Genomic DNA, 55,749 nt, shown 5'->3' with positions numbered 1-55,749 from the left:
AAGACCCGCTGCGCCCGCGCCACCGCGCTGCTATGCGGCCTCTCCCTGCTGGCACCCGCGCCGCTGTGGGCCCAGCAACCGAGCCAGCCCGCCGCCCAGCCCGGCCAGCCGCCGGACCTGACCCCGCGCAACCGCGACCAGGTCGTGCTCAACTTCGTCAACGCCGACCTGGAATCGGTGGTGAAGGCGGTGGGACAGGCCACCGGCAAGAACTTTGTCATCGACCCGCGCGTCAAGGGCTCCGTGAACCTGGTGACCGAGCAACCCGTGTCGCGCTCGCAGGCGCTCGAAACGCTGGGCTCGGTGCTGCGCATGCAGGGCTACGCGATGGTCGAGAGCAACGGTTTCACCAAGGTGGTGCCGGAAGCCGACGCCAAGCTGCAGGGCTCGCCGATCGTGATCGGAGGCGGTGGCAGGTCGCGCGGCGACCAGGTCGTGACCCAGGTGTTCCGCCTCAACTATGAGTCGGCCAACAACCTGGTGCCGGTGCTGCGGCCGATGATCGCGCCCAACAACACCATCACTGCCTACCCGGCCAACAACACGCTGGTCATTACCGACTATGCGGAAAACCTGCAGCGCCTGGCCCGCATCATTGCCGCCATCGACGCGCCCGCCTCTGGCGAGGTCGAGCTGGTGCCGCTCAGGAATGCCATTGCCAGCGATACCGCGCTGGTGCTGCAAAAGCTGCTTGACCCGGGCGCGGCCGGCGCCGCTGGCGGCGCCGCGGCCGCCGCGGATGCCAGCCTGCGCACTTCGGTGGTAGCGGAGCCGCGCAGCAATTCGCTCATGATCCGCGCCTCGAGCCGGGCACGCTTGCAGCAGGCGCGCCAGCTCATAGAGAAGCTCGACCAGCCTTACGCGCGTCCGGGCAATATCTGGGTGGTGCCGCTGAAAAACGCCGAAGCCACCAAGCTGGCGCTGACGCTGCGCGCCATCGTGGCAGCCGACGGTTCCTTCAACACCAACCAGTCCGGCACGCCTGGCGCGGCCGGCGCGGGCGCCACCGGCGGCACCGGGCTGCTCAACACCTCGGCGCCGACCAGCGGCCAGTACACCGGCGGCACCACAGGCACGTCGCGCAGCGGCTCCGGCTCCGGCTTCGGCTCCGGCAGTTCGGCATTCGCGAACTCGTTCGCCACCAACACGTTGCCGACCACCGGGGGCATCATCCAGGCCGACCCGGCCACCAACTCGCTCATCATCACGGCCAGCGAACCGGTCTACCGCAACCTGCGCACAGTGATCGAAGACCTGGACGCCCGGCGCGCGCAGGTCTATATCGAATCGATGATCGTGGAGGTGTCGTCCACCCAGACCGGCCAGCTCGGCATCCAGTGGCAAGGCCTGATCAACTCGCGCGGCAGCAATACCAACGTCTTTGCCGGCACCAACTTCGGCACCGGCGGCCAGAACATCATCAACCTGACCGGCGCCGCCGCCGCCATCAACGCAGGCGGCGCAGCGGCCATTCCTGCGGTCTCGGGCCTGATCCCGGACCTGGCCGGCCTGAACCTCGGCCTCGTCAACAAGGCGATGGGCCTGGGCGMCCTGCTGCACGCGCTTGGCGCCGACGGCAGTGTCAACCTGCTGTCCACCCCAAACCTGATCACGCTGGAGAACGAGGAAGCCAAGATCCTGATCGGCCAGAACATCCCGATCACCACCGGTTCCTACGCGCAGACCGGCGGCGCCGCGTCGGTCACGCCGTTCCAGACCTTCGACCGCAAGGACGTCGGCATCACGCTGCGGGTCAAGCCGCAGATCACCGACGGCGGGCTGGTAAAGATGCAGATCTACCAGGAGTCGTCGTCCGTGGTGCAAGGCACCGCCGCCCTCACCCAGGGCCCGACCACCAATGTGCGTTCGATCGAAACCAATGTGCTGGTCGACGACGGCCAGATCATCGTGCTGGGCGGCCTGATCGAAGACACTTACGGAGACGGCGTGCAGAAGGTGCCGGGCCTGGGCGACCTGCCGCTGATCGGCGGGCTGTTCCGCTACGAGAACAAGAACCGCGGCAAGACCAACCTGCTGGTGTTCCTGCGGCCGTACGTGATGCGCACCGCCGGCGCCACCGACCGCCTGACGCAGGACCGCTACGACTACATGCGCACCCTGCAGCAAGGCTTTGTGTCGCCCAACATCATGGTGCGCGACGGCAATACGCCGGTGCTGCCGCCGGCGGATGCGCCGATGTCGCCCTTCGTCGACCCGCGCTCGCGCGGGCCGGTGCCGGGTCCGCTGCCGCTGGAACAGACGCTGCCGCAATCGCAGCAGCAACCGCAACCCCGCACGCAGAACCCGTCGGGCAATGGCACGCCGCCGCCGGGCGTCAACCTTGGCAACGCGACGGTGGATTCCACCCGCGCGGTGAACTGAGACAAGCCATGGCAACAAGCATCGCCCCCGCCGCAGCGTCCGACGACGTGCTGGAGCCACCGTCGACCATCGCCGCGCGGCTGGTCTCGTACGGCTTCGCGCGCGAGGCGCGCCTGCTGATCGCGCGCCAGCGCGCCGATGGCCTGGAGGTGTGGGTGAGCCGCGCCACTTCGCCCGCGGCGCTGGCCGAAGTGGCGCGCGTGCACGGGCCGTTGCGCCTGCGCGTGCTGGAACCCGAGGCGCTCGAACTTGCCATGTCCGAGGCGTACAACCGCCAGGACAGCGGCAGCGCCGCCCAGGTGGTTGGCGAGGTGGAAGGCGAGGTCGACCTGTCGCGGCTGATGCAGGACATTCCCGCGGTGGAAGACCTGCTTGAATCCGAGGACGACGCGCCCATCATCCGCATGATCAACGCGCTGCTCACCCAGGCCGCGCGCGAAGGCGCCTCCGATATCCATATCGAGCCCTTCGAGTCTTCCTCGGTGGTGCGCTTTCGCGTGGACGGCACGCTGCGCGACGTGGTGCGCCCGAAAAAGGCGCTGCACGGCGCGCTGATCTCGCGCATCAAGATCATGGCGCAGCTCGACATCGCGGAAAAACGCCTGCCGCAGGACGGCCGCATCACGCTGCGCGTGGGCGGACGCCCCGTGGACGTGCGCGTCTCCACCCTGCCCACCGGCCACGGCGAACGCGCGGTGTTGCGTCTGCTGGACAAGGAAGCAGGCCGCCTCGACCTGGCCAAGCTCGGCATGGCGCCGGACACGCTGGCCGGCTTCGATCACCTGATCCGCCAGCCGCACGGCATCGTGCTGGTGACGGGGCCGACCGGCTCGGGCAAGACCACCACGCTGTACGCCGCGCTGTCGCGGCTCGATTCGCGCACCACCAATATCATGACGGTGGAGGACCCGATCGAGTACGACCTGGACGGCATCGGCCAGACCCAGGTCAACCCGCGCATCGACATGACCTTCGGCAAGGCGCTGCGGGCTATCCTGCGCCAGGACCCGGACGTGGTGATGATCGGTGAAATCCGCGACCTGGAAACCGCGCAGATCGCGGTGCAGGCATCGCTGACCGGCCACCTGGTGCTGGCCACGCTGCACACCAACGATTCCGCCTCGGCGGTGACGCGCCTGGTCGACATGGGCATCGAGCCGTTCCTGCTTTCGTCGTCGCTGCTCGGCGTGCTGGCGCAGCGGCTGGTACGCCGGCTCTGCCAGCACTGCAAGCGCGAGGAAGTGGTCGAGGTCACGCCCGAGGCAGCGGAAGTGCTGCTTGCGCAAGGCAAACCGCTGCAACGCATCTGGCACGCGGTGGGCTGCGACAAATGCGGCCACTCCGGCTATCAGGGCCGCATGGGCGTGTACGAGCTGCTGAGCGTCGACGACGAGATCCGCACCATGATTCACCGCCAGGCGGCCGAATCGGAAATCAAGAAAGTGGCTTTGGAGGGTGGCATGCACACCATGCGCCACGACGCGCAGCGCTGGATCGATTCCGGCGCCACCGCGCTGGAAGAAGTGCTGCGCGTGACGCGCGACTAAGGGACGGCCCGCATCCATGCCAGCCTATCGTTACGAGGCAGTCGACGCCGCCGGCAAGACCGACCGCGGGGTGATCGAAGCCGACAGCCCCAAGCAGGCCCGCGTCCACTTGCGCGCACGCGGCCTGACGCCGCTCAACGTCGATCCGCTGGCGGGCGTCGGCGGCGTGCAGAAGAGCAGCACCGCCGCCTTCGTGCGGCGGCTGTCCACGCAGGAACAGGCGCTGTTCACGCGCCAGCTCGCCAGCCTGATCGTGGCCGGGCTGCCGCTGGACGAAGCGCTGGCGGCGCTGGCCGACCAGGCCGAGCGCAGCTACGTGCACGAACTGCTGGCCGGCATCCGCGCCGACGTGGTCGGCGGCAGTTCGCTCTCGGCGGCGCTGCTGCATCATCCGCGCGATTTTCCGGACATCTACCGCGCGCTGGTCTCCGCCGGCGAGCACTCGGGCCACCTCGGGCTGGTGCTGGAAAAGCTGGCCGACTATATCGAGACGCGCAACACGCTGACCTCCAAGATCCGGCTGGCCTTCACCTATCCCGCCATCGTTACCGTGGTGGCCTTCGCCATCGTGATCTTCCTGCTGTCCTACGTGGTGCCGCAGGTGGTGAGCGTATTCGCCAACACCAAGCAGAAGTTGCCGACACTGACCATCATCATGCTGGCGCTGTCGGATTTCGTGCGCAACTGGTGGTGGGCCGCGCTGGCGTTCATGGTGGCCGTAAGCCTGGGGATACGCAGTCTGCTGCGGCAGCCCGGTGTGCGCCTGGAGTGGCACCGCTGGCTGCTGACCGCGCCGCTGGTCGGCAAGCTGATCCGGGGCTACAACACCGCGCGCTTCGCCAGCACGCTGGCGATTCTCGTGTCGGCCGGCGTGCCCATCCTGCGCAGCTTGCAGGCAGCCGGCGAAACCCTGACCAACGAGGCACTCAAGGCCAACGTGGATGATGCCACCATGCGCGTGCGCGAAGGCGCCTCGCTGGCGCGCGCGCTGGCGGCGCAGAACCAGTTTCCCTCGGTGCTGGTGCATCTGATCCGCTCCGGCGAAGCCACCGGCAACCTGCCGATCATGCTGGAGCGCGCGGCGCAGGGCGAAGGCGCGGAGCTGGAGCGCCGCACGCTGTTCCTCACCAGCCTGCTGGAGCCGCTGCTGATCCTCAGCATGGGCGTGGTGGTGCTGCTGATCGTGCTGGCGGTGCTGATGCCGATTATCGAGATCAATCAGCTGGTGCGGTAGGGCCACGCTTTGCCGCGCAAGCGGGCGAAATGCAAAACGGCGCCTTCGGGCGCCGTTTTGCATTTCTTGTTTCTACTGAGGCTTGGGAGCCGAAGCCACCCGCAAAGGCGTACTTCGGCTTCACCGCCCATAGCCTATTCGGCAGCCTTGGCGGCCTTCTTCGGCACGCGCTTGGCAGGTGCCGCGGCGGCGGCCTTCTTGGCTGCCGGCGCCTTCTTGGCTGCCGGCGCTTTCTTCGCGGGCGCAGCTGCCTTCTTGGCGGGAGCCGCAGACTTCTTGGCTGCTACCTTTTTGGCAGGCGCGGCAGCCTTCTTGGCCCGGGCCGGCGCCTTGGCTTTTGCCTTGGTCTCTGGCACGCTCGCTTCGACGGCTTCAGCCGTTTCCACCTCTTCCACGGCTTCCACCGATTCGACGGCTTCGATCAGCTCGGCAGCTTCGATCGGTTCGAATGCCTCTGGCGCTTCGACAAACTCGACCACCTCGGCGACTTCGATTGCCTCCACGACCGGCGCTACCACCGTCGCGGACGGCGCCACGAAGATCGAGCGGTCGATTGGCCACGGGATCTCGCTCAGCGTGACCTCGGGCTTCGGCGGCCGGCGGCGGCGCGCACCGTTCGTATCGCCGGACTCGACTTCCGTCTGTTCATCTGCCTGCTGCTCATCGCCATCGAGGGCCAGCGCTTCACGCTCCAGGGCATCCATCGGATCGACCACGAAGGTGGCGACAGGCTGGCTCACGGGCGCGGGGGCAGCGAGTTCGGGCAGCGGTGCGGGCTGGACAGGCAGCGCCGGCTGCTGCGCGGGCGCCGGGCGCGATCCGTACTGTTGCTGGGAAGCCAGGCGATCATCGCCTTGACGACCATCGCCGCGACGGTTGTCGTTACGGCGACCGCGCTTTTCGCGCCGCTCGCGATTCTCACCCTGGCGGTTCTCCTCCTGACGGTTCTCGCCCTGGCGGTTCTCGCCCTGGCGGTTCTCGCCCTGACGGTTCTCGCCCTGGCGGTTCTCGCCCTGGCGGTTCTCGCCCTGGCGGTTCTCGCCCTGGCGGTTCTCGCCCTGGCGGTTCTCGCCCTGGCGGTTCTCGCCCTGGCGGTTCTCGCCCTGACGATTCTCGCCTTGACGGTTCTCGCCTTGGCGGTTCTCGCCTTGGCGACCCTCGCCCTGACGGTCTTCACCTTGACGAGCCTCGCCCTCACCCGGCTTCGAACGGCGCTTCAGCCGCACCCACAGCGTCTTGTTGTTGCCGCCGTTGCGAGTCTCGACTTCGAACAGGCCGGTGGCAGCCACCAACTCGGAGAGCTTGCCATAGCCATAGTTGCGCGAATCGAACTCGGGTGCCTGCTTGGCGATATGGTTGCCCATGCCGCCGAGCGTGGCCCAGCCCTCTTCGTCCGACACCGCTTGCGAGGCGCTTTGCAGCAGGCGCACCAGGCGCGAATCCTGGCGCAGCTCACCGCTGTTGCGCTTGCGCGCGGGCGCGGCGGCACCGTCGGATTCCGTATCGGTGTCGGCATCGCTGTCGCTGCGCAGCACGTCGGCAAAAATAAACTTGTCGCAGGCCGTGACGAATGGCTTGGGCGTCTTGCGTTCGCCGAAGCCGTACACGGTGAGCCCCTGCTCGCGGATACGCGAGGCCAGGCGAGTGAAATCGCTGTCGCTGGAAACGATGCAGAAGCCGTCGAAGCGGCCTGTGTACAGCAGGTCCATCGCGTCGATGATCATCGCGCTATCGGTGGCGTTCTTGCCTACCGTGTAGCGGAACTGCTGGATCGGCTGGATGGAGTGCGAGAGCAGGCGCTCCTTCCAGCCGGCCAGGTTGGGCTTGGTCCAGTCGCCGTAGATCCGCTTGACGGCGGCCACGCCATACTTGGCGACTTCGGCCAGCAGGCCTTCGACGATGGCGGGCGCCGCATTGTCGGCGTCGATCAGCACAGCCAGGGTCGCAGTGCCCTGGCGGGAGGAAATAGTCATGTTGGGTCCTGGAGGCCGGTCGGCCTCGGATGGGGCGGGTTGCACCACGGCGTGATCCCTTGAGATATGACGCCCGGCTCGCATCTGCCCGTTTGTTGCGTAAACCTGTTTGCAACGCAGTGTACACGCGAAGCGTGTCCATACGGGAAACCACGCCCCGCGCAGCCGCACTTTTTGCTGCATCGCAAGGTGCCGCGCCCTCCGGCGCGGTGCTACCATGCGCCAAAGAGACACGGCCGTTTTCCGCCTTCACAAGAGGCGGCGCACGGTCGCCCACAACTGAAGTGAGTCGGCGATCCCGACTGCATGCCCCATAGAGGAGCACCTATGAATGCCCCACTGACCCCTCCGGTCAGCGACGCCCTCCGCCGCGCGCTCGAAAACGTTTCCCTCGAAGATAAATACACGCTAGAACGCGGCCGCGTCTATATCAGCGGCACGCAGGCCCTGGTACGCCTGCCGATGTTGCAACGCGAGCGCGACCGCGCCGCCGGCCTGAACACCGCGGGCTTTATCTCCGGCTATCGCGGCTCGCCGCTGGGCGCGCTGGACCAATCGCTGTGGAAGGCCAAGCAGCACCTGGCCGCGCACGACATCGTGTTCCAGGCGGGATTGAACGAGGATCTGGCCGCCACTTCCGTATGGGGCTCGCAGCAGGTCAATATGTACCCGGACGCCAGGTTCGAAGGCGTATTCGGCATGTGGTACGGCAAAGGTCCGGGCGTGGACCGCACCAGCGACGTCTTCAAGCACGCAAACTCCGCCGGCTCCTCGAAGCACGGCGGCGTGCTGGTGCTGGCGGGCGACGACCACGCGGCCAAATCGTCCACGCTGGCGCACCAGTCCGAGCACATCTTCAAGGCTTGCGGCCTGCCGGTGCTCTACCCCTCGAACGTGCAGGAATACCTCGACTACGGCCTGCACGCCTGGGCCATGAGCCGCTACTCCGGCCTGTGGGTGTCGATGAAGTGCGTGACCGACGTGGTGGAATCGTCGGCCTCGGTGGAACTGGATCCGCACCGCGTGGAAATCGTGCTGCCGGAGGATTTCATCCTGCCGCCGGGCGGCCTCAATATCCGCTGGCCCGATCCGCCGCTGGAACAGGAGGCGCGCCTGCTGGACTACAAGTGGTACGCCGGCCTGGCCTATGTACGCGCCAACAAGATCGACCGTATCGAGATCGATTCGCCGCATGCCCGCTTCGGCATCATGACGGGCGGCAAGGCTTATCTCGACACGCGCCAGGCGCTGGCCAACCTGGGCCTGGACGACGAGACCTGCGCGCRSATCGGCATCCGCCTGTAYAAGGTGGGCTGCGTGTGGCCGCTGGAAGCGCACGGCGCGCGCGCCTTTGCCGAAGGCCTGCAGGAAATCCTGGTGGTCGAGGATAAGCGCCAGATCATGGAGTACGCGCTCAAGGAAGAGCTGTACAACTGGCGCGACGATGTGCGGCCCAAGGTTTACGGCAAGTTTGACGAAAAGGACAACGCAGGCGGCGAATGGTCGATCCCGCAGAGCAACTGGCTGCTGCCGGCGCACTATGAACTGTCGCCCGCCATCATCGCGCGCGCCATCGCCACCCGGCTCGAAAAGTTCGAACTGCCGTCGGACGTGCGCGCCCGCATTGCCGCGCGCATCGCGGTGATCGAGGCCAAGGAAAAAGCCATGGCCGTGCCGCGCGTGGCGGCCGAGCGCAAGCCCTGGTTCTGCTCGGGCTGCCCGCACAATACGTCGACCAACGTGCCCGAAGGCTCGCGCGCGCTGGCCGGCATCGGCTGCCATTACATGACGGTGTGGATGGACCGCAGCACCAGCACCTTCAGCCAGATGGGCGGCGAAGGCGTGGCATGGATCGGGCAGGCGCCCTTCGCCGGCGACAAGCATGTGTTCGCCAACCTGGGCGACGGCACCTACTTCCACTCCGGGCTGCTGGCGATCCGCGCGTCGATCGCTGCCAACGTCAACATCACCTACAAGATCCTCTACAACGACGCGGTGGCCATGACCGGCGGCCAGCCCGTCGACGGCAAGCTGTCGGTGCAGGACGTTGCCTTCCAGGTCGCGGCCGAAGGCGCGAAAAAGATCGTCGTCGTCACCGACGAGCCAGAGAAATACAGCGCGGCCATCAAGCTGCCGCAAGGCGTGGAAGTGCATCACCGCGACCAGCTCGACAGGATCCAGCGCGAACTGCGCGAGGTGCCCGGCGCCACCATCCTGATCTACGACCAGACCTGCGCCACCGAGAAGCGGCGCCGCCGCAAGCGCGGCACTTACCCCGATCCGGCAAAGCGCGCCTTCATCAACGACGCGGTCTGCGAAGGCTGTGGCGATTGCTCGGTGAAGTCCAACTGCCTGTCGGTGGAACCGCTGGAAACGGAGCTTGGCACCAAGCGCCAGATCAACCAGTCATCGTGCAACAAGGACTTCTCGTGCGTCAACGGCTTCTGCCCGAGCTTCGTCACGGCGGAAGGCGCGCAGGTGAAGAAGCCCGAGCGCCACGGCGTGTCGATGGACAACCTGCCCGCATTGCCGGAACCCGTGCTGCCTGGGCTTGACCATCCCTTTGGCGTGCTGGTCACGGGCGTAGGCGGCACCGGCGTCGTCACCATCGGCGGCCTGCTGGGCATGGCGGCGCACCTGGAGAACAAGGGCGTGACCGTGCTCGACATGGCGGGCCTGGCGCAGAAAGGCGGTGCGGTGCTGTCGCACGTGCAGATCGCGGCGCATCCCGACCAGCTCCACGCCACCCGCATCGCCATGGGCGAGGCGGACCTGGTGATCGGCTGCGACGCCATCGTCAGCGCCATCGATGACGTCATCTCCAAGACCCAGGTCGGGCGCACGCGTGCCGTCATCAACACCGCGCAGACGCCCACCGCCGAGTTCATCAAGAACCCCAAGTGGCAGTTCCCCGGCCTGTCGGCAGAACAGGATGTGCGCAACGCGGTCGGCGAAGCTTGTGACTTCATCAACGCCAGCGGCCTGGCCGTGGCGCTGATCGGCGACGCCATCTTTACCAACCCGCTGGTGCTGGGCTACGCCTGGCAGAAGGGATGGCTGCCGCTATCGCTGGACGCGCTGGTGCGCGCCATCGAACTCAACGGCACGGCGGTGGAAAAGAACAAGGCGGCATTCGACTGGGGCCGCCACATGGCGCACGACCCTGAGCATGTGCTGTCGCTCACCGGCAAACTGCGCAGCACCGCCGAAGGCGCCGAGGTAGTCAAGCTGCCCACCTCCTCCGGCGCCATGCTGGAAAAGCTGATTGCGTACCGCGCCGAACACCTGACTGCCTATCAGGATGCGGCATACGCGCAGACCTTCCGCGACGCGGTGAACCGTGTGCGCGCAACGGAAAGCGCGCTGGTCGGCAGCGGCAAGCCGTTGCCGGTGACCGAAGCGGCGGCGCGCAATCTTGCCAAGCTGATGGCCTACAAGGACGAGTACGAAGTCGCGCGGCTCTATACCGACCCGGTCTTCCTCGACAAGCTGCGCAACCAGTTCGAAGGCGAGCCCGGCCGCGACTACCAGCTCAATTTCTGGCTGGCGCCACCGCTGATGGCCAAGCGCGATGAGAAGGGGCATCTGGTAAAGCGCCGCTTCGGCCCGTCCACGATGAAGCTCTTCGGCGTGCTCGCCAGGCTGAAAGGCCTGCGCGGCGGCGTGTTCGATGTGTTCGGCAAGACCGCCGAGCGCCGCACCGAACGCGCGCTGATCGGCGAGTATCGTGCCTTGCTGGACGAGCTGACGAGCGGCCTGAGCGCGGCCAACCACGCAACCGCGATCACGCTGGCGAGCCTGCCGGACGACATTCGCGGCTTCGGGCATGTCAAGGACGACAACCTGGCGAAGGTGCGTACGCGCTGGACGGCGCTGCTGGAGCAGTTCCGGCATCCGGAGTCGGCGCAGCAGGTGGCTTGAGTTTCAGGTTGAACGGAGCGCTGCCGCGAGGGGGCGCTTCGGTTGTTGTCGGACCCCACATTTTTTGGAAATGTGGGGTCTTTTTGTTTCCGGCGTGGCTGCTGTCGGAGCCAATACGCGCTTCACACTGCAAGATGGCACTGCACATCTCGTTATGCGAAACTCAGTGTCCTTCGTCCCGCAGCGCCTGAATCGCATTGATCGACTCTTTCGTCCGCTGACGGCCAAACTTGGCCCTTACTGGTGAGCGATGCCCGTATCTTCTGGCATCGGCAGCCCGGTGAACTTCACCCTATGAGTAGGCATGTCGCAACAGGCATGTGGGCATGCAGGAAGAAAATCGACCCCTACCGCGCGACCTGCCTCCCCCATTGCGGGATCATCCAGGAACGTTGCCCGTGCGCTGGTATGAATCCTTGTGGGATTGAATCCCCGGCTGACAAGAAAGTGACGAACTGTCTCGGCACGCGCGCTGACAAGTTGCCTCCCACCTGTATCGCCACCGACCAGATATGCCGCAATGAAGAAATAGTCGTAGTTCGGGTAGTGAACCCGCAGGTCCGCGAGCCAAGTCCCAAGCTTGAGTGCCGCACTGGCATTCAGCGTGTGTACATTCTTCGGGAACTGAAGGTCTACTCCCTTCACGCGTGGACTGCAAGCGAAGGCCACGCTATTCGACAGGCACATCGCCAGCATGGCGCATCCGACCCACCGCCGATACGAACTCGCCGATCCTGGTCTATTTCGGTTGGTCATGATTCCCCCGATCAGCTTGTTTCGCATCAATTGGTTGTGGCCCAGGACAGCACGGATGGGGGCAGCGCGGGTTGATGGATATATACGCCGTACTTGCCAGCCTCCGTGCTTCGGCGTTTGGCGGCGCACCGTATCCATAGTTCTTTATTTCTGTATCAAAGATATCCGAATCCTCAACACCAAAATTCAATAGCAGAGTCTTCAAGTTGCGCAACCGAATCTTCGCCAGATGCACCGATACCCCAACTCGTGGATTCTCTTGAACAGAAATGTAATATTGACCGCTATTTGGGAACGCCAGTCGAGTCTTGCTCCTCCAATCCGCCATCCGATGTATCTCGCCGGCGGAAAGATTAGTGCGACCAGACTCATAAATTGGCTCGTACTCAATATATGGAGGATGGCAGGCGAGGACTGGCGACACAAAGGCAATCAAGGCGAAGGCCACGCTACTCGACAGGTACATCGCCAGCATGGCGCGACCGATCCACCGCCGATACGAACTCGCCGATTCCGGCCAATTTGCTTTGGTCATGATCCCCCCGATCACCTTGTTGCGCATCAATTGGTTGCGGTCCGGGACAGCACGGATGGGGGCAGCGCGGGATGATTGAAATCTCAGCAACATTGGTGAGATGGCGCAGTTCTTGACCTGGCCTCAGGCCGTCGCGAAATCTACGGACAGCTGATTCCTCAATGTCCACCTTGTCGATACCCATATTCGAAAGCGTAGACAACAGGTTCTTTCGCCTCTGCTCCGCCAGCTTGGCTGACACACCTACGCGCGCATTCTGGCGAACATAGACCAGATACTTCCCTCCACTCGGGAGCCACAGCCTAAGTTGTGCCCGCCAATTTGCCAGGCGCAGGACCTCACTTGCCGATAGATCAGATCGACCATTTGAAAACACGGGCTCATAGTCAACATACCCCAAGGTGCACCCTATTGTGGGAAATGAAAATAAAAATACAGTCGCGACGAATAGCTGTTTCACTATGGCCTCCATACCGGCGTCAATCCATCCCAATTTGGAATTTTTGCAACGTAGGCAGCGATGCTATCCGCGTTATTCAGGCAGAACTTATCACGAGCAGCCTGCTTTTGTGCCCACTTGATATTACTCCATGAATCCACCGCATCCATTGCAGATGGAAAATGCGACACCTCATGAATCAAAGTCGTTAGTTTGGAATCATTGGCCGATGGAGTAACATTATTTCAATTAGCCTCATCCGGCATCGTGCAGAAAAGGTGCCCAATAAAAATTGAATACGTCCCGTCCGGCTTGCAGATGGAGGCAGCTGCTGGAATCTCATCACCCTTCGCGCGCGGCACGCACCCAACCCGGGCGAGCGCTTCCTTTGTTTGGCGCTCATAGTTCCTGTCGGTCAGCCCACGCATGATCTCCCGCATCCGGGCCAACCCATCACGCAATGTCTCGCGCGTATCCTCCCTCGCATTGCCAAACCAAAGGCGGACCTTGTCCTGATCCGCCCGATTCCACCGGTCCAGCTCCACCAGTCGATCACCCATCAGGCGCACAGCCTTGTCGCGCAGCCGGTTCATCGTGGAATAGAACTCCGCGTTGCTCATGTTCTGGCAGATCAGCGTGGGATCGTCTTCCGGTGTTGACTGGCGCGCCCCCTCCACCAGCTTGTTCGATGCCTCCACCGGCTCGGCGACAGCGCTATGCGTCGGCATAGGCGTGCGGCCGCCATGGGTCACCTGAATCGTGAAGGTGTTCTGCGAGGCAATGACGAACGGCTTGACGGCACACTTGCAGTTGACGCGAGCGCCTTCCACCAGGACCTGCTTGTCCATCAGGCTAAAGGCCGGATAGCAATCGTTGGTGACAGTGCCACCACTCTTGCACACCGGGCAGGTGGCAAAGTCCCCCTCGACGCCGACCTGCACGCCGTCTTGCGTCATCTCCCCGGTGCCGATCAGCACGCCGTTGTTACTGGTGCGGTCCCCATTGCGAAGCGCACATCGAATATCCATCATTGGAAGTCTCCACGAATCGTGTGTTCTTGCGGTGGCTTCGGCCATCAGCCTGAAGCCGACCGTTCAGGCATTCACCTTGCGGACCGGTTCTCCGAAGAACACCTCGATGGGCACGAAGTGCCATTGCGCGGCTTCGGGGTCGTAAAGGGCTACCTGGTTGATCTGCGCCCCCACGGGGACCGTTCCCGGCATGCGCTGTATGGCCAGCGCCACGGCCTGATGCCGTTGCTGTTCCGTCCAGGTTTCCAGCAGGCAGTGCGAATCCGCGTGCGCGAACAGCCCGGCGTGTTCACGCAGCCGTTCGTACTTGGCAATGCCGTCCTGGTCGATCTCGAGGTCGATGGCATCGCGCCGCGCTTCCGGGATCTCTTCGGTCTGCACCATGCAGACACTGGCGAGCGCCCCTTTGCGCCGGACCACGATCCGGCCATCGCTCGCAGCCCAGCCACAGTGCAGGTTGACATGGAGCTTTCCGCCGCTATCCCGGATCAACGTCCGGGGATCGAAAGCCGCCGCATGCACGACGTGATACGGCTTGCCCGGGCCAGACACGAACGCGGCGTTCAGCAGTGCATCAAAGGGTGAGATATGGACGGCCAGTGCGGAGCCGGCATCGGCGTTGCCCTCCTCCACGAATTCGCAAGCGGCATTGCACCAGTCCGGCTGGCCGTCCCCCGGCGCGTAGTTGACCAGCACGAACAGGGCTGGCCGGGTATGCAGAACGTGCCCGCATGAGCGAAAGGGCGTATTAGGGGGCGTATTGGGTAGCGCCATTTGAGTGCACCTCCTATGAGTGAAATTTGGAGTGCCTCAATCTTTACTCGATACGGCGCGAGCGTTGGTTGGGAAATTTCTGATTTTGCTCGGGGATTGAGCAAAGGCGGGACGACGAAGCGTCCGGCGTGCTTGAATTCAACAAGGCGCGGCATCGCCCTTTAGTGTCGGTGAAGGGATCCTGGATGCCGTCCGAGATGAGCTTTGTAGCGATGGACTGCGTGATGCGGCCAGCTTGACTGAAAGCAAGCCAAGCGATGTCGTAGAGCAGATAGCACTACTGGAGGCGCATGAAACCAGAATTCAGCCTGTTGCAGATGAGAGATGTTTGGATTGATGCCTACAAATATGGCGACATCGATCAGCTGGATTTCGTGCAGAGCGCCCATTTCTTTGTGAAGCGAGGCGAGACGATCCTGACCAAGCAGCAACAACTTGGACACATACGTACACGCTTGGCTGCAAACGCATGGCGCGCTGACGAATTGAACGCTCATGATGAAACAAAAGACGTGATGGAGCACGCCGAGTGGGCAACGATCTCCGGCACCGGTTCAATGAGGCAGAACGGGAGGGTGCTCTCCCGATTCCGGTTTCTGGAACTCTGGCTGGTCAGTGACGGGCGATGGCAGGTCGCCGCATTGTGTTATGAGGATGCCGGCAACCGTGAGGCATCGAGCTAGCCTTGTTTCTCCACGCCGAACGCATGCCGCTATACGACTCGGCGCGGGAAACACCTGCGTCAGCGTCTGCTAGCCGCCAGGCACGCCATGCGCGATGGAAGGGGTAGAGACATTGCTGACGCTGCAATATCAGCGGTCCCGATACTTCAACGCGAACAGCGTCATCCCCCAGAACGGCACCCACCAGGCCAGATCGCTGCACAGCACGAACAAGCCGCTGCGCCATTCGAAGACGCCAGTCAGCGCTCCGTGCAGGAAGCCCAGCGGCCCCAGCGTCTTGCCCACCAGGCCCACCACCACCAGCGGCCAGTAGCGCAGCATGTCCTGCGCCGCGATCCAGTAGCCCAGCGCGTAGACGCCCACCATCATGCCGATGCAGCGGATCATGGCGTCAGGCGTGACGGGCATGCCCAGCCAGTCGAAGATCTGCGACGGCCACAGGCTCAGCGCAATCGCATAGAGCAGGTTATAGAACGCGGCCAGCCGCAATACCGCGGGCATCCACGCTGGTATGCGGGGCAGGCTGACGGACGCATTGCGCCCGATGGTCGGATCGGACTTCATTCCACATTCTCCGGGTGAGTATCAGGTTCAGGTTCGCGGATGGCGAGCACGCCGTCGTAGCGCAGCAGGTAGCCCAGGCGTGGCGCCCATATGCGCACGTCGCAGCGATAGCGGTCCGCATCCAGTGCGCGTTCGCTGGCCAGCACGTGCAGCCACGGCACGGTCAGGCCGAACAGGCTGACGCCGCGGCTGGCCTGCCGCAGGCGCCCGGCGCCATCGACACGCGTTGCCAGCACGATGGCCAGCGGCCCCAGGCGTTCGGTCACTTGCCCGGCCCGCGCGTGCCGCATGCGGCTCGCCACGATGTGCCCGCCGATGCGGCGGTGCCAGCGCTCGCCGGCGGGCTCTGGCGAGATGGTCACAAGGCAAGCCGCCGCCGCCGCGGGCCGGGGCAGCGCCGACAGCCGCATCAGCGCCCGCAGCCAGCCCCGCGCACTCCAGCGCACGCTCAGCGTGCCGCGCAAGTGCACGCCCTCGGCACGATGCACGCGCCGCAGCACCGGCGGCAGGCTGGCAAGGGCGGTCCCCAGCATGGTCCCGTACAGGCTTTGCGGGCCACCGTCCGTGGCATGCGCGGCGAGCGTGTTCATCCACGTGCCCGCCCGTTGCCGAGCAGGTCCTCCAGCGCCAGTTGCAGGGTCGGGAAGCGGAAGGCATAGCCTTCCTGCTGCAGTCGCGCCGGCGCCGCGCGCAGCCCGTCGAGCAGCAGCGTGGCCTGCTCCCCCAGCGCAAGACGCATGGGCCAGGCCGGCGTCGGCATCCAGGCCGGGCGGCGCAGCACAGCGGCGGCGCGGCGGACCAGGCCGGCCTGCGTGGGAGTCTCGGGCGCTACCAGGTTGTAGGTGGCGACGGCGCCTTCGCTTACCGGCGCCGCTCCACGGCACAGCCACGCGATCACGCCAAGCACGTCGTCGATGTGGACCCAGCTCTGCGCCTGGCGGCCGCTGCCCATCGGGCCGCCGAAGCCCAGCCGCACCGGCATCATCATGGCCGGCAGCGCGCCCTGGTGGCCGTAGACCACACCCAGGCGCAGGATGGCCAGCGGAATGCCGAGCCCGGCCACGGCGCGCGCCGCCAGCTCCCATTCCCGGCACAGTTGCGAGGCGAAGATATCCTGCGGCGCGCTGGCTTCGGTACGATCGCGCAAATCGTCGTCGGCCTGGATGCCGTAGTAGCCCACCGCCGAACCGTTGATCAGCAGACGCGGCCGGTGCGTGGCCGACGCTAGCCAGGCAGTCAGCGCGCGCGTGGTGCCCACGCGGCTCTCCACCAGGCTGCGCTTGCGCGCGGCACTCCAGCGCGAGCCCAGGATAGGTGCGCCGGCGAGGTTCACCACGACATCGAAGCGCGTGGCAGGATCGAGTTCCGCGAGGGCACCGACGCACGCCGCGCGGCCATCGAACAGCTGCGATGCCACGCGCGGGTTGCGCGCCCAGATCGTGACGCGGTGCCCGTCCGCCAGCAGTGCCCGCACCAGCGCCTGGCCAATGAAACCGGTGCCGCCGGTCAGCAGGAAGGATTGCGCGCGCCGCGCCGTATCGGCCCCGGCAAAATCGAACGCCGGCACCGTGCCGGCACGGTCGGCAAGTGCGCGGCTCGCCAGTGCATCGCGCACCCCGGACGCCGCCACGCCCAGCGCAAACACGCTCAGCCCCCAGCTTTGCCAGCCTTGCGGATTGAGATGCAGGCCGGTCGGTAAGTGCCACCACGCTTGCGAATGCCACGCCAGCAGGCCGAAGATCACGCCACCGTTGATGGCCAGCACGGTATGCGTCACCCGCTCGCTCGGCGGCAGGCTGCGGGTCTGGTCCTCCACCACGAAGTCGCGCAGCGTCAGCAGGATCTCGATGGCGATGATGGCCCACAGGGGAACCAGCCATGCGCCACCCCACGCAAACCACGCCAGGCCGGCGAACAGCACGCCGTACAGCACCGCCCGGATCGCATGCAGGCGCAGCTCCGGCGCGGCGTTGTGCTGCTGCGGCAGTGCGCAGCGCAGCTCGTGGTGCCAGACGGTGTCGAAGGCGCCCATCAATCCCTGCACGATCAGCAGGTTGAGGATGACGGTATGGAGCGTGTCGCTGGCCGGGTCCATCTCAAGCATCCTTAATTACAATAATTTCTGTTAAAAGAGAAATATCAAGTCAAAAAAACGGCCGCCATGGCGGCCGGCTCTTCATGCCTGTGCTATTTGCCAGCTTCGCGGGCGCGCTGGTCGCCACGCACCAGCTTCTGGATGCGCGCGCCCAGTTTCATTACCTTGACCAGTGTGTCGGGCGAGAGCCGCAGCATCTCGTCGCCCCAGCTGCCCAGCGTTTCCATCAGCTGCAGCGTGGCGATGATGCGCTTCTGCACTTCCTTGCTCTCCCTGGCGAAGGCGGGATTGTTCACGCATTCGTGCAAGGCATCGATGGTGGGATCGAACTCGCGCTGCTTGCGCTCGCGCACCACGGTGCGGAACAGGTCCCACACGTCGGTGACGGTCTCGAAGTGATCGCGCCGGTCGCCCATCATGTGCACGGTGCGGATCAGCTTCCAGTTCTGCAGCTCTTTCAGGCTGTTGCTGACGTTGGAGCGCGCGACGTTCAGCGTGTCGGCGATTTCCTCGGCCGGCAGCGGATGCTCGGCAAGGAATAGCAGGGCGTGAATCTGCGCGACGGTGCGATTGACGCCCCACTTCGAGCCCATTTCGCCCCAGTGCAGGACGAATCGTTGTGCGACCGGTTGAAGTTCCATGCCTGACAGTTTATCCGTTCGGAAATTTCCGTCAAGACAGAAATCCAATTTCAGGCAAGCAGGCTCAGGCCGGCCGCGCCAGCGTGCTTTCGTTTTCCTTCACGTACATCGAGTTGCGCGGACGCGCGAACACCCGCCGCACCATCGGCTCGAAGAAGGACAGCGGCAGCGTGTCGTAGTCCCGCATGAAAGCCGCGCCGTCGTACTTGGCGCAGAACTCGGCGGTGCGTTCGAACAGTTCGGGCTGGCTGCGGAATTGCTCGCGCAGGTTGCGGTCGAGACCGAGGTGGTGAAAGAAGTAGTAGCCCTGGAACACGCCGTGCTTCTCGACCATCCAGAGGTTTTCCGGGCTGACGAAAGGCTTGAGGATGGCGGCGGCGATGTCGGGATGGTTGAACGTGCCAAGCGTATCGCCGATATCGTGCAACAGCGCGCACACCACGTACTCTTCGTCGCGCCCGTCGCGGTGGGCCAGCGTGGCGGTCTGCAGGCAGTGGGTCAGGCGGTCGATGGGGAAGCCGCCGTAATCGCCGTCGAGCAGCTTGAGGTGATCGAGCACGCGGTCGGCCAGCGCCTGCGCGAACGGCATGAACTCCGCGGATATCGCGGCCCAGTCCTCGCGCGTGCCTTGCTCCATGTGGCTGAAGGTGGCACGGGCGTGCGCAGTCGTTTCGCTCATTGTGGGGTCTCCGTGCAGGGTGATCCTGCTTGTTTTGATGGTGATGAGCAACGATTCTGGCACAGGTTTCGCGGCTACACTGTCAAGGACTTAACAATGCAGCCGTGTGCCGCGGCGCATCAATCCGCATGCAGATCCGCCCTTACCTGGCTGCCGACGAAGCCGCCATCATCGACCTGTGGCAAACCTGCGGCCTGACCCGGCCGTGGAACGACCCGAAGAAAGACATCGCCCGCAAGCTGACTGAACAGCCGGAGCTGTTCCTGGTCGGGGAAGTGGATGGCCAGCCGGTGGCATCGGCCATGGTCGGCTTCGACGGCCATCGCGGCTGGGTCTACTACCTTGCCGTGCATCCCGACTACCAGCGCCGCGATCATGGCCGCCGCCTGATGGCGCATGCGGAGCAATTGCTGATCGAGCGCGGCTGCCCCAAGATCAACCTGCTGGTACGCACGGGCAACAGCAGGGTCATCGACTTCTACCGCAGCCTCGGGTACGCGCAGGATGACGCCGTCAGCCTGGGCAAGCGGCTGATTCCGGATATCTGAGCGAGGTCAAACGCCATGTTCCACATCCTCGGCATCGATCACCTGGTCCTGCGCACCGGCAATGTGACGGCGCTGATGCGCTTCTACGTGGACGTGCTTGGCTGCAGCCTGGAACGCGTGCAGCCGGACTTCGGCCTGATCCAGTTGCGCGCCGGCGGCGGCCTGATCGACCTGGTCGCGCTGGAGGGCCCGCTCGGCCGCGCGGGCGGCGCCGGCCCCGGCAAGGAAGGCCGGAACCTGGACCACTTCTGCCTGCGCCTCGATCCCTTCGACGCGGATGCGCTTGGCACCCACCTGCGCGCGCACGGGGTGGAGCCGGGGCCGGTGGAGATGCGTTTCGGCGCCGAGGGCAAAGGCCCGTCGATCTACGTGCAGGATCCCGATGGCAATGTCGTGGAGCTGAAAGGACCGCCCGCAAACATGTGACGCAACGTGGGCATTCCGCCCGGATGCCCGCTACAATTCCCGCTTGGCCCTCGCCGCCACTCGCGCCATCCGTCCCCCTCCACGGCGGTCCCCGGCGCGGCGGCAACGACCGCGTCCAGGCGCGCAATGACAAGACACGAAGCTTCTCCCGGCAGGCCCCCTATCTCGCCACGTCAGCTGGTCTGGACCCTCGGCATCACCGAGACCATTTCCTGGGGCACGCTTTTTTTCGCCTTCACCGTCTTTATCGCCCCGATGAGCGCGACACTGGGCTACTCCAAACCCTTCCTCGCCGGCGGCTATTCGCTGGGCCTGCTGGTCTGGGCCATGTGCTCGTTTGCCGTGGGCCGGCTGCTTGACCGCGTGCAGGCGCGCATCGTGATGTGCGCGGGATCGGTGCTGGCGGGCTGCGGTTTGCTGCTGTGGGCGTGGAGCCCGAACCAGGCGGCCTTCCTGCTGATGTGGATACCGCTCGGGCTGGCCATGGCGACCACCCTGTACGAGCCCGCCTTCGTGGTGCTGCGCCAGGCCTTTGGCGACGGCTACCAGAAGTCCATCGTCACCGTGACGCTGATGGCCGGCTTTGCCAGCACCATCTTCGTGCCGCTGGCGCAATGGCTGGTGCTGCACCTGGGCTGGCGCGAGACGCTGCTGTGCTTCGCCGGGCTCAACCTGCTGGTCTGCGCGCCCTTGCATGCGCGCCTGCGCTACGTGGCGCATGCCTCCTATGCCGCCGCCCCGGCGCCGGCTCCGCTGGAGAACTCGGCGCAGCCCGGTATTGCGCGCATGGCCTTGCGCCAGCCGGTGTTCTGGGCCGTGGTGCTGGCCTTCACCGCGCTGTCGGTGATCGCTTCGCTGCTTGGCGCCCACCTGATCCCGATGCTGACCGAAAAGGGCCTGCCGCTGGGCGAACAACTGGTGGTGGCGGCACTGATCGGACCAGCCCAGGTAGTCGGCCGCCTGGTGATGATGCGCTTCCCGGTGCGCCACCCGCTGCGGCTGTCGCTGCCGGTGTACGTGGTAATGAGCGTGGGGCTGCTGTGCTTTGCCCTCGGCTACGGCAAGTGGCTGATGCTGGCCGCCGTGCTCTACGGCTGCGCCAACGGCGTCAACACCATGCTGCGCGCCATGGCCATGCCGGAACTGATCTCGCGCCACCATTACGCCACGCTCAACGGGCTGATGATGACGCCGGTGCTGCTGATGCAGGCCGCCGCCCCCTGGCTGGGCGCATTGCTGTGGAGCGCCGCGGGCGGCTACTGGCTGATGCTGTGGGTGATGGTGGCGCTGGCGCTGATGGCGCTGGCTGCCTTCGGGTTCGCGCTACACCGGCGCGGCCTGCTGCGTACATCCAGCCACCCAGCGGCGGCCTAGGGACGCAGCGGCGGGCAAAGGGGCCTGGACGGTACGGTCGTGCGCCCGACGCACCGATATGCGACGATGCGGGGCTCGACTACCCTGCAGCGCCCGCCAGGGCACCTCGGCGCCACCGCGCGTGGCCGGAGATGCCCGCCGCATCCATGCCCGATTCCACTTCCAGCAATCTGACCCGGCCGCCTTCGCCCCCCTCCGCCGCTCCGGCCATTGCCCCGGTCGGCGCGCGCCGCGTGGAGCACGCCGCGCGCGCCACCATGGCGCTGTTTTTCGTCAACGGCGCCACCTTCGCCACCTGGGGCGTGCACATCCCCACCATCAAGGCCCGCTTCGGACTGTCGGATGCCGTGCTGTCCCTGGCCATGCTGGCGGTGGCCGCGGGCGCCATCGCTGCGATGGGGCCGGTGGGGCGGTGGGTGGCGCGCGTGGGCAGCGCCAGCGCCTGCCGGCGCAGCGGCCTGGTCTATGCGATCGCCACCGCCGCCATTCTCGCCATGCCGCAATTTGCCTTGCTGATCCCGGCGCTGATTGCCTTCGGCATGGCCAACGCGGCCTTCGACGTGGGCATGAACGCGCAGGCCGCCACGGTGGAGGCCAGCCGCGCGCGGCCCGTCATGTCGGCGCTGCACGGCATGTTCAGCCTGGGCGGTATGGCAGGCGCGGCCGTTGGCGGCGTACTGCTGAGCCTGGGCGTGCCGCCGCTGGCGCACGTCATCGGCATGGCGGCGCTGACGGCGGCGGTTACCGCCGGCGTGGCACCGTGGCTGCTGGACGACCATCCGGTACCGTCGCCCTCCGCGCACCACCGCGCGCATGCGGTGCGCGCGCTCTGGCTGCTGGGCCTGATGGCCTTCCTGGGGCTGGTTGGCGAAGGGGCGATGTACGACTGGTCCAGCGTCTTTATGCGTGAAGTGGCACAGGCGCCCGACGCCTGGACCAGCGCCGGCTATGCCGCCTTTTCCGGCGGCATGGCTTGCGGCCGCTTTGGCGGCGACCGCCTGCGCGCGCGCTGGTCGGACGCGCGCACGCTCGCAGGCAGTGCCTGGGTGGCGTTCGTGGGCATCATGCTGGCGCTGCTGTGGCCCGTGCCGGTGGCGACCCTGACCGGCTTTGCGCTGATGGGCCTGGGCGCGGCCAACATGGTGCCGATCTTCTTCGTGGCCGCGTCGCGGCTGCCGGGCGTGGCGCCGGCCGAGGCGATCGCGCGCGTGGCACGCTTTGCGTATATCGGCTTGCTGCTGGGGCCGGTGATGATCGGCGGCGTGGCCCACGCGAGCAGCCTGCAATATGGGCTGGGCGTGGTCGCCCTCACCATGGGCTGGATCGCCCTGGCGGGCGCCCGGCTGGCGCGCCCTTACCTGTCCGCCCGCAAAGGGTAGCAGCGCCCTGCGGGCTCAGGCCGTCGCGCTGGTCAAAGCGCTCTGTTCCGTGCCCACGCCCTCGAACATGAAGGTATCCATCGCCAGCACGCCGTAGGTCACATCGTCGGCCACCCGTGCTACACCCGCCGGCAGCGTCTTCTGCGCCGGCAAGCCGTCATGCGGCCCCAGCGCCGCGCCCAGCGCTACGAAGAACGGCAGCAAGTGCTCGTCGGTGGGATGCGCGCGGCGGGCGTACGGCGCCTGCGCGCGATAGTCGGCAATGCGCGTGGTGTCGCCGCTGGCGAGCGCCTCGTCCAGTGCCTCGATCATCCAGCCGCGGAAAGACTCCACATAGGGCTCGACGGGCGAGCCGTGCTGCTCGCGCCGGCCCCCGATGCCGAAGACTTCCTGCAGGTTGTGGGTAAAGCTGCCCGAGCCCAGCACCAGCACACCTTCGTCGCGCAGGGGCGCAAGCGCACGCCCGATCCCGATCTGGGCCGCCGGCGGGAGATACGGATTCAATGCCAGTTGCACCACGGGGACGTCGGCGTCCGGGAAGAAGTGCCGCATCGGCATCCACGCGCCATGGTCCAGCGGCCGCTCGTCGTCCTGCAGCACCACCGCCGCGCCGGGAACGTGCGCGGCCTCCACCAGCGCCTTGACGCGGTCGGCCAGCGCCGGGGAGCCAGGTGCGTCGTAGCGCAGTTCATAGAGCGCGCGCGGGAAGCCGCCGAAATCGTGCCAGGCCTCCTGCCGCTGCCGGGTGCCGACCACCAGCGTGCTGTAGATCCAGTGCGCCGAGACGATCAGCACCGCGCGCGGCTTGCGCTGGCGCAGCACTTCGCCGAGGGCGTCGAACGCGGCGCCGCTGCGGCCCGGCTCGAGCGCGAGCATGGGGGAACCGTGTGAGATGTAGATGGCGGGGAGCATGATGTCGGCTCTCAATTCCTTTGGATAACGGTATTGAGTGTGACAAAACTTGCCGCCGCTGGCGGTAGGCGTTTGCGGATACCTCCATCAAAAAACTTGAAGCGAATTCGCTGCACCGCACCCGCCCGCCGCATTGCACCGCAACCCTGCCGCCGCCGGGTGTGGGGTGGCCCACACAACGCTTTAAAGATTCAGACACACTGTTGGCAATCGGCTTATGATTCCAACACGAGGTGCTGTCCCGCTGCGCGATGCGAGTCGTTATCCGCGCGAGCCGGGGCCAAACCCCGCAACAAATGGATACGACGCGCCACGAAGCGCGTCAGGCTGGAGAACACCGTGGTCAAGCGCACAGCCCACAGGCCCTGGCTGCCCCATGCAAACTGGTGGCAGCCAGGCGTGTATGCAAGTGGACCGGCTGTGCTCCTCTGGATCGCAGCCCGCCTGCCCGCCCCCTGGCTGGCCGACCTGTTCAATGCACCAGGCGCGGCCGTGCTGCTCAACCATTGCGGCGATACGGTTTTCGTGGCTGGCTGGATAGCCAGTGCGCTGTGGCTCTGGCTCACGCGAAACCGTCCGGAACCAGACGCCGCGCAACAGCAACCCAATGTGGACAGGCCAGCCAAAGCCGGCAGGCCACCGCGGCGGCACGTCGGCTAGCGCCCCCTTCCCGCCGCCACGCGACGCTGGCCTTTGACGCGGTCCGCGCTTCGGTACCTTAGTTCTCCACGGCCCGTTCCACCACTGCCGCGTCCGGCGCCCATGCCGCCGGCACGTCGCCCGCGCGCAGCCCGGGCGCCCAGGCAATCGTCTCGTAGTCGGCCAGGCCTTCCCGATGGAAGGGGTCTTCGGCCAGCCAGCCCGCCACCTCCTCGCGGCTTGTCCCGCGTGCCAGGATGGCGCCGCCCACGCGCGGCTCCTGCCGGCCCGAGAGCAGGAAATGGCCGGCAGCATAGTGGCGGTGAAGGAAGTCGCGGTGTGCCGCCAGGTGCCGGTCGAGTTCTTCCAGGGGCGCGCGGTAGCGCAACAAGATCAGGTACAGCATGGAACGCTCCAAAGGTTGTCCAATCCCGGCCGGGCTTGGCGATGGCAATGCGGCGCCGTTCATGGCAGCAGCAACAGGGAGCCGGAAGTCTCGCCGGCTTCGAGCCGGCGATGCGCCTCGGCGGCCTCGGCCAGTGGCAGGCGCGCGCCGATCTCCACTTTCAGGCCGGCCTCCAGCCTTGCGAGCGTGGCCTGGGCGCCTTCGCGGTAGCGCGCGAGATCGGCCATGAAGCGGAACACGCCCGGCCGGGACAGCGCAATCGACCTGGCCGGCCCCAGCGCTGCCAGGTCGAGCGGCCCGCTGTCGCCGCCCACCTGACCGATGCTGGCCACCATGCCATATGGCCTTACCGCTGCCAGGGTGCGCGCCAGTGTGTCGGCGCCGATGCCATCGATGGCGAAGTCCACCCCGTCGCCGCCACCGAATTCGCGCGCGGCAGCAACGAAATCCGCCTCACGATAACGCACCGCGCGCTCCAGGCCGTGCGCCAGCGCCAGCGCCGCCTTGGCCTCGCTGCCAACGGTGCCGATCACGCGCGCGCCCAGCGCACGCGCCCACTGCACCAGCACCAGGCCCAGACCACCCGCCGCCGCGTGCACCAGCACGCTGTCGCCAGCGCGCAGCGGGCGCACCCGGCCATAGAGCATGTGCGCCGTCATACCGCGCAGCAGGGCGCCCGCGGCGGCCTCGTCCGGCACGCTCTCGGGCAGCGCCACGGCGCGCTCGGCCGGCAAGTTGCGCACGCGGGCATAGGCGCCCGCCGGAGGGCCGGCATAGGCCACTCGCTGCCCTTCCGACAGGCCGCTGACGCCAGGCCCCACCGACTCCACGATGCCCGCGCCCTCCACGCCCAGCGTGGCAGGGAGAGCCGGCAAGGGATAGAGGCCGGTGCGATGGTAGACATCGACGAAGTTCACCCCGATGGCGGTGTGGATCAGCCGGATTTCGCCCGGGCCGGGCGCAGGGACGGGTACGGTTTCCAGGCGCAATGCTTCGCGCCCACCGGGGGCATGCAGGCGCACTTGAAGTGAAGGGATGGCAGTCATGGCGGACTCCGCGAGATGGCGTATCGAATCGTTGAACGTGCAGGTAGCGTCGAAAAGTCGACTCGCATCACGATAGCCCGGTGCAAAATAGATCGGAACTCCCAAATCGTTCGCGTTTATTGTGCAAATTTCGACAGAACAAGGTGGCCTTCCCCTGGACTGGGACGACGTGCGGTACTTCCTCGCACTGGCCCGCCAGCGCAGCCTGTCCGGCGCGGCCAGAGTGCTTCACGTGGAACACTCCACGGTAGCGCGACGCGTGCAGGGCCTTGAAACCAGGCTGGGCGTGCGGTTGTTCGACCGGCTGCCGCGCAGCTGGCCGCTGACCGCCGAAGGCGAGGCCTTGCTCGCCCACGCGAGCCGGATGGAGGAAGAGGCGCTTGCCTTTGGCCGGGCCGCGCTGGGCGCCAGCACGCTGGAGGGCACTGTCAGGCTATCGGTACCCCCCGTTTTCGGGAGCCATTTCCTGGTCCCCCGCCTGGCCGCGCTGCGCCCGCAGTGGCAAGGGATCGTGCTCGACCTGACGGGCGAAGCGCGCGCCGCCGATCTCCATCGCGGCGAGGCTGACCTGGCCGTGCGGCTGTCGCGGCCCCAGCAGCCGGGGCTGGCGGCGCGCAAGCTGGGCGAAATGGGCTACGGCCTTTATGGCGGCCACGGCTGGGTCGGGCTGCCCCAGGATGCCTGGGTCTTCCTCGGCTACGGCGAATCCTTGCGCGAGGTACCGCAGCAGCGCTGGCTGGAGCGCCTGGCCGGCGAGCGGCCCTTCGTGATGCACGCCAACGATCTCGCCACCCTGCACCAAGGCTGCCGCGCAGGGCTGGGCCTGGCCGTACTGCCGCATTTCCTGGCGCGCGACGACCCTGCCCTGTTCGGCATGATGCCGCCGGATGCGGCCCTGCGGCGTGATATCTGGCTGGCGGTACACCCTGACGTGCGACGCTCGCCGCGCGTGCGGGCCGTGGCCGAGGCGCTGGCCAAGGCGGTACAGGAAGCGTCCGGCAGCCTGATCTGACCGCTTCCCGGAACAAGGCGGTGCATCCGCCGCCACCCGCAGGGGCGCGGCACAGGCTGGACACAAAGAGCACCGGCGCGCTGGTTAATTAAAGAATCGCTTACTATTCTGCCTTTCAGGGCACACGCGCCGTCCCGGGCCAAGCCCTCCGCCGATTTCTCATTGCATCAAACGGATCATGCAAGCCACCGCCGCAACACCTCAAGTTCACGAAATATCCAGATCCCAGCGACGAAAGGCGATTCTTGCCGCCACCATCGGCAATGGCCTCGAATGGTTCGACTTCACCGTCTACAGCTTTTTCGCGCTGATCATTGCCAAGTTGTTCTTCCCCACCGGCAATGACCTCACTTCCTTCTTGCTGACCGTCGCCACCTTCGGCGTGGGCTTCTTCATGCGCCCGGTCGGCGCCATCGTGCTAGGCGTCTATGCCGACCGCGTGGGCCGCAAGGCGGCACTGACCCTGACCATCCTGATGATGGCGTTCGGTACGGCCATCATCGGCCTGGCGCCCACCTATTCGTCGATCGGCCTGTGGGCGCCCGCGCTGATCGTGCTGGCCCGCCTGATCCAGGGCTTCTCGGCCGGCGGCGAGGTTGGCGGCGCCACCGCCTTCCTGATCGAGCACGCGCCCGACGAGGAGCGCGGCGTCTACGCCAGCTGGCAGCAGGCCAGCCAGGGCATTTCCTTCATGCTGGGCGCGGCCATGGGCGCGCTGGTGATCAATGGCCTGGAGCCGGAGCAGATCGATGCCTGGGGCTGGCGCATCCCGTTCCTGTTCGGCCTGCTGATCGGCCCGGTCGGCATGTATATCCGCTCGCACCTGGAAGAGCCGCCCGCCTTCGAGGCGCGCCGCGCGGAGCGCAAGGCCAGCAACATCAAGTTCTCCCCGCTGACGCAGGTGCTGCGCGACCATCCGCGCGAAGTGCTGGCCGGCCTGGGCGTGACCATCCTGTGGACGGTGTGCACCTATGTGCTGGTGTTCTACATGCCGTCCTACGCCAAGCAGCAGCTCGGCCTTCCGCTGGGCGCGACCTTCCAGTCGACCGCCCTGTGCGGCGCCATCATCCTGGTGCTGTGCCCGCTGATGGGCATGCTGTCCGACCGCCTGGGCCGCAAGCGCATGCTGGGTACCGTGGCACTGGTCATCGGCGTGCTGGCCTATCCGCTGTTCCACTGGCTCAACGTCTCGCCGACCACCCAGACCCTGCTGATGGTCCAGGTGATCCTCGGCATCCTGCTGGCGGCCTTCACCGGCCCGGCGCCGGCGGTGCTGGCAGAGCAGTTCCCGACCGAGGTCCGCTCGACCGGCCTGTCGCTCGCCTACAACTTCGCCGTGACCATCTTCGGCGGCTTTGCCCCGCTGATCGTGACCTGGCTGATCGCATCGACCGGCAGCAAGCTGGCGCCCGCGTACTACGTGATCGCCGCTGCCGTGGTGAGCTTTGTCGCGCTGCTGTTCATGCACGACCGTACCGGCAAGCCCTTGCAGTAACCGGTCCCGCCGGCGGATTTGCTCCGGCCGGCGACGACGAAATGAAGAAGGCCAACCACCCGGTTGGCCTTTTTCTTTGTGCGTGCACGGGCGTTCAGGACGCCGGCGGATCTCGCTCCGGCGGCGGCGCGGCCGGCTCGCCCAGCGTTCGCAACAAGCGCCAGGCCATTGCGCCCAATACGCCCACGGCCAGCAGTAGCGCGCCCCACAAGACAAGGCGCCGGTTGCGCTGGGCGTCGGCGGGCGCCGCGGCGGACCGCGGCGACGCGTTCATGCCGGCAATCCGCGCCTTGGCGATGACCGGTGCCGGACCGGCCAGCAACTCGGCACGCGCGACCGGCCCGGGTTCCCGCGGCTGCGCCGCGGGTTCGCCCACCGCCAGCGAAAACGGCGCCGCGCCACGCGCGACAAACGTCACCACGGCGGGACGCCATCCCAGCGCCAGCAGCGGCATGCCGCTGCCAAGGCCGCCGGCGCGCGCATCCACGCTCAGGCGCCACAGACGATCGGCATTGCGCTCGATCGCCAGCGGCGCGCTCTCCTGCTCCCCACCGCCCGCACCGGCGAGCCGGTAGAGCTGCCCGCTGCTCACCATGCGCCAGGCCGACTCCGGGTCAGGGCGCGACCACAGCGTCGCCCGCACCACCGTATTGGGCTGCGGCAGGCGAATGCGCACCCGCTCGGCGGGGAAGCGCCCGCCGGTGTCGAACACGTAGTCGCCGCCAGCCTGGGCCTGCGTGGCGGCGATGTCCTCGCGCCATTGCAGCGCCAGCGGCGGCGGCGTGCCCGCCGCCACGATCTCCACCTGCACGCGCGCCGGCGCCGGCGGCACGCCCTGCCACTGCAAGCGCAGGTAGCGCGCCCGCAAGCGCCCCAGCGCGACCCGGTCCTGGCTGAGCACGCTGCCCGCGCGGCTGACCCGCAGCAATTGCGCGCTGCCCACGGCGTGCCAGTGCTGCAGGTCGTCGCTGCTGGCGACGTCCACCGCGCCCTGGTATTCGCCGTCCGGCAGCCCGATCACCACCGCGGCGGCATCCTCGCGCAGCTTGCTCAGGTCCAGCAGCCATGCCCCTGCGCTGGCGGCGGCCGGTTGCGGACTGGCCGCCCGCAGCGCGCCGTCGGTGCCGATCACCACGCCCATGGGCGCGGCCTGGCGCTGCGCCAGCGCCGGCAGCGCGAACCAGGGCACGTCACTCAGCGTACGCGCCTCGGCCGCCGGCTCGGGCGGCAAGTCCAGCGCATAAGGCAGCAATTCGCCGGCGCCGTTGCGCACCCGCAGGTCGGCCAGCCCCGGCCGCGCGCTATGGGCGTAGACATCGGCGTCCAGGGTCACGGCGTAGTAGGCCGCCACGCCCTCGGTGGCCAGCGTGAAGCGCTCGGCCCGGGCCAGTGGTGACAGCAGCAGCGCCCCCAGCAGAAGCGGTAGAGCCGCCAGGTCGCGCGCGCCAGCCTTTGGGAAAACCGGCATCAAATAACCTCCTTGGCCTTCGGCGGCAAGGGCGAGAAGTAACCGATCAGCAACAGCAGCACGCCCACGCCGATAAACGAGATGATCCGCTCGATACCCTTGACGAAGGACAGGTCGAACAGGAACAGCTTGACCACGGTCAGGCCCAGCAGCGCGCCGCCGATAAACCACAGCGCGCGCGTGCCGCGCCGGGTAGCCACCACCATGGCAATCAGCGCCAGCACGGTCCAGAACACCGACAGCGAAGCCTGCACCAGCGTCGAGCCGCCCAGGTCCTGCAGCGTGTACGGCACGCCGGTCCAGTGATGGAGCGTGCGCAGCAGCATCGCGTTGCACCACAGGAACACGGTGGCGGACGCGGCATACTCGAGCGCGCGCGGCCGCGTTGCCAGGCCCAGCGCGGCAAGCCGGTGTTGCCACAGCCCCACCGCCAGCATGGCCAGCAACTGGGCGACGTCGAGCGGGTTGAGCAGCGGCAGGTAGAACAACGGCGCGGCGTCGCCATCGCTGGCCACGCTGGCGAGGCTCCACAGCCACAGCAGCGCCGCCAGCGGCAGCGCGCCCCACAGCAGGTAGGCCCGCGCGAAGCGCGCCACCGGCCAGCGCAGGCGCCAGCCCCAGGCCGAGAGCAGCGCCAGCAGCCCGCCATAGCCATAGGCCCAGGCGCTCCAGCTCCACGCGCCCTCCGGCACGTAGGCGCGCAGCCGCCAGTAGGCTTCGGTGGAAAGCAGCACGCACAGCGTCCAGAACAGCAGCGCATGCATGGGCGCCAGCGCGGCATCGCGTTCATCGCCCTGCTGCCGCCACAGCAACAGCAAGGCCGCGCCAAAGACCAGCAGCCAGGCCAGCGCGCCGATGCCGTGCAGGGGCGACGCCGACCAGATCGCGCAACTGAGCGCGCCCAGGATAGCCAGCACCGGCGTCATGGCCAGCGCAGGCTTGCCGGCCAGCGGCCATGCCAGCACGCGCCGCGCCAGGTGCGCCAGCCACGCGCTCAACACCGCGAACAGCGCCAGCGTGGCGAGCAGCGCGCGCACGGCCCAGTCGAGCACGTCGTACCAGTGATGGATCTCGACCACGCCGCCACCCAGCCACCACAACAGGCCCCACGCCGCGGCGGCAAGGCCCAGCGGCACGGATGGCGCGAACCAGGCGCGCGCCTCTCGCCCGTGCAGGCGCCAGCCGCTGAAAACACCGGACACCGCCAGCAGCAGCGTGCCCACGTAGCGGCCGTTCAGCACTGGCCACGCCAGTGGCGTGGACGCGAACAGGCTGCCCGCCGCGAAAGCCACGCCGGCCGCCAGTTGCAGCAGCAGCCCCGACGCCAGCGCCAGGCGGCGCTGCTGGCGCACGCCCACCCACACCACGGCGGCGCCCTCCACCGCCCACACGGCACTGGTGGTGCGCCCGTCGAAGGCCAGCGGCACGGCCAGCGTGGCAAAGATCGCGCCCAGTGCCAGCATGGCTTCGAACAACATGCCCAGGCGATCGCGGCGCGCCGACAACCACGCGGCCAGGCCGAGATAAAACGCTGCGAGCGCGACCGCGCTCCATGCCATGGCAAAAGGAATATGACGCACCAGCGCGGCTTGCAGGCCCATCGCCAGCAGCGGCGTGCCGAACACCAGCGTGCCGTCGACGTAGTCCTTGAGGCTGACCTGCCGGCGCAACGCGTAGAGCAGCGCGATGCCCGTGTACATCAGGAAAAACAGGAGCAGGAACGGCTCGGTGGTAGCCAGCAGTTCAGGCCGGTAGTTGAGCGCGCCCCACGCCGTGCCGATGCCGAAGGTAAACGCAAAGCCCAGCAGGTTGAGCGGGCGCCAGGCCCGGAACCAGGCAATGGCAAAGATGCCGGCATTGAGCAGCGCGTAGTAGCTGAACAGCATCACATGGCTGCCACCGCCAGTGGAAATCAGTACCGGAGCGAGGAAGCCACCCGCGCTGCCGGTGAATGCCAGCACCGGAGCGTTCTGCAGCACCGCCAGGCCGCCGGCGAGCGCGCAGATGGCCACCATCAGCGGGAAGGCCGCCGCGGCCGGCAACAGGCCGTAGAGCTTGGTGGCGGCGAACACGGTCAGATACAGCACGCCCACGCCGCCGCCCTGCAACACCAGGGCATAGGCAGCGCGCCGCTCGCGCAGCCGCCAGCCCGCCGCCAGCAGCGCGACCGCGCCGGCAGCCACGCCCGCCAGCCGGAATTCGACCGGCAGCATGGCATTGTCGGAGGCAAACTTGAGCAGGAAGGCCACGCCGAAGAAGAGGATCAGGATGCCGACCCGTACCACGCTGTTGCCGCCCAGCAGCCAGCCGCGCGCGGCGGACACCGCGCGTTCGATGAAATCGGGCTCCTGCGGGGCGAATGCGGACGAGAGCGAGGGTTCCACGTGTGGCGCGGGCAGGTCCGCGGCGGCGACGGAGATCGGTGCGGATGCCGTGGGAGCACGAACCGGGGCCGGCACAGAAGGGAAAGTTGGCGGAAGGCTGGCCGCCGGAGCGAACGACGGCTCGGGCATCGCCGTTGCGGCCGCCACCGGGCCTTCCGCCGATGCCGGTTCGAATGCCGGGAATCCGTGCGCCGCTGGCGTACCTTCCACTGCGTCAGCCTGCTGGGGCATCGCCGAGGTCTCGCCGCGCAACTGCGCCATCTCGCGCTTGAGCGTGGCCAGTTCCTGCTCGAGGCGCGCCACGCGAGCCGCGAGCGAAGGCGCCTCCGGCGCGCCCTGTGCCTCCCCATCGGGCCGTGGCCGCGCAGGCCGGTCGCTGACCATCCAGCCAAAGCCGAAGCCCAGTATCGCGCCCGTCAGGGCACCGCCAAACCCGGCCGCCGCGGCGCCGAGCAGCAAGCCAATCACCGCGAATATCCAACGCATCAGATGAGATTTCGCCTAGGAAGGTTGGGGAGATCGGCGGCCAGTGGCACCGATACAGCGTTTGCCGGCACGGGGAACCGCCTGAATCATGCGCGCCCAGTGTAGCGCGAGGGCGACATCGTCAGGCGATGCCAGCCATGCCGGCCGGCCCCGCGGTCATTCTTCGTCGCTATGGATGTTGATCACGTGCCGCGGCTCGAACCACAGCGGCATGCCGGGTTCCATCTCCTCCGTGCAGTAGGGCTGGTTGTCGAGTTCCCCGCTGTAGAGATCCCCCTCGCGCCCGGTGACAACCACCCACATGCGCTCCACGTGCTGCTCGTCGCGGTCCTGCTCGTCGGTGGTAACGATGCGAAAGATCAGCTTCACCAGCTGGCCGGGCTGCAGCGCCTGCCGGTCTTCCAGCGGCGGCACCCAGAATGTCTCCGGGTGCGCCTCGCCGATGACTTCACCGTCGTCGAGCTGCCAGCCGTCTTCTTCGATGGTCGCCAGTCGTTTGTCCATGTCAGTCCTCAAGAAAATCGTTCTTCACGGCCGGCATCGTAGCAAACGCATCGTGCGTCCGTGCGGGCAGGACATGCCGCGCGAGTCGCTTTAAGATGGCGGATCGAAGGAGAACGCACCCATGGCAGCAGACAACAGCGTGGCAAGAAAGGCAGCGAAAAAGGTGGCCGGGAAAGCCGTACAGGCGGAGCGCGTGCGCTGCGGCTGGTGCGGCACCCTTGAGGACTATTGCCACTACCACGACAGCGAGTGGGGCTTTCCGGTCGACGACGACCGCCGCCTGTTCGAGAAGCTATGCCTGGAAGGCTTCCAGGCGGGGCTGAGCTGGCTGACCATCCTGCGCAAGCGCGAGGCATTCCGCCGCGCCTTCGCCAACTTCGAGATCGACAAGGTGGCGCGTTTCGGCGAGCGCGATATCCAGCGGCTGTTGGGCGACGCCGGCATCGTGCGGCACCGGGGCAAGATCGAGGCGGCCATCAACAACGCGCAACGCGCCCGCGAACTGCTGGAGACGGAGCCGTCGCTGGCCGCCTACTTCTGGCGCTTCGAGCCGGATCCCGCCAGCCGGCCAGCGCTGCTGACGCCGGAAGTGCTGCGCACCATGGCTATCTCGCCCGAATCGACGGCACTGTCCAAGGACCTTAAGAAGCGCGGGTGGCGCTTTGTCGGTCCCACCACGATGTATGCGTTGATGCAGGCCATGGGCCTGGTTAACGACCATATGGAAGGCTGCTCGACTCGCGAGGAAGCTCTGCTGGCGAGAAAGACATTCAAGGTGCCGCGCTGAGGAGACGGGTTAACGTTGGCGGTGCGATATGCGGAAGGTATACGCTGCGACGCAGCGAATCAAAGGCGGACCGCGTATACGTATCCCGCAACGGTTGCCTTCTGTCTTTCTATATTGTTTACGTATACCAATATAGTAGTAGTAGGTAAACGACCCGATTTTCCGTGGATAAGCTTGTTTTCCCCTTTCTGTTCAAGGACTTGCGAACAAGATAAGTGCCAGGTATTAGCCTGAGTTCACGGGATATCTCGGTGACGTATACGTGGCGCGCAAAAACCGCCTCAAAGTTGTACGTATACGCCCCACAACCCGCCCCCAGCCGGGGCACAGCTTTCCTGCCTGCTTATCCCCAGGGTTTCGCGCAGTTATCCACAGGCCGGGGGATTCGCCCACGCCTTGCGCAGCACATGTTGCGCAAGGCCCCACGTTGGCAGGCGCACCTGTCTGCATTCACCCAACACCCTGAGCGAGAACGTGGCGGTGTATACGCTATTTCCGCCATTCAGGGGATGGCACGGTCCATGCGGTTAACAGCTTCGAGCGCGGCGCCGAAGCTCGTCTTCCCACCCGGAGCATCCGCTCCTTCGGAGAACCGTCATGAAGATCCATTGCTATGAACCACGAGAGAGCCGGACCAACTCGCCGGTGCGGGGCGCCGTGCGCAAGCTGCGGCAAGCCGTCTTGCTGATTCGCGTGCTCGCGCTATGTGTCAACTGCGTGGCATACGCGCAGCCCGCCGCGCCGGTCAAGTCAGTGGTCACGCCCGAGCAAACGTTTATGCCAGGCTACCTTGAAGCCGTCTCCACCGGCTATGACAACGGCCAGGCACTGCACGAATCCGAAGGTATCGCGACCTTGCGTGTACCGAGTACCGTTGCCAGCCAACTCCGGGCCTCTCCGGCGCCATCCGCGCCGGCACCTGTAGCTGCGGGACCATCGGTGATCCCGGTCTCGCAGAAGACCAGAAGGCCGCAGGGGCAGTGAGGGGAGTGCGTGGGCCCCCTCGGGGCCACCGGCAGCATCCTGGCTCCGAACCTGGCGCACTTGGTGCGGCCGCATTGCTCCGGGCCGTAGAGATCCGTTCGAGGATTTCAGGTTGCCGGCGCTTCAGAAGCGCCCGCTCGAACGGCACGCGATGCGCACGATATCTTCCAAACGCTGGGGCGTCTGCGTTGCCTGGTTTGTTGTCGGCAGAGCGCGCAGGGTAGTGTTAGCAACAGGCTGATGGTCTGCCGAACGTCTTGCCTTCTGCCCTTGCCCGACGCAAGCCCGCCTGTGTCCGCTCAATGACAAGGTCACGCTCGAATTCGGCCACGGCGTTGATCACGCCCATCGTCATCTTCCCTGCAGGACTGGTCAGGTCCACACCCCCGAGCGCCAAGCAATGGACGCGAACGCCAGCAGCATCCAACCGTTCCACTGTCGCCCGCACGGTCAGATTGCCTGAGATTCAAGTGTGACCGCAGCGATATCCGCATGTGGGTTCCATCAGGGCGCACTGATCACGATCCCGTCGTTGCATGATCGAACACTGGCACGCCTATGAGGCCGCGTGCGGTGCGATGGGGGAGCAGCTGTCGCGCAACACCCCAGCACCACGCTATAGGGCGATTGTCGACAATCGGAATGTGGCTGCCTGAGCCCAAGGACCGGCGATCCAACGGTAAAATCCGGCGAGCATTCCTTTGACACGATCCGGAGATTGCCGATGGTTCGCCTGCTGATGCTAATCCTTGGCGTGGATTACTTGCGTACGCGATGGCGCGCACTGGCCTGGGCCGGTGGCATCAGCCTGATCACCGGGGTGGTGCTGTTTATCGACGCACTCGATGACCGTCTCGATTTCCCGATCGAACCGTTTGCATGGCTGCTGCTGCTCGAAGGGCTAGCCACGATGGCGGTGGCGTGGACCGGAATGGGCGGTCAGCGCACGCTGCGCTATGTCAAGGGCATGGCGTTCAGCGTGGCGGCGATCCTGGTGCTGGCCGGCCATCACCATGGCCACATGATTCTGTCGCTGCTGTTCGGTCTGCTGTTTCTGGCCGACGGGCTGCTGCAGGTGGCATCGGCACGCGTGGTGCGCTTTCGTACGTGGCGGCTGGCGATGGCCGGCGGTATCGTCGAGATTGCGGTGGCAATCTTCTTTATCCAGCCCTACCCTACGCACTACGCGGGCACCGTGCCTTACTGCGTGGGCCTTGGGCTGATCTTCGGTGGCTGGAACATGCTGCTGCTCGCATCGCGCGTGCGCAGGCTGGCCGGAAATCCGGGACTGCGTGACACACCGGAAGCCGGCCCGGCCGATGATGCGGACCAGCGACTCACGACATGGAGCGGCCCGCCCGCCGCCGACGAACACGCGCTGACCGTGCACGTGTGGACGCCGGTCGGATCCGCAAAGACCGAAGCGCGCCGCCAGCCGATCATCGACCGCTATATCGCCGCGGTGGACCGCAATGGCGTGATTTCCACCGGCCACGCGGCGCTGGAATCGCCAGAAGGCATCTACATCAGCCTGTATCCGGCGGTCGAGATCGACCGCGCGCCCGACGATTTCACCCGACTGCTGCGCGCCACGCGCGAGAACGACGTACCCGGCACGTTCCAACCCGACTACCCCACCGAATCGAAAGCGTGGTGCCCGTCGACGGTGCAGGTGCGCATCCGCAACTACGACGCGCAGCGCCTGCGCGCATTCTGGGATGCCTATCAGCATGACACCACGTACAACCTGACCCACCGCAACTGTTCAAGTACTGTGGCACGGGCGCTCGATGCCGCGCTGGAAGGCGCCGGCGCGCGCGTATGGGCGCGGCTGGACGGGTGGTGGCCGTTGTTCCGCCTGGTACTGACTCCTGAACTGTGGGTGGCGGCGCACCTACGCAAGCGCGCCGCAACGATGGCGTGGACGCCGGGCCTGACCCTCGACTACGCACGCGCCATGAGCATGCTGGCCGATCCACGTCCCTTCGCCTGGGCCACGTTCATCGGGGCGCTGAAGCGGCGCGGTTCCGCCAGCCTGGCGGACGATCGGGACACCTAGCCGGTGCGTGGAGACTAGCCGAACAGAAATCTGAGGAAACCAGAAAGAAAAAAGGGCTTGGCGCATTGCCAAGCCCTTGATTTCATGAGTATTCGTATGGTGGACCGAAGGAGGATCGAACTCCCGACCTCTGCATTGCGAACGCAGCGCTCTCCCAGCTGAGCTATCGGCCCGTGACGGCTGATTGTAGCCCAGTTTTCGCCAGCATATCAATCACGCCGCCATGCCTGCGTTACCGGTCATTCCGCGCACGGTCGGCACGTTCAGCGGGCGTGCCGTGACCTCGCCGGAGGTGCGCAGCCACTGCGCCATCAGGTCCCAGATCGGGGGGCTGCCGCTCTGGCGGGCGTCTTCCGACACGGGCGCCCAACCGGCTACCTTGTAGGTCTTGCCGGCGTCGATGGGCCGGCCCTTGAGCCGCATGTCGGTGATGCGCCGGCCCATCGCGGCGGTGGGGTCAAYCGCGTATTGCAGCCCGCCCACGCGCACCATGTCGCCACCCTGCTGGTAGTAGGGGTCCGGGTTGAACAGGTTGTCCGCCACGTCTTCGAGGATGGTCTTGATGGTCTCCCCGCTCATCGTCGTGACGGTGGTGTGCGGGTACGTGATGGCGGTCTGGTCCATCAGGTGTTCCATGGTGATGGCCTGGCCCGGCAACAGCGTGGTTCCCCAGCGGAACCCGGGTGAGAACGCGATCTCGGCGCCCTGCACGTCCATCAGGCCGTCGAGGATCAGCTGGTCGAAGGTGCCGTTGAAATTGCCGCGGCGGTACAGCAGGCCGCTGTTGCGGGCGAGCACTTCGCCGAGCTGCTTTTCGTACGGCGCGCGTACCTTGGCGATCAGCGCGTCCATGGCCGGATCGGCGGCGAGGTAGTTGGCGAAGACGGGTAACAGGCGGTAGCGGAAGCCGCCGATCTTGCCGCCCTTGACGTCGAAGTCGAGCACGCCCAGAAACTTGCCGTTGGAGCCGGCGTTGGTGACGAGCGTGGTGCCACCGGCGTTCTTGACCGCCACCGGCGCGGGCATGCCGTCGTGGGTGTGGCCGCCGAGGATGGCGTCGAGGCCGCGCACGCGCGAGGCAAGCTTGAGGTCCACGTCCATGCCGTTGTGCGACAGCAGCACGACGACCTGCGCGCCCTTGCCGCGCGCCTGGTCGATGACTTGCTGCAGGTTTTCTTCCTGGATGCCGAAGGTCCAGTCGGGCGTGAAGTAGCGCGGGTTGGCAATCGGCGTGTAGGGAAAGGCCTGGCCGATGATGGCGACCGGCACGCCGTTCATCTCGCGGATCACGTAGGGGTCGAAGACGGGATCGCCGAAGTCGTTGGTCTTGATGTTCTGCGCGAGGAAGGCGACCTTGCCCTTGAAGTCTCGCTCGACGATCTCGGTGACGCGTTCTGCGCCGAGCGTCATCTCCCAGTGCGGGGTCATCACGTCCACGCCGAGGGCGAGCGCGGCGTCGACCATGTCCTGCCCGCGCGTCCACAGCGCGGTGGCCGAGCCCTGCCAGGTATCGCCGCCGTCGAGCAGCAGCGCGCCGGGCCGGCCGGCCTTGAGTTGCTTGATGAGCGTGGCGAGGTGGGCGAAGCCGCCCACCTTGCCGTAGCGGCGCGCGGCTTCAGTGAAATCGAGATAGGTGAAGGCATGCGCCTGCGCGCTGCCGGGCGCGATGCCGTAGTGGCGCAGGAAGGCCTGGCCGACGAGGTGCGGCGGCTTGCCCGCGTAGTCGCCCACGCCGAGGTTGACGTTGGGCTCGCGGAAATACAGCGGCCGCAGCTGCGCATGGCAATCGGTGAAATGCAGCAGGTGCACATTGCCGAAGCGCGGCACGTCATAGAGCTTGCCGGCGGCCTGCGCGGCCTGTGCATCGGTGGCGGGAAAGGTCATGCCGCCGGCGCCGGCAATGGCCAGCACCTGCAGGAACTCGCGTCGGTTCATCGTCTCTTCCAGTGGATTGCATGCGCCGGTATCGGGCAGCGGTGACCCGGCGTCTCGTGGCCGAATGCGGCTACTTCGGCGTTGGCCTGGCGTACTTCGCCAGTGCCGCGACTTCTTCTTCCAGCATCTCGCCGACCTCCTTCTGCACGACCTTGCCATCGGCGTCGATCACGTACAGCTCGGGCAGGCCCTTGCGCTTGCCGAGCGCGGCGCGCAGCGCGGGCGTGTCCATGGTGGCGGGGAAGGTGTAGCCGCGCTTCGCCATGTAGGCGGCGGCTTCCGTCGGATCACGGTCGATGGTTACCGCCAGCACCCCCAGTCCGCCGCGCGCGCCGCCGGTACTGTCGTAGAGCTTCTGCAGGCGCGGGTTCTGCAGCGCGCAGAAGGGGCACCACGATGCCCAGATCTCCAGCACCAGTGGTTTGCCGGCCAGTTGGGCGGCAGTCATGGTGCGGCCGTCGAGCAGTTGCACCGCAGGCAGGCGCACGGTGTCGCCCACCTCCAGTGCCGCGGCCGCACCGCTCCAGGCGAGCACCGCGAGCAGCAGCGTCCGTCGGAAGTTGATGGCCATACCGCCGGTCGCCATCGCGGTGCCTTACTGGTTGACCGGCGAGGCCGGGTCCAGCAGCAACGCCATCACGTCGCGGATCTGCTGCTCGGTGAGGATGCCCTTGTGGCCGAAGCGCGGCATGTTGGAGCAGGCCGCAAAGGCGCTGGAATCCCAGATCTTGCCCCAGGTGTACTTGAGCACCGCTTCCGAATCGCCGCGCAGCTTGCCGTACTGGTACAGCGACGGACCGATATTGCCGAAGGAGATCTCGGCCTTGGTCATCTGGTGGCAGGCGTAGCAGTTCGCGCCGTTGACGCCGCCGACGGCGTCGGAGAACTGCATGCCGCGGCCGTTCTGGGCGGTCTTCTCGCCTTCCTTCCAGTCGCCCAGCCACTGCTTGTCGGCAGGGTACTTGATCTGCTTGAACTCGGCGGCTTCGATTTTCCTGGCCACCGCCGCCGGCACCTTGGAGCGGTCCGGGTAGTCGCTGCACGCCTTCTGCATGGCGTCGCGATCGAGCACGCCTTCGACCGTGGCGGGACCCTTGGACGTGAAGGAGCTTTCGATCAGCGTCTTCATGTCGGCGCCGCTGACGGCGGCGGCCTTGGCAGGCTTCGCGGCCCTGGCCGGCTTGGCGCTGTCCTCCGCGTGAGCCATGCCCACGCAGGCCAGCAGGGCAAACGTGACCGCGGCGAGCTTGCCTTGTGTGTATCTACGCGCTTGTTTCATCTGTGCTCTCCCTTGCTCAGCGCTTCATGGCCGGACCGTCATACGTGCCGCCGTTGGCATTCCTGGCGAGGAACAGGCTCAGCGCCGTGATCACGTCGGAACCATAGGCGGGCTCGGGAAAGCGCTGCTGGCGCAGGCAATCGTAGAGGCGGTGCTGCATCGAACGCACCTCGCCCTGCGAGACGCGGTAGGCCGGCCACGTGGTGTAGGCAGCCTGGGCGCCTTGCCGGGTCAGCAGGTTGGGCAGCTCTTGCAGGCGGATGCGCTGGCCATCGACGGCGTGGCAGGTGGCGCAGGCGAAGTCGTAGGCGCCGCCGCGGTAGAAGAACATCTTCTGGCCCAGGGCATATACGCGCTTCTCTTCGGGATGGGCCAGTTGCACGTTCATCTTCACGCCGCGCGACTCGCCGGTCAGGAAGGCCACCAGGCGCTCGATGTCGGACGGCTTGCCGGTGGAGGCGAAGGGGTTCTTCAGCGCTTCTTCCTGGGTCAGGCCCTGCAGCGTCACGCGGCAATAGGCCAGGCGTTGCTCCAGGTCCATCACGCGGTTGGTGTCCTTGAAGTAGCGCGGCAGTTCGGCGTAAGCGCCCTTGGTCACGCCGGGGCCCTTGCCCAGGTCGCATTGTTCGAGCGAGGCGTTCTTGGGGCCGCCGGGTTTTTTCCAGAGTTCTTCGCCGGCGGCTTCCCACAGCTCGGCGGGATTGCCCTCGGCGAGCATTTGCCGGTATTTGGCGATTTCCTCGGCGGTGCTGCCCTGGGCGTGCACGGCGGCGGCGGCCAGCGCCACAGTGCCGGCCAGCGCCAGCGCGGCGCCCGTGTGGCGGCGTCTGATCGATTTCATGGGGCTTCTCCTCGGGGCCTCGGAAGCCTGCCGCCATGTGGCGCCAGGCCGTGCGGGCCGGTCTTATTGCTTGTCTTCCCGTAGCGCGGCACCCGGTTTGCGCCGGCTCCCGCGCGGATGCTACTTACGGCTTGATATAGGCATAGCCTTCATCAAACTGCAGCCTGGCCACTTCGACCACGCCCGCCTGTACGACCTTGGCTTCCATCAGCAGGCTGGACTCGGGGATCTTGCGCGCCGTCAGCGTGTTGCGGCAGACGCGGAACTCGACGCCGGAACTGGCCAGCGCGCCGACCGCCGCCTCGAACGTATTGCCGCGTGCGTCACGCGCGCCTTCCACGATGAAATCCACGCCATAGCCGAAGGCCACCACCACAATCCTGGTGTCTGGCGCTGCGTTCAGGTGGTTGCGCAGGTTGGCCATGGCGCGCACCGCCTGGTCCGTGCCTTCGGACAACTGGTAGACCACTTTGACGCGCCCGCCCTTGCCGGCGGCCGCCGGTGCCGCTTGCGCCGCCGCCTTGGCCGACAAGCCGATCGCGGCCAGGGCCGCCGTTGCTCGAATGAATGCTCGCCGCATGATTCCTATCCTTCCGGTCGCTCCCCTGCGCGCAACATGCGCCAGCCCGGGTCCGACATTCGACCTGAACCATAGCAGAGGATGCGGCCGCCCGCTCGGCCAGGCCCGTACCTGCTCCGATCAGGAAATGGTGGCTTCGTCGGTCCGCTTGTCGCCGCGGTTGTCGATCCAGGTCACCGTGACCTTGTCGCCCTTGGCGCCGCCCTTGAACTTGAAGTTCAGGAAGGGATCCTTGGACACGGCCGGGCCGAACTGGGCCTGGAATACGTCCTTGCCCTTGCACTGCGCCGTCACGCTCTGGATATGCCAGGCCGGAATGGTCTTGCCGCCCGCATCCTTGCGCTGGCCGGTTTCCATGTCGTGTTTCATCAGGATCTTGACGTCGACCACGCCGCCATTCTCGGCGGCACGTACGCGCATCGGGTCTGCCATGTTCTTTCCTCTTTCAGGTAGTGGTGGGGCGGGAAATCCGCGTGGGGGGATGGGAGCGTGGCCTCAGCCGCCGCAACCGCCCAGCGTCACCTTGATTTCCTTGGACGCCACATACCATTTGCCGCCGGCCTTGACGGCGGCGTACACCATCGAGGTCTGGCCCATCTTGACTCGCGTGGAGACGAAGGGCTCGGTGCCGGCGGGGATGGTGAAATCCGCTGCCAGCGTATTGGGATTCTTTTCCACCAGGATCGCGATCTGCTCGGTGCCAGGAATATTGCTGGTCACCGCGACCGGCACCACGGCGCCGTTTTCGGCGATGTCGGGGGCGGTAAAGACAATGGCGGTGCTTTTCTCGGTGCCGCTGCCGCCGAGCGCCTTGATGACGTCCGCCACGCTCTTGCCATCGAAGGCGGTCTTGTTCCACTCCGCCGCCTGCGCTTTGCTGATCAGGCCGGTGGCGGCCATCAGCGCGAGCACGGAAGTGACCCGCAATACGTCTCGTCGTTTTGAATGCATTGTTTCCTCTTCTCCTGCGTTTTCCGTACCGGCCTGGTTTATTGGCCTGCCGCGCCTTCCGGCACGGCAGCGGGCGGTGCATTGCCGCCCTACAGCGAGGGGCGCCACCGGCGCCCCCTGGGTCCCGAAGCCGTAACCCGGTCCGGGCAGGGCATGCCCTGGGCGCCTTACTTGGCCGGGGCGCCTGCCAGCACCCACTCCACGACCGTCTTCAGGTCGGCATCGCTCAAGCCAGCATTGGCGGGCATCGGCACCGGGCCCCAGACGCCTGCGCCGCCGCTCTTGACCTTCTTGGTCAGCGTTGCCAGGGCGTTCTTGTCGCCCTTGTACTTGGCCGCCACATCCTTGTAGGCGGGGCCGACCAGCTTCTTGTCGACCTGGTGGCAGCCCATGCAGGCGTTCTTGTTGGCGATTTCCTGGGCCTTGGCGGCATCGACTGCAGCGTTGGCCGAGGCGGCGCAAGCCAGCATCAGCGTTGCGATGACAAACTGCTTCATGGATATTGCTCCGAACTTTGAAGAGCCGTGGGGACGGCGATAGGCCACTCGCTGCCCGCCATGCCGGATGGCTGGCCGGCGCGGCGGCGCGCTGGCCGCGCCACGGGGCATGGTGGCGGCCAGTCCGCTATTTTGCCTCAAGAATCCACCCCACCACGGTGCGCAGGTCGGAATCGGGAATCTGCGCCTGGGGCGGCATCGGCATGCTGCCCCAGGCGCCCTGTCCGCCCGCCCTGATCTTGTGAGCCAGCGTGTCCCGCACTTCCTGTCCGTTGTACTTGCGCGCGATCTCGGTAAAGCTCGGGCCAACCAGCTTGCGGTCCGTGGCGTGGCAGGCCATGCACTGGTACTGGCTGGCCAGTTTCGCGCCGGCCTTCTCGTCCGGCGCGGCCGCCGCGGGCGCGCTCGCGGCGGTTCCGATCGCCACGCCGCGCGTGGGTCCCACCGTGCGCTGCTGCGCGGCCAGATCGCCGTGGGCATCGCGCGCGTAGGCCGGCATCGCCGACGCCACCTCCACCGTTCCCGCGCAATCCTTCATGCACGCCGTATTACGCGTATCCGGCTGGCCGCGCCCGGGCCACAAGCCATGTTGCAGGGTCATGCCGTTGCGGTTCGGCATGGTCTGCTGCACCACGGCGATGTTGCGCTCCGACAGCGTGAAATCCGCCGGCACGATATCGCCCAGGTTGAGCAGGTAGGCGGTGACCGCGTAGACCTCGTCGGCGGACAGGCTGCGCGGTGCGTTCCAGGGCATCGCGCGGTGGATGTAGTCCCACAGCGTGCTGACGGTGCTGACTTTCATCAGCGTGGTGCGATACGGCTGGTTGCCGGTCAGCGAAGCCACCCGTCCGCGCTTGATGTCCTCGGTGGTGGTGCCGCCGACGATGGGCGAGAAGACCTCGTTGGATTCACCGAAATCGCCATGGCAGGAGGCGCATTTGCCATCCCAGATTTTCTGTCCCTGCGACACCGTGCCGCTGCCCTTGGGCAGGCCCTGGAAATCGGGACGCACATCGATGTCCCATGCCCCGACCTCGGCCGGCGTCGCGGCGCGGCCCAGCGCGGCGCGCGCGGCTTCCGCCGGCGTCGCGGCGATCGACGCCTGCCCGCCCAGCGCCACGGCGGCGGCAAACAGCGCGGCGCGGGCGGCCTTAATCAACGTGGACATTGGAGACCTCGCCGCTGCCGGCCACCTGCCAGCTCTGGATGGCGTTGTTGTGATAGATCGAGCGCGTGCCGCGCACCGCGCGCAGCTGCGCCATGCGGGGCTGCACATAGCCGGTCTCGTCGATGGCGCGGCTTTGCAGGATGGCGGGGGCGCCGTCCCACGCCCAGTCCAGGTTGAAGCGCGTCAGGCATTTGGACAGCACCGGCGTTTCCAGCCGCGCGGTGCGCCAGTTGCGGCCGCCGTCGACGGAAACATCCACTCGCTTCACCCGCCCGCGCCCGGACCACGCCAGGCCGCTGATGTTGTAGAAGCCGGGGCCCACCATCTGCTGACCGCCCGAAGGCGTGGTGATGACGGATTTGCATTCCTGGATCGAGGTGTACTGGCGCAGCATGCCGTCGGGCATCATGTCGACGTAGTGCACGGTCTCGTCCTTGGTGTTCCACGGCTGGTCGCCCAGCTCCAGCCGGCGCAGCCACTTGACCCACGACACGCCCTGCACGCCGGGTACCACCAGCCGCAGCGGATAGCCGTTCTCGGGACGCAGCATCTCGCCGTTCATGCCCCATGCGACGATGATCTCGTCGGCCAGCGCCATCGGGATGGTGCGCGTCATGCCCGATCCGTCGCCGCCTTCGGCAAGCAGGTAGCGCCCGCGCTTGAAGTCGGCACCGGCATCGTCGAGCAGGACCTTGAGCGGCACGCCGGTGAATTCGCAGCAGGACAGCATGCCGTGGGTGTATTGCACCGTGGGCACCGCCACGTTGCCCCACTCCATGCCGGTGTTGGCGCCGCACTCGATGAAGTGCATGCGCGACACCGCCGGCAGGCGCATCAGATCGTCCATGGTGTAGACGCGCGGCGCTTTCACCAGGCCATTGAACATCAGGCGGTGGCGGGCCGGATCGATGTCCTGCCAGCCCTGGTGATGACGCTCGAAATGCAGCCCGTTGGGCGTGATGATGCCGAAGAAGCCTTGCAGCGGCGCGAAGGAAACAGAAGCGGCGGACACACGGGTCAGCCCCGGCGACTCGCGCCGCACCAGGTTTTTCTCGTAGGCGGAGGGCTGGCCGTAGGGGTGCGCGGCAACCGGCTGGCCCAGCGTGGTGGCCCAGGGTTGCGGCGTGAGGATGGCGTCGTCGCCGGCGCTTTGCGCTGCGCGCGTCCTGCCGCCGGCACCGGCGGCCAGCGCGGCCGCGGCGCCCAGGAAGCTCTTGCGCAGGAAGTCGCGGCGCGGGCTGTCCGGCGTGCCCAGGCCATGTTGCGCGATGTCCTGCTGCAACGATGCGCTGATGAAATGCTCCGGCGCACGCACGATGCGCCCGGGGCGGATCTGTTCCGGCACTGCGGTCTCCTCCGGTCCGCTCGTCCGGCGCGCAAGCGCCGTCGGCCAACCTGTTATCGGCCGGCGCCCGCGGATGCGGGCTGCCGCCGTACAACCTGCGTGCGAACGTGAATGCGGTTGCCCTGCGCCCCGGTACGCGCCTGGCCTCAGCGGCTACGGCGGCGCGGCGCCGGTGCGGCCTGCGGCATGAAGCGGTCGACCATGCCCGCGGGCAAGGCGCTGTCTTCCAGCCGGCTGGCCACCTGCACGCAGACCGTGCGGCACAGCTCAATCACGCTCTCGTCCTCGATGGCGTAGAACACGAGGTTGGCTTCCTTGCGGCGCGACAGCACGCCCGCGCGGTACATCGCGGTGAGATGCCGCGAGACATTGGTCTGCGAAGAGCCCACCGTTTCCACCACGGTGCCAACCGGCTTCTCGCCATCGCACAGGGCGTGCAGGATCTTCAGCCTGGTGGGTTCCGCCAGCAGACTGAAATACCCCGACACTTTCTCGAACACGCGATCCATCTCGTCCATGCCGTCCAATATATTCGTATATGCGTGATTGCGCATATAGTGTTTACCCCTTTGCGCCGCGTTTCCGGATGCGGGGCTGACTGCGATCTCGGAGACATATGCAACGCGCACCGTCACCGGTGCGCGCCGTGGTTGTCCTGCCGGGCGTTCAACCGAGCATGTCGGTCCAGATGGCATCCGCCCATGCCTGCGCATAGGTGCCTTCCAGCGCGTTCGGCGCAGCCGACAAGCCGCCCGCGCCCGGCACCGTGACCATGGTCTTCTGCGCTGCATCATAGCGATGCACGCTGGCGATGTGGATCGCTTCGCGCGCGGACGTGAAGCTGTAGCAAGTGTTGTTGTAAAGCGGCTCGGAGTTCGGCGCCTGGCCGGCGAGCAGCGACACGATGGCCGCCGCCGCCACCTTGCCGTGCTGGTTGGCCATATGGCCCGACTTGGGCATCAGCGGCGCGATCTGGATGGCGTCGCCGAGCATGTGAATGTCGGGCACGGCGATCGATTCGAAGGTAAGGAAGTCGACCTCGCACCAGCGGCCGTTGGCGGTAGCCAGCCCGCTTGCCACGGCGATGGCGCCGGCGCGCTGCGGCGGCAGCACATTGAGCACATCGGCGCGCTCGTCGTCCTGCACCTCGAACTTGAGCGTGCGGGTGGCGGGGTCCACGTCGATGGTGTTGTACTGCGGCCGGTACTCGATCATGCCTTTGTAGCGCGTGGCCCAGACCTGCTTGAACAGCGCGCCCTTGGAGGTGACGTCGGGATTGGCGTCGAGGATCAGCACCTTGCTGCGCGGCTTGGCCTGGCTGAAATAGTCCGCGACCAGGCAGGCGCGTTCGTAGGGCCCGGGCGGGCAGCGGTAGGGCGCGAGCGGAATGGTGATGGCGAAGGTGCCGCCATCGGGCATCGCTTCCAGCTGGCGGCGCAAATCCACCGTTTGCGGGCCGGCCTTCCAGGCGTGGAGAATCTGCTCGCCGCCTGGCTGGGCGAGGCCCGGAATCTCGCCAGAGAGCACATCCACGCCGGGCGACAGCACCAGCCGGTCGTAGGGCAGCGTGCCGCCGCCGGCGAGGCGCACCACCCTGCGCGCCGGGTCGATCGCGTTGACATGGTCGCGCACCACGTTCACGCCGTGGCGCTTCGCCAGCGCTTCGTAGGAGAGGGTGATGTCACCGATGCGCTTGCTGCCGGCGAGCACGAGGTTGGACAGCGGGCAGGAGACCAGGCTGGCGTTGGGCTCGACCAGCGTGACCTCAATACCTTGGCCGCTCCATTCGCGCAGGTAACGCGCTGCGGTGGCGCCGCCATAGCCGCCGCCCACCACCACCACCTTTGCCTTGCCGGTAGCGCTGGCCGCTTGCGCGCCGAATGCGCCGAGCGCGGCAGTGCCGGCGAGCGCGCCGAGGAATTCACGTCTTTGCATCTGAGGGTCTCCTTGCCGGGTTGCAAGCCGGCGCGCTTAGCGCACGGCGGCGAACCAGCCCGCGATGGCTTCGATCTGCTGGTCGCTGTAGCCCTTGGCGATCTGCTGCATCACCGTGGCTTCGCGCTTGCCTTGCCTGAAGTCCTGCATCTGCCGGACCAGCTCGGACTTGTCGCGGCCGGCGAGGCCCGGCACCGGGCTCCCCGCGGGCGCGCGGCCCGCGGGGCCGTGGCAGCCGGCGCACGCGGCGGCCCAGTTGCGCGCTTGCAGCGCGGCGGCGTCGGGCGCCTGTGCTTGCGCGCCGCCGGGCAAGGCCAGTAACACCAGCGCCGCCAAGGCGGCAAGTAGGGGGGGCTGGATCATCGTGTTCGCTCCGGGATCGCGCCGCGAGGGCGTGCCTACCCTAACACACCGGGCGCGCGCATGTGATGCGAAAACCTCAGATCGAAGTGCGCCCGGTGATGCCCGGAGAAGGCGGCGAGCGGCGGGGAAGTGGCGCGTGAACCGGCCGCCTGAAACTGCGGCCGCAGCGCGAGGCGCTGTAATGGGTACGCCGCGCGGCAATGCACGCGGCGCACGGCCAGGCTGGCGCGGGAGCCAGGGCTGGCCCGACGCGCCGGCCGTTCAGGGCAGGTTGCGGCCGGGCGGCAATGCCACCGGCGAGGCTACCGGCGACGCGACCGGGGTGGTCGTGGCGCCAGGGGCCGCCTCTGGCGCGGGCGGCGCGGATTGCACCGGTGCGGGCGTGCCGGAAGTGGTATCCGGCGGCGTGGTCCGCCCGGTGGCGGCAGCGTCGAGCCTGCCGCTCTCGGCTTCGGTCACATAGTCGAAGGCCTTTACCACCTTGGTGACGCCGCTGGCATTGCGGGCCACATCGGTGGCGCGTTCGCCTTCGGGCGGCGTGACGATGCCAAGCATGTAGACCACACMCTTCTCCGTGACGATCTTGATCGAGTTCGAGGGCACGCCTTCGGCGGTGATCAGCATGGTCTTGACCTTGCTGGTGATGTAGGTGTCCTCGCTCTGCGTGGCGAACGAGGGCGACGGCACGATTTCGAGCTCGTCGATCACCTCGCGCGCGTTGGGCAGGCCTCGCACATATTTGTCGATCTGCTGCTTGACAGCGGCGTCCTTGGCCTCGCCGGTCAGCAGCACCTTGCGGTTAAAGACCGACACGCTCACGCGCGCCTGGCCGTTGTAGCGCGAACTCAGCGTGCTATCGGCCTCCAGCTGCAGGCCGCGGTCGATGGTCTGGGTGGTGGTTGGCCGGCGGTCGGTGGCCACGGTCACGCCACTGGCCACGCCGGCGGCGATGACCGGGAAGCAACCGGTGAGCTGCGTGGCCGCAACGGTCAGTGCCGCCACCATCGTCGCGGTGCGGGCCAGGCGTGGCAGGGTCCCGGCCGGCCGGGAGGTGCGGGATTCACGCGAGTTGGGCAGAGTCGTCATGCGGTCCTTGCTTGTAGCGGTGAGGCAAAAATGGGCTGTGGTTGCTTCGGGAGCGAAATTCAGGGGCGAGAAAGCGAGGCGCTATCGGCGGCGGGCTCAGCCCTCGCCCAGCAGCGCCTCGTCGATGCCGTCGCACAGGCAATGCAGGGTCAGCAGGTGCACTTCCTGGATACGCGGGGCGCGCTCGCTGGGCACGCACAAGTTGACGTCGAATTCGTCCAGCAGGCCGGCGAGCTCGCCGCCGCCCATGCCGGTCAGGGCCACCACGCTCATGTCGCGCTGCTTGGCAGCCTGCACCGCGGCGAGCACGTTGGCGGCGTTGCCGGAGGTGGAAATCGCGAGCAGCACGTCGCCGGGCTGGCCGAGGGCTTCCACCTGCTTGGAGAACACCAGGCTGAAATCGTAGTCGTTGCCGATGGCGGTAAGGATCGAACTGTCGGTCGTCAGGGCGATCGCGGCCAGGCCGGGGCGCTCGCGCTCGAAGCGGCCGATCAGGTCGGCGGCGAAATGCTGGGCGTCGGAGGCCGAGCCGCCGTTGCCGCAGACCAGGATCTTGTTGCCGCTGGTGAGCGCGCCCACCAGCCGCTCGATCGCCGCGGCGATGTGGGGCGCCATCAGCGGCGCGGCCTGGCGCTTGGTCTCTGCGCTGTCGAAGAAATGCTGCTGGATGCTATCGATATGCATGGCTCGATCGGCCTTCTTGTTTTCAAACGCTTTTCAAATGCGGCACGCGCCGCAAGATATTGCGCATTATGACGCAGGCGCCCGGGCTCCCCCGCGCTTCATGGCGCCGCGCCGGCATCGAAGGCGTCGCGAATCCATTCGAGCCGCCCCGGCTCCAGCGCCACCACATCGAGCCGGCAGCGCGGCGCGGCGCCTGGTTCCGCCTGCGCGGCGAGGTAATGCTCCGCGGCCAGCAGGATGCGCCGCTGCTTGGCCGGTGTGACACTGGCAGCCGCGCCGCCGAAGGCGCGGCTGGCGCGCTGGCGCACTTCCACAAAAACCAGCGTACCGTCGGCCTCGCGCATGATCAGGTCGATCTCGCCGCCTTTGCAGCGATAATTGCGAACCACGAGCGCCAGGCCCTGCCTTTCCAGGTAAGCCAGCGCGCGTCCCTCGGCGCGAGCGCCCCGCGCCTGTGCCGGGGACATCGTGGATTTGAATGATGGATTCAACGGAAGTTCTCAAGCATGACTGACTGGATCTCCCTGGCGGCCGGCCAGTCCTACCCGTCCGGCACCCTGTACGTGGTGGCTACCCCGATCGGCAACCTGGCCGATCTCTCCCTGCGGGCACTGCACGTGCTCGGCCTGGCCGACGCCATCGCCTGCGAGGACACCCGCAATACCGGCCAGCTGCTCACGCGCGTTGGCCTGCACCGCCCGCTGCTGGCGGTGCACGAGCACAACGAACGCGAAGCGGCGGAGCGCATCAACGCGCGGCTGGCCGCTGGCGAGCGCATTGCCTACGTGTCCGACGCCGGCACGCCCGGTATCTCCGATCCGGGCGCGCGGCTGGTGGAAGCGGCGCGCGCGGCCGGCCACGCGGTGGTGCCGCTGCCCGGCCCGAGCGCGGCCGTGGCGGCCTTGTCGGTAGCGGGCGAGATGCTCGACAGCGGCGACGGACGTTTCACCTTTGCCGGCTTCCTGCCGTCCAAGGCGCGCGCGCGCAGCGAGGCCATCGCCGGACTGGCCGCGCTCGATCACGCCTGGGTGGTCTATGAGGCGCCGCACCGCATTGCCGACACGCTGGCGGCGCTGGCCGCCGCGCTGCCGCCGGACAGGCGGCTGCTGATTGGCCGCGAACTGACCAAGCTGTTCGAGGAAATCAAGGTGCTGCCGGTGAGCGAGGCGCCAGCCTGGCTGGCCGCGGATGCATCGCGCGCCAAGGGCGAGTTCGTGCTGGTGGTGGAAGGCGCGTCGGCTAAGGCAGCGGATGCCGGCCAGCCTGACGCCCGCGCACAGCAGGTGCTGGAGCTGCTGCTGGCCGAGTTGCCGGCCAAGCGGGCCGCCAAGCTCGCCGCCGCCATTACCGGCGCTTCCACCGATGCGCTGTACCGGCTGGCGCTGGCCCGGCGGGCGGGGCACGGCGAGGGCGACGGGGATGGCGAGGCGGCTACCGAGTGAATCGTCCGGGTGCCTGATGACCGCATCGGCGCATAAGCCGACGGCGTCGCGGACCTGGCATGCCTGCATGGTCCGCATCCCGGCTCAGCGGCTCTTGCGCCGGGCCGCCGGCTTGCGCGTCTTGCGGGCCGCGCGCACGGGACTGGCCGGGTTGTCGGCCAGTTCGGAGTCGGTCGTGGCATCGTCGCCACTATCGCCCGCATCGTCGCCGCTCGGCGCGATCTGCGGCCCCAGCGCCGCTACCTCGGAGCGCGACAGGCGCCGGATCTCCACCTGGGTGGAGCCGTGATCGGTAAAACCGAGGCGCTTGGCCGCGCCAAAAGAGACGTCGAGCACGCGGTTGCTGTGATACGGCCCGCGATCGTTGATGCGGACCACCGCCACCTTGCCATTGCGCAGGTTGCGCACCAGCACCCAGCTATCGAGCGGCAGCGAGGGATGCGCGGCAGTCATCGCCCGCATATCGAAGCGCTCGCCATTGGCCGTCTTGCGGCCATGGAAACCCTTGCCATACCAGGACGCCATGCCGCGCTGCTCATAGGAGCCCAGGTCGGGCCGCAGGCCCTCGAACGATCCCACGCCATCCCCCTGCGCGTCGCCGCCCCAGCGATACAGGCCCCAGCCATTGCTGCTGTCCTTCGGGGCTTTGTCCGAGGCGCCGTTTTTCTCGCCCTTGGCAACTTTGGCAGGCTTGGCCGGCTTGGCAGTCCCCGGCGTGGCGGCGGTGGGCACGCCCTCCTGCGTTTGATCGCCCGGTGGGATCGCACAAGCGGCAAGCGCCAGCGCGCACGTGGCATGCACGCACAGGCGGACGATCCGCGCGGGGCGGGAAAGGGGGAGTTGTAACCAACGCATCGCGGGAGTCTAGCATCACGCAGTTACACCTATGGCCTTGATTTTGTTACGAATTGTCTGTAACGCGCGGCACAAACCGTACCCGATTCGGCGCTTGCCAGGCGCCAGGCCAGTCCTGACAAGGCTTTCGCGGTGTGCTTCGCGCATTGCTTCATGCCCTTCCGACGCTGTCGGGCGCGGCACCTTTTTACAGGCCCGACGCTACAATGCGACCACTGTTCCGATCGCGAGCCATCCTTCGCCCTCGATTTTTGTGGTGCATGCGGCGCTCGTATCCGGCCCTGGCTCCCTGTCTCCCCTCCAACTTTCGCTCCATGCAAGTCCTACTGATTCCCGTGACGCCCTTCCAGCAGAACTGCACGCTGCTGATCGACGAGACCACTGGCCGCGCCGCGGTGACCGATCCCGGCGGCGACCTTGACCGCATCCATGCCGCGGTCAAGGAACACGGCGTGACGCTGGAGAAGATCTTCCTCACGCACGGGCACGTGGACCACTGCGCCGGGGCGGCATCGCTGGCGCGCGAGCTTGGGATCCCGATCGAAGGGCCGCACGAGGACGAGCGCTTCTGGATCGAGCAATTGCCGGAGCAGACGCGCCGTTTTGGCTTTAGCCACGCCGAGATCTTCGAGCCGCAGCGCTGGCTGGACACGGGCGACACCGTGCAGTTCGGCAGCGAGACGCTGGAGGTCTACCATTGCCCCGGCCACACGCCCGGCCACGTGGTGTTTTTCTCGCGCGCGCACCGGCTCGCCATCGTGGGCGACGTACTGTTCGCGGGCTCGRTCGGCCGTACCGACTTCCCGCGCGGCAACCACGCCGACCTGATCCGCTCGATCCGCACCCATTTGTGGCCGCTGGGCGGCGACGTAACCTTCGTGCCCGGCCACGGGCCTGTCTCCACGTTTGCCGAGGAGCGCAAGAACAATCCCTATGTGGCGGACCACCTGATCGACGTCGGCTGAGCCCCCGCACGCCGCGCTTTCCGAATCCCTATTCCAAGGCATGCCATGGCCAAGCGACAGGCACCCGACACCCGCCCCGAAATCTATGTGAGCACCGACGTGGAAGCCGACGGCCCGATCCCCGGCCCGCACTCCATGTTGTCCTTCGCCTCCGCCGCGATGCTGGCGGACAAGACCGTGGTGAGCACCTTCTCGGCCAACCTGGAGACGCTGCCGGGCGCCGCCGGGCATCCGGCGCAGATGCAGTGGTGGCAAACCCAGCCGGAAGCCTGGGCAGCCTGCCGGCAGAACCCGGAGCCGCCCGAGCGGGCCATGGTGCGCTACGTGGAATGGGTGGAGAGCCTGCCCGGCAAGCCAGTCTTCGTGGCCTTCCCGGCCGGCTTCGATTTCACCTGGATGTTCTGGTACATGATGCGTTTCGCCGGCCGCTCGCCGTTTGGCTGGGCGGCGCTTGACATCAAGACGATGGCATTCGCCATGACCGGGCTGCCCTACCGCAAGACCGTCAAGCCGGCGCTGCCGGCCGAATGGAAAGATCCGCTGCCGCACACCCATGTGGCGCTGGACGATGCGCTGGAGCAGGGTGCGCTGTTTTGCAACATGCTTACCGAATTGAAGGCCCGGGAGGCCAGGCTCGCCGCTGCACAGGCCGTGCCCGCAAGCGACGGCCCGCCCGCTCCCCCCGCGGCCTGAACCGGCTCACGCGCGGATTCCCGGCGCCGGCATGCGCCGGCCTCGCATCCTGTGGCGCGCCAGCTATAGTTAAGACGTATATGGCATCCGAACTGGCATTCGAACCCACCCGATCTCAGGGCGGCCGCGTCGCCAAGCCATATACGGCCTCGCGTGCCACGCCCAGGAGGTGTCGCCCATGCGTTTCCACCCCGACCTGCACCTCAGGCAGTTGGCCGGCCGGTTGCACTGGCCGCACGGGACGCCCTCGACGCGCGAATCCACGCGCCCGCACTCCCTCGAAGACGACGCCGAAGTCGCCAAGGCCATTGTTTACGTCAGCGCGCTGACCCTGGTGATCCTGCTGGTGGTCCTCGCGGCAATCGCTTTCGGTCAGGAGGCCATGCACTGGCTGGGTGTTCCTTAGACGACCCGCCTGAAGCAGTACAGCCTCCCTGACCGGGCCGGCCCCCACCTTGCGTGGGGGCCGGTTTTATTCAGGGGCCGCGGTTTGCCGGGCCCGCGGCCGGGACAAGCCTGGCTCAGGCCAGCAAGGGCGCCACATTCTCGGGCGGACGGCCAATCGCGGCGCGGCGGTTGCGCACCACCACCGGGCGCTGCAGCAGGATGGGATGGTCGGCCACCGCGCCCAGCACCTCGGCATCGGTCAGGCCCGGATCGGCCAGCCCCAGCTCTTTGTAGGGCGCCTCGTTGTCGCGCACCATCTCCCTCACCGGCACGCCCAGCATGGTGTGAAGCTGCTTGAGGGTGGACAGCGTGGGTGGCGTCTTCAGGTACTCCACGATCTCCACGGGCTCGCCCAGCCGGGTTGCGGCGGCCTCGACCAGCGCCAGGGTTTCGCGCGATTTCGAGCAACGGGGGTTGTGATAGATGGTGATCATGACGGTACTCCTGGTTCGGTGTCGGGGCGGCCCGGCGCGCGCTGGCATTGCGATGGCCGGCCGAGCGAGCCCGCGCGCCTGGGGCTGAAACCCGCACTATACAAGCGGCGCCGCGCGCCCGCATGCCCCGCTGCGGCGGGGCATGTCCGTTCAGTCCGCGCCGTGCTTTTCCGGCGCCAGCCGCAGCAAGGCCGCCACCGTGGCGCGCAGTCCGGCACGCAGCGGCTTGTCGTGGCGCAGCACCAGCGCCAGCGTGCGCGCCAGCGGCGGCGCAAGCGGGCGCACGGCGATGCGGGCGCGCGGCTGGCCGGGCGGCAAGGCCATGCCGGGCAGCACCGAGTAACCCAGCCCGGCGCCGACCAGTTCCTTGATCGCTTCGACGCTGTCCAGCTCCATGACAGGGCGCGCGCTGATGCCGGCGCGCAGGAACCACTCATCCACCAGCCGGCGCGTATTGCCACCCGGCGAGAACAGCACCAGCGGCCGGCCGGCAAGATCGGCGGGCGCCACGGTGGCGGGCAACGGATCGCCGTCGGCCGGCCCGATGGCAACGAACGGGTCTTCCAGCACGGGCGTGATGTCGAACATCCGGCCCGAGGCCGGCAGCGTAACGAAGGCCAGGTCAAGCGCGTTGTCTTCCACCGCCTTGAGCGCCTCGCCGGTGTTTTCCGTGCTGACCACGATCTCCAGCGCCGGCATGGCGCGGCGCAGGTCGCGCAAGACTGCCGGCAGCAGGTAGATGCAGGCGGTGGCGCCAGTGCCCAGCCGCACCCGCCCTACCGCTCCGCCGGCATGGCGCGCCATGCTGTCGTCGGCGGCGGCCAGCGCGCCCGCCACGCCGCGCGCGTGCGCCAGCAGGTCCTCGCCGGCGGCGGTGGGCAGCACATGGCGTCCCACCCTTTCCAGCAGGCGCAGGCCGTAACGCTGTTCGAGCTGGCGGACCTGCAGGCTGACCGCCGGCTGGCTCAGGCCCAGGCGCTCGGCGGCTGCCGAAAAGCTGCCCAGTTCGCAAACCAGGGCAAAGGCCTGCAGAAAGTCTGGATTGAGATGCCGCATGGCAAAGAAATTCTTATGCGCCGCATAAGT

Annotated in this window: 53 protein-coding genes, 1 tRNA gene and 2 pseudogenes (1 of these 56 cut by a window edge); 19 read left to right on the top strand and 37 right to left on the bottom strand. The window is 67.0% G+C overall.

Annotation, left to right across the window (positions count from 1 at the left end; genetic code table 11):
• The 3 genes in view from gspD to gspF are tightly spaced (at most 16 nt apart) and all read left to right on the top strand, a layout consistent with a single transcriptional unit that may run on beyond the window.
• Window positions 1-2,382, top strand: partial view of a type II secretion system secretin GspD gene (gene gspD, locus AC1DT6_RS06245; RefSeq protein ID WP_477114560.1) — the 3' portion only. It extends 30 nt beyond the left edge of the window; only the last 2,382 of its 2,412 coding nucleotides appear in the window; its start codon lies beyond the left edge, outside the window; it ends in the stop codon at window positions 2,380-2,382.
• Between the two features lie 8 nt (window positions 2,383-2,390).
• Window positions 2,391-3,929, top strand: a complete 1,539-nt coding sequence (gene gspE / locus AC1DT6_RS06240; protein WP_441632986.1) for a type II secretion system ATPase GspE — start codon at window positions 2,391-2,393, stop codon at window positions 3,927-3,929.
• Between the two features lie 16 nt (window positions 3,930-3,945).
• Complete coding sequence (gspF, locus tag AC1DT6_RS06235) at window positions 3,946-5,163, top strand: type II secretion system inner membrane protein GspF (RefSeq protein ID WP_441632984.1); 1,218 nt, start codon at window positions 3,946-3,948, stop codon at window positions 5,161-5,163.
• A gap of 1,186 nt (window positions 5,164-6,349) precedes the next feature.
• Here gspF and AC1DT6_RS06230 read toward each other — a convergent pair.
• Window positions 6,350-7,136 (bottom strand): annotated as a pseudogene (locus AC1DT6_RS06230) (NYN domain-containing protein); the annotation flags it as partial.
• Between the two features lie 327 nt (window positions 7,137-7,463).
• Between AC1DT6_RS06230 and AC1DT6_RS06225 the strand changes: the two are divergent.
• Window positions 7,464-11,057 (top strand): indolepyruvate ferredoxin oxidoreductase family protein, encoded by a 3,594-nt coding sequence (locus tag AC1DT6_RS06225; protein WP_477114559.1) that lies wholly within the window; start codon window positions 7,464-7,466, stop codon window positions 11,055-11,057.
• 237 nt (window positions 11,058-11,294) lie between these two features.
• On the opposite strand, the gene AC1DT6_RS06220 is transcribed toward AC1DT6_RS06225, so the two are convergent.
• From AC1DT6_RS06220 to AC1DT6_RS06205, 4 genes are all read right to left on the bottom strand, one after another.
• On the bottom strand, window positions 11,295-11,753 hold the full coding sequence (locus AC1DT6_RS06220; RefSeq protein ID WP_441632978.1) for an OmpA family protein: 459 nt from the start codon (window positions 11,751-11,753) through the stop codon (window positions 11,295-11,297).
• Window positions 11,754-11,796: 43 nt separating this feature from the next.
• On the bottom strand, window positions 11,797-12,348 hold the full coding sequence (locus AC1DT6_RS06215; protein ID WP_441632976.1) for a hypothetical protein: 552 nt from the start codon (window positions 12,346-12,348) through the stop codon (window positions 11,797-11,799).
• Between the two features lie 684 nt (window positions 12,349-13,032).
• Entirely contained in the window at window positions 13,033-13,818 is a 786-nt protein-coding gene (locus AC1DT6_RS06210) for a PAAR domain-containing protein (protein ID WP_441632974.1), read from the bottom strand.
• A 63-nt stretch (window positions 13,819-13,881) separates the two neighbouring features.
• Window positions 13,882-14,592, bottom strand: a complete 711-nt coding sequence (locus AC1DT6_RS06205) for a hypothetical protein (RefSeq protein ID WP_441632972.1) — start codon at window positions 14,590-14,592, stop codon at window positions 13,882-13,884.
• A 290-nt stretch (window positions 14,593-14,882) separates the two neighbouring features.
• Here AC1DT6_RS06205 and AC1DT6_RS06200 point away from each other — a divergent pair, with 290 nt between their 5' ends.
• Window positions 14,883-15,275: a hypothetical protein gene (locus tag AC1DT6_RS06200; RefSeq protein WP_441632970.1), complete on the top strand. Its 393-nt coding sequence runs from the start codon at window positions 14,883-14,885 to the stop codon at window positions 15,273-15,275.
• 129 nt (window positions 15,276-15,404) lie between these two features.
• Here AC1DT6_RS06200 and AC1DT6_RS06195 read toward each other — a convergent pair whose 3' ends face one another.
• From AC1DT6_RS06195 to AC1DT6_RS06175, 5 genes are all read right to left on the bottom strand, one after another.
• Window positions 15,405-15,839, bottom strand: coding sequence for a hypothetical protein (locus tag AC1DT6_RS06195; RefSeq protein WP_441632968.1), 435 nt, complete (start codon window positions 15,837-15,839; stop codon window positions 15,405-15,407).
• Entirely contained in the window at window positions 15,836-16,429 is a 594-nt protein-coding gene (locus tag AC1DT6_RS06190) for a DUF4166 domain-containing protein (RefSeq protein ID WP_441632966.1), read from the bottom strand. The genes AC1DT6_RS06195 and AC1DT6_RS06190 overlap by 4 nt, the downstream gene beginning before the upstream one ends.
• Window positions 16,426-17,934 (bottom strand): TIGR01777 family oxidoreductase, encoded by a 1,509-nt coding sequence (locus AC1DT6_RS06185; protein ID WP_477102473.1) that lies wholly within the window; start codon window positions 17,932-17,934, stop codon window positions 16,426-16,428. Before AC1DT6_RS06185 ends, AC1DT6_RS06190 begins: the two co-directional genes overlap by 4 nt.
• Before the next feature lie 92 nt (window positions 17,935-18,026).
• Window positions 18,027-18,575 carry a GbsR/MarR family transcriptional regulator gene (locus tag AC1DT6_RS06180; protein ID WP_035862436.1) on the bottom strand — a complete coding sequence of 183 codons (549 nt, stop codon included), beginning with the start codon at window positions 18,573-18,575 and terminating at the stop codon, window positions 18,027-18,029.
• A 64-nt stretch (window positions 18,576-18,639) separates the two neighbouring features.
• Window positions 18,640-19,254 carry an HD domain-containing protein gene (locus AC1DT6_RS06175; RefSeq protein ID WP_441632961.1) on the bottom strand — a complete coding sequence of 205 codons (615 nt, stop codon included), beginning with the start codon at window positions 19,252-19,254 and terminating at the stop codon, window positions 18,640-18,642.
• A 128-nt stretch (window positions 19,255-19,382) separates the two neighbouring features.
• On the opposite strand from AC1DT6_RS06175, the gene AC1DT6_RS06170 reads away from it, so the two are divergent.
• The 4 genes from AC1DT6_RS06170 to AC1DT6_RS06155 all read left to right on the top strand — a co-directional run bounded on the left by AC1DT6_RS06170 (window position 19,383) and on the right by AC1DT6_RS06155 (window position 22,981).
• On the top strand, window positions 19,383-19,802 hold the full coding sequence (locus AC1DT6_RS06170) for a GNAT family acetyltransferase (protein WP_441632959.1): 420 nt from the start codon (window positions 19,383-19,385) through the stop codon (window positions 19,800-19,802).
• Between the two features lie 15 nt (window positions 19,803-19,817).
• Window positions 19,818-20,228 carry a VOC family protein gene (locus tag AC1DT6_RS06165; protein ID WP_441632957.1) on the top strand — a complete coding sequence of 137 codons (411 nt, stop codon included), beginning with the start codon at window positions 19,818-19,820 and terminating at the stop codon, window positions 20,226-20,228.
• A 126-nt stretch (window positions 20,229-20,354) separates the two neighbouring features.
• Window positions 20,355-21,602: an MFS transporter gene (locus AC1DT6_RS06160; protein WP_441632955.1), complete on the top strand. Its 1,248-nt coding sequence runs from the start codon at window positions 20,355-20,357 to the stop codon at window positions 21,600-21,602.
• Window positions 21,603-21,748: 146 nt separating this feature from the next.
• On the top strand, window positions 21,749-22,981 hold the full coding sequence (locus AC1DT6_RS06155; RefSeq protein ID WP_441632953.1) for an MFS transporter: 1,233 nt from the start codon (window positions 21,749-21,751) through the stop codon (window positions 22,979-22,981).
• A 15-nt stretch (window positions 22,982-22,996) separates the two neighbouring features.
• Here AC1DT6_RS06155 and AC1DT6_RS06150 read toward each other — a convergent pair whose 3' ends face one another.
• Window positions 22,997-23,893 (bottom strand): DODA-type extradiol aromatic ring-opening family dioxygenase, encoded by an 897-nt coding sequence (locus AC1DT6_RS06150; protein WP_441632951.1) that lies wholly within the window; start codon window positions 23,891-23,893, stop codon window positions 22,997-22,999.
• 420 nt (window positions 23,894-24,313) lie between these two features.
• On the opposite strand from AC1DT6_RS06150, the gene AC1DT6_RS06145 reads away from it, so the two are divergent.
• On the top strand, window positions 24,314-24,553 hold the full coding sequence (locus AC1DT6_RS06145; RefSeq protein ID WP_441632949.1) for a hypothetical protein: 240 nt from the start codon (window positions 24,314-24,316) through the stop codon (window positions 24,551-24,553).
• Between the two features lie 58 nt (window positions 24,554-24,611).
• Here AC1DT6_RS06145 and AC1DT6_RS06140 read toward each other — a convergent pair whose 3' ends face one another.
• Window positions 24,612-24,938 (bottom strand): YciI family protein, encoded by a 327-nt coding sequence (locus tag AC1DT6_RS06140; protein ID WP_428179148.1) that lies wholly within the window; start codon window positions 24,936-24,938, stop codon window positions 24,612-24,614.
• Window positions 24,939-24,997: 59 nt separating this feature from the next.
• The gene (locus AC1DT6_RS06135) at window positions 24,998-25,984 is read right to left on the bottom strand and encodes a quinone oxidoreductase family protein (protein ID WP_441632947.1); all 987 of its coding nucleotides are present in this window, start codon (window positions 25,982-25,984) and stop codon (window positions 24,998-25,000) included.
• Window positions 25,985-26,138: 154 nt separating this feature from the next.
• On the opposite strand from AC1DT6_RS06135, the gene AC1DT6_RS06130 reads away from it, so the two are divergent.
• Complete coding sequence (locus AC1DT6_RS06130; RefSeq protein WP_441632990.1) at window positions 26,139-26,996, top strand: LysR family transcriptional regulator; 858 nt, start codon at window positions 26,139-26,141, stop codon at window positions 26,994-26,996.
• Between the two features lie 178 nt (window positions 26,997-27,174).
• Window positions 27,175-28,491, top strand: a complete 1,317-nt coding sequence (locus AC1DT6_RS06125) for an MFS transporter (protein ID WP_441632945.1) — start codon at window positions 27,175-27,177, stop codon at window positions 28,489-28,491.
• Window positions 28,492-28,585: 94 nt separating this feature from the next.
• On the opposite strand, the gene AC1DT6_RS06120 is transcribed toward AC1DT6_RS06125, so the two are convergent.
• From AC1DT6_RS06120 to AC1DT6_RS06110, 3 genes are all read right to left on the bottom strand, one after another.
• The gene (locus tag AC1DT6_RS06120; RefSeq protein ID WP_441632943.1) at window positions 28,586-29,959 is read right to left on the bottom strand and encodes a DUF3999 domain-containing protein; all 1,374 of its coding nucleotides are present in this window, start codon (window positions 29,957-29,959) and stop codon (window positions 28,586-28,588) included.
• Entirely contained in the window at window positions 29,959-32,829 is a 2,871-nt protein-coding gene (locus tag AC1DT6_RS06115) for a DUF2339 domain-containing protein (protein ID WP_441632941.1), read from the bottom strand. The genes AC1DT6_RS06120 and AC1DT6_RS06115 overlap by 1 nt, the downstream gene beginning before the upstream one ends.
• 156 nt (window positions 32,830-32,985) lie before the next feature.
• On the bottom strand, window positions 32,986-33,333 hold the full coding sequence (locus AC1DT6_RS06110; protein WP_441632939.1) for a DUF2314 domain-containing protein: 348 nt from the start codon (window positions 33,331-33,333) through the stop codon (window positions 32,986-32,988).
• Between the two features lie 121 nt (window positions 33,334-33,454).
• Between AC1DT6_RS06110 and AC1DT6_RS06105 the strand changes: the two genes are divergently transcribed.
• Window positions 33,455-34,120, top strand: a complete 666-nt coding sequence (locus AC1DT6_RS06105) for a DNA-3-methyladenine glycosylase I (protein ID WP_441632937.1) — start codon at window positions 33,455-33,457, stop codon at window positions 34,118-34,120.
• A 597-nt stretch (window positions 34,121-34,717) separates the two neighbouring features.
• On the top strand, window positions 34,718-35,104 hold the full coding sequence (locus AC1DT6_RS06100; protein ID WP_441632935.1) for a hypothetical protein: 387 nt from the start codon (window positions 34,718-34,720) through the stop codon (window positions 35,102-35,104).
• A 235-nt stretch (window positions 35,105-35,339) separates the two neighbouring features.
• On the opposite strand, the pseudogene AC1DT6_RS06095 reads toward AC1DT6_RS06100, so the two are convergent.
• Window positions 35,340-35,558 (bottom strand): annotated as a pseudogene (locus AC1DT6_RS06095) (recombinase family protein); the annotation flags it as partial.
• Between the two features lie 270 nt (window positions 35,559-35,828).
• On the opposite strand from AC1DT6_RS06095, the gene AC1DT6_RS06090 reads away from it, so the two are divergent.
• Window positions 35,829-37,163, top strand: a complete 1,335-nt coding sequence (locus tag AC1DT6_RS06090) for an HdeD family acid-resistance protein (protein ID WP_441632933.1) — start codon at window positions 35,829-35,831, stop codon at window positions 37,161-37,163.
• A gap of 97 nt (window positions 37,164-37,260) precedes the next feature.
• Here the strand turns inward: AC1DT6_RS06090 and AC1DT6_RS06085 are convergent.
• From AC1DT6_RS06085 to AC1DT6_RS06005, 17 genes are all read right to left on the bottom strand, one after another.
• A tRNA-Ala gene (locus AC1DT6_RS06085) sits at window positions 37,261-37,336 on the bottom strand.
• A gap of 40 nt (window positions 37,337-37,376) precedes the next feature.
• Window positions 37,377-39,098 carry a thiosulfohydrolase SoxB gene (gene soxB, locus AC1DT6_RS06080; RefSeq protein ID WP_477114558.1) on the bottom strand — a complete coding sequence of 574 codons (1,722 nt, stop codon included), beginning with the start codon at window positions 39,096-39,098 and terminating at the stop codon, window positions 37,377-37,379.
• Between the two features lie 70 nt (window positions 39,099-39,168).
• On the bottom strand, window positions 39,169-39,669 hold the full coding sequence (locus tag AC1DT6_RS06075; RefSeq protein WP_441632929.1) for a TlpA family protein disulfide reductase: 501 nt from the start codon (window positions 39,667-39,669) through the stop codon (window positions 39,169-39,171).
• Between the two features lie 24 nt (window positions 39,670-39,693).
• On the bottom strand, window positions 39,694-40,377 hold the full coding sequence (soxX, locus tag AC1DT6_RS06070) for a sulfur oxidation c-type cytochrome SoxX (protein ID WP_441632927.1): 684 nt from the start codon (window positions 40,375-40,377) through the stop codon (window positions 39,694-39,696).
• 16 nt (window positions 40,378-40,393) lie between these two features.
• Window positions 40,394-41,218 (bottom strand): sulfur oxidation c-type cytochrome SoxA, encoded by an 825-nt coding sequence (gene soxA, locus AC1DT6_RS06065; RefSeq protein WP_441632925.1) that lies wholly within the window; start codon window positions 41,216-41,218, stop codon window positions 40,394-40,396.
• 124 nt (window positions 41,219-41,342) lie between these two features.
• Window positions 41,343-41,798 (bottom strand): DsrE family protein, encoded by a 456-nt coding sequence (locus AC1DT6_RS06060; RefSeq protein WP_441632923.1) that lies wholly within the window; start codon window positions 41,796-41,798, stop codon window positions 41,343-41,345.
• Between the two features lie 120 nt (window positions 41,799-41,918).
• Window positions 41,919-42,230, bottom strand: a complete 312-nt coding sequence (gene soxZ / locus AC1DT6_RS06055; RefSeq protein ID WP_441632921.1) for a thiosulfate oxidation carrier complex protein SoxZ — start codon at window positions 42,228-42,230, stop codon at window positions 41,919-41,921.
• A 63-nt stretch (window positions 42,231-42,293) separates the two neighbouring features.
• Window positions 42,294-42,749: a thiosulfate oxidation carrier protein SoxY gene (gene soxY / locus AC1DT6_RS06050; RefSeq protein ID WP_035873240.1), complete on the bottom strand. Its 456-nt coding sequence runs from the start codon at window positions 42,747-42,749 to the stop codon at window positions 42,294-42,296.
• A 167-nt stretch (window positions 42,750-42,916) separates the two neighbouring features.
• Window positions 42,917-43,246, bottom strand: coding sequence for a c-type cytochrome (locus AC1DT6_RS06045; RefSeq protein ID WP_035873236.1), 330 nt, complete (start codon window positions 43,244-43,246; stop codon window positions 42,917-42,919).
• A 127-nt stretch (window positions 43,247-43,373) separates the two neighbouring features.
• Window positions 43,374-44,414: a c-type cytochrome gene (locus AC1DT6_RS06040; protein ID WP_477102472.1), complete on the bottom strand. Its 1,041-nt coding sequence runs from the start codon at window positions 44,412-44,414 to the stop codon at window positions 43,374-43,376.
• Entirely contained in the window at window positions 44,398-45,759 is a 1,362-nt protein-coding gene (gene soxC / locus AC1DT6_RS06035; RefSeq protein WP_441637628.1) for a sulfite dehydrogenase, read from the bottom strand. Before soxC ends, AC1DT6_RS06040 begins: the two co-directional genes overlap by 17 nt.
• A gap of 146 nt (window positions 45,760-45,905) precedes the next feature.
• On the bottom strand, window positions 45,906-46,313 hold the full coding sequence (locus AC1DT6_RS06030; RefSeq protein WP_035873232.1) for an ArsR/SmtB family transcription factor: 408 nt from the start codon (window positions 46,311-46,313) through the stop codon (window positions 45,906-45,908).
• 112 nt (window positions 46,314-46,425) lie between these two features.
• A complete protein-coding gene (locus AC1DT6_RS06025; protein ID WP_441637626.1) occupies window positions 46,426-47,694 on the bottom strand; it encodes an FCSD flavin-binding domain-containing protein in 1,269 nt (422 codons plus the stop codon).
• A 36-nt stretch (window positions 47,695-47,730) separates the two neighbouring features.
• Entirely contained in the window at window positions 47,731-48,057 is a 327-nt protein-coding gene (locus AC1DT6_RS06020) for a c-type cytochrome (RefSeq protein WP_477102471.1), read from the bottom strand.
• Window positions 48,058-48,318: 261 nt separating this feature from the next.
• Window positions 48,319-49,143, bottom strand: coding sequence for a BON domain-containing protein (locus AC1DT6_RS06015; protein WP_477114557.1), 825 nt, complete (start codon window positions 49,141-49,143; stop codon window positions 48,319-48,321).
• A gap of 96 nt (window positions 49,144-49,239) precedes the next feature.
• The gene (locus AC1DT6_RS06010; protein ID WP_035873219.1) at window positions 49,240-49,827 is read right to left on the bottom strand and encodes a phosphoheptose isomerase; all 588 of its coding nucleotides are present in this window, start codon (window positions 49,825-49,827) and stop codon (window positions 49,240-49,242) included.
• 98 nt (window positions 49,828-49,925) lie between these two features.
• On the bottom strand, window positions 49,926-50,294 hold the full coding sequence (locus AC1DT6_RS06005; RefSeq protein WP_441637341.1) for a YraN family protein: 369 nt from the start codon (window positions 50,292-50,294) through the stop codon (window positions 49,926-49,928).
• 39 nt (window positions 50,295-50,333) lie between these two features.
• On the opposite strand from AC1DT6_RS06005, the gene rsmI reads away from it, so the two are divergent.
• Window positions 50,334-51,269, top strand: a complete 936-nt coding sequence (rsmI, locus tag AC1DT6_RS06000; protein WP_441637339.1) for a 16S rRNA (cytidine(1402)-2'-O)-methyltransferase — start codon at window positions 50,334-50,336, stop codon at window positions 51,267-51,269.
• A gap of 84 nt (window positions 51,270-51,353) precedes the next feature.
• On the opposite strand, the gene AC1DT6_RS05995 is transcribed toward rsmI, so the two are convergent.
• Entirely contained in the window at window positions 51,354-52,124 is a 771-nt protein-coding gene (locus tag AC1DT6_RS05995; protein WP_441637337.1) for a septal ring lytic transglycosylase RlpA family protein, read from the bottom strand.
• Window positions 52,125-52,438: 314 nt separating this feature from the next.
• Here AC1DT6_RS05995 and AC1DT6_RS05990 point away from each other — a divergent pair, with 314 nt between their 5' ends.
• The 3 genes from AC1DT6_RS05990 (at window position 52,439) to AC1DT6_RS05980 (ending at window position 54,188) form a co-directional block, all read left to right on the top strand.
• Entirely contained in the window at window positions 52,439-53,089 is a 651-nt protein-coding gene (locus AC1DT6_RS05990; protein WP_477114556.1) for an MBL fold metallo-hydrolase, read from the top strand.
• A gap of 45 nt (window positions 53,090-53,134) precedes the next feature.
• On the top strand, window positions 53,135-53,782 hold the full coding sequence (locus AC1DT6_RS05985; RefSeq protein WP_441637333.1) for a 3'-5' exonuclease family protein: 648 nt from the start codon (window positions 53,135-53,137) through the stop codon (window positions 53,780-53,782).
• Window positions 53,783-53,960: 178 nt separating this feature from the next.
• Window positions 53,961-54,188 (top strand): hypothetical protein, encoded by a 228-nt coding sequence (locus AC1DT6_RS05980; protein WP_035873207.1) that lies wholly within the window; start codon window positions 53,961-53,963, stop codon window positions 54,186-54,188.
• 115 nt (window positions 54,189-54,303) lie between these two features.
• On the opposite strand, the gene arsC is transcribed toward AC1DT6_RS05980, so the two are convergent.
• A complete protein-coding gene (gene arsC, locus AC1DT6_RS05975; RefSeq protein WP_035873204.1) occupies window positions 54,304-54,663 on the bottom strand; it encodes an arsenate reductase (glutaredoxin) in 360 nt (119 codons plus the stop codon).
• A gap of 150 nt (window positions 54,664-54,813) precedes the next feature.
• Window positions 54,814-55,719, bottom strand: coding sequence for a LysR family transcriptional regulator (locus AC1DT6_RS05970; RefSeq protein WP_477102470.1), 906 nt, complete (start codon window positions 55,717-55,719; stop codon window positions 54,814-54,816).
• Window positions 55,720-55,749 lie beyond the last annotated feature (30 nt).

The organism is Cupriavidus sp. 01L45 (assembly GCF_056399885.1).
This window is presented reverse-complemented; position numbering and strand designations above follow the sequence as displayed.

Bases quoted from the DNA above. Each gene is read 5' to 3' on its own strand.
- AC1DT6_RS06220 (WP_441632978.1), bottom strand. From the start codon at position 11,753: ATGCTGGCGATGTGCCTGTCGAATAGCGTGGCCTTCGCTTGCAGTCCA.
- AC1DT6_RS06115 (WP_441632941.1), bottom strand. From the start codon at position 32,829: ATGCGTTGGATATTCGCGGTGATTGGCTTGCTGCTCGGCGCCGCGGCG.
- AC1DT6_RS06135 (WP_441632947.1), bottom strand. From the start codon at position 25,984: ATGACTGCCATCCCTTCACTTCAAGTGCGCCTGCATGCCCCCGGTGGG.
- AC1DT6_RS06210 (WP_441632974.1), bottom strand. From the start codon at position 13,818: ATGATGGATATTCGATGTGCGCTTCGCAATGGGGACCGCACCAGTAAC.
- AC1DT6_RS06155 (WP_441632953.1), top strand. From the start codon at position 21,749: ATGCCCGATTCCACTTCCAGCAATCTGACCCGGCCGCCTTCGCCCCCC.
- AC1DT6_RS06180 (WP_035862436.1), bottom strand. From the start codon at position 18,575: ATGGAACTTCAACCGGTCGCACAACGATTCGTCCTGCACTGGGGCGAA.
- AC1DT6_RS06165 (WP_441632957.1), top strand. From the start codon at position 19,818: ATGTTCCACATCCTCGGCATCGATCACCTGGTCCTGCGCACCGGCAAT.
- AC1DT6_RS06185 (WP_477102473.1), bottom strand. From the start codon at position 17,934: ATGGACCCGGCCAGCGACACGCTCCATACCGTCATCCTCAACCTGCTG.
- AC1DT6_RS06040 (WP_477102472.1), bottom strand. From the start codon at position 44,414: ATGTCCACGTTGATTAAGGCCGCCCGCGCCGCGCTGTTTGCCGCCGCC.
- AC1DT6_RS05980 (WP_035873207.1), top strand. From the start codon at position 53,961: ATGCGTTTCCACCCCGACCTGCACCTCAGGCAGTTGGCCGGCCGGTTG.
- AC1DT6_RS06020 (WP_477102471.1), bottom strand. From the start codon at position 48,057: ATGATCCAGCCCCCCCTACTTGCCGCCTTGGCGGCGCTGGTGTTACTG.
- AC1DT6_RS06200 (WP_441632970.1), top strand. From the start codon at position 14,883: ATGAAACCAGAATTCAGCCTGTTGCAGATGAGAGATGTTTGGATTGAT.
- AC1DT6_RS05970 (WP_477102470.1), bottom strand. From the start codon at position 55,719: ATGCGGCATCTCAATCCAGACTTTCTGCAGGCCTTTGCCCTGGTTTGC.
- AC1DT6_RS06160 (WP_441632955.1), top strand. From the start codon at position 20,355: ATGACAAGACACGAAGCTTCTCCCGGCAGGCCCCCTATCTCGCCACGT.
- AC1DT6_RS06215 (WP_441632976.1), bottom strand. From the start codon at position 12,348: ATGACCAAAGCAAATTGGCCGGAATCGGCGAGTTCGTATCGGCGGTGG.
- AC1DT6_RS06010 (WP_035873219.1), bottom strand. From the start codon at position 49,827: ATGCATATCGATAGCATCCAGCAGCATTTCTTCGACAGCGCAGAGACC.
- AC1DT6_RS06110 (WP_441632939.1), bottom strand. From the start codon at position 33,333: ATGGACAAACGACTGGCGACCATCGAAGAAGACGGCTGGCAGCTCGAC.
- gspF (WP_441632984.1), top strand. From the start codon at position 3,946: ATGCCAGCCTATCGTTACGAGGCAGTCGACGCCGCCGGCAAGACCGAC.
- AC1DT6_RS06195 (WP_441632968.1), bottom strand. From the start codon at position 15,839: ATGAAGTCCGATCCGACCATCGGGCGCAATGCGTCCGTCAGCCTGCCC.
- AC1DT6_RS06150 (WP_441632951.1), bottom strand. From the start codon at position 23,893: ATGCTCCCCGCCATCTACATCTCACACGGTTCCCCCATGCTCGCGCTC.
- AC1DT6_RS05995 (WP_441637337.1), bottom strand. From the start codon at position 52,124: ATGCGTTGGTTACAACTCCCCCTTTCCCGCCCCGCGCGGATCGTCCGC.
- AC1DT6_RS06190 (WP_441632966.1), bottom strand. From the start codon at position 16,429: ATGAACACGCTCGCCGCGCATGCCACGGACGGTGGCCCGCAAAGCCTG.
- AC1DT6_RS05985 (WP_441637333.1), top strand. From the start codon at position 53,135: ATGGCCAAGCGACAGGCACCCGACACCCGCCCCGAAATCTATGTGAGC.
- AC1DT6_RS06005 (WP_441637341.1), bottom strand. From the start codon at position 50,294: ATGTCCCCGGCACAGGCGCGGGGCGCTCGCGCCGAGGGACGCGCGCTG.
- soxY (WP_035873240.1), bottom strand. From the start codon at position 42,749: ATGCATTCAAAACGACGAGACGTATTGCGGGTCACTTCCGTGCTCGCG.
- AC1DT6_RS06170 (WP_441632959.1), top strand. From the start codon at position 19,383: ATGCAGATCCGCCCTTACCTGGCTGCCGACGAAGCCGCCATCATCGAC.
- AC1DT6_RS06120 (WP_441632943.1), bottom strand. From the start codon at position 29,959: ATGCCGGTTTTCCCAAAGGCTGGCGCGCGCGACCTGGCGGCTCTACCG.
- AC1DT6_RS06045 (WP_035873236.1), bottom strand. From the start codon at position 43,246: ATGAAGCAGTTTGTCATCGCAACGCTGATGCTGGCTTGCGCCGCCTCG.
- AC1DT6_RS06100 (WP_441632935.1), top strand. From the start codon at position 34,718: ATGAAGATCCATTGCTATGAACCACGAGAGAGCCGGACCAACTCGCCG.
- AC1DT6_RS06030 (WP_035873232.1), bottom strand. From the start codon at position 46,313: ATGCGCAATCACGCATATACGAATATATTGGACGGCATGGACGAGATG.
- AC1DT6_RS06125 (WP_441632945.1), top strand. From the start codon at position 27,175: ATGCAAGCCACCGCCGCAACACCTCAAGTTCACGAAATATCCAGATCC.
- AC1DT6_RS06060 (WP_441632923.1), bottom strand. From the start codon at position 41,798: ATGCGGCGAGCATTCATTCGAGCAACGGCGGCCCTGGCCGCGATCGGC.
- AC1DT6_RS06140 (WP_428179148.1), bottom strand. From the start codon at position 24,938: ATGCTGTACCTGATCTTGTTGCGCTACCGCGCGCCCCTGGAAGAACTC.
- soxZ (WP_441632921.1), bottom strand. From the start codon at position 42,230: ATGGCAGACCCGATGCGCGTACGTGCCGCCGAGAATGGCGGCGTGGTC.
- AC1DT6_RS06205 (WP_441632972.1), bottom strand. From the start codon at position 14,592: ATGGCGCTACCCAATACGCCCCCTAATACGCCCTTTCGCTCATGCGGG.
- soxA (WP_441632925.1), bottom strand. From the start codon at position 41,218: ATGAAATCGATCAGACGCCGCCACACGGGCGCCGCGCTGGCGCTGGCC.
- AC1DT6_RS06075 (WP_441632929.1), bottom strand. From the start codon at position 39,669: ATGGCCATCAACTTCCGACGGACGCTGCTGCTCGCGGTGCTCGCCTGG.
- gspE (WP_441632986.1), top strand. From the start codon at position 2,391: ATGGCAACAAGCATCGCCCCCGCCGCAGCGTCCGACGACGTGCTGGAG.
- AC1DT6_RS06105 (WP_441632937.1), top strand. From the start codon at position 33,455: ATGGCAGCAGACAACAGCGTGGCAAGAAAGGCAGCGAAAAAGGTGGCC.
- AC1DT6_RS06025 (WP_441637626.1), bottom strand. From the start codon at position 47,694: ATGCAAAGACGTGAATTCCTCGGCGCGCTCGCCGGCACTGCCGCGCTC.
- soxX (WP_441632927.1), bottom strand. From the start codon at position 40,377: ATGAAACAAGCGCGTAGATACACACAAGGCAAGCTCGCCGCGGTCACG.
- AC1DT6_RS06090 (WP_441632933.1), top strand. From the start codon at position 35,829: ATGGTTCGCCTGCTGATGCTAATCCTTGGCGTGGATTACTTGCGTACG.
- rsmI (WP_441637339.1), top strand. From the start codon at position 50,334: ATGACTGACTGGATCTCCCTGGCGGCCGGCCAGTCCTACCCGTCCGGC.
- arsC (WP_035873204.1), bottom strand. From the start codon at position 54,663: ATGATCACCATCTATCACAACCCCCGTTGCTCGAAATCGCGCGAAACC.
- AC1DT6_RS06175 (WP_441632961.1), bottom strand. From the start codon at position 19,254: ATGAGCGAAACGACTGCGCACGCCCGTGCCACCTTCAGCCACATGGAG.